Origin of the sequence: Actinophytocola sp. (assembly GCF_035762905.1) — a bacterium.
Taxonomy (GTDB): Bacteria; Actinomycetota; Actinomycetes; order Mycobacteriales; family Pseudonocardiaceae; genus DASYTH01.
Window position 1 is genome coordinate 1 of record NZ_DASUCC010000028.1, and the last position, 56,439, is coordinate 56,439.

Here is a 56,439-nt window from a genome sequence, read left to right on the forward strand (position 1 = left end):
GTCCGGGCTGCTGGTGAAGTCGACCGTGATCATGAAGGAGAACCTCGAGGAGATGAACTCCCGTGGGGTGTCCGGTCGGTGGCCGGTGCTGCTCGGCGGCGCCGCGCTGACCCGCGCCTACGTGGAGAACGACCTGTCCGACGTCTACACCGGCCAGGTGCACTACGCCCGGGACGCGTTCGAGGGCCTGCGGCTGATGGACACCCTCATGGCGGCCAAGCGCGGCGAGAACCCCGGAGTCGACGCCGAGCTCCAGGCCAAGGCCGACGAGCGTCGCGCCCGCCGGCAACGTTCACTGCGCATCGCGGAAGCCCGCAAGGAAGCCGCGGCCGGCCGGTCCGACCACGCCGACGGCGCAACGCAAGCGCACCCGCCGACGCCCGCCCGCTCCGATGTCGGCACCGACGTGCCGATCCCGAAGCCCCCGTTCTGGGGTACCCGGGTACACCGCGGCATCCACAGCAACGCCTACGCCGCCATGCTCGACGAGCGGGCCACGTTCCTGGGCCAGTGGGGCCTGCGCGGCGCCCGCGACGGATCCGGGCCGAGCTACGACGAGCTGGTGGAGACCGAGGGCCGGCCCCGGCTGCGGGCCTGGCTCGACCGGCTGACCACCGACGGCGTCCTGGCCCACGCCGCCGTGGTGTACGGCTACTTCCCTTGCGTGGCCGAGGGAGACGACCTGGTGGTGCTGGCCGAACCGGCGGTGGACGCGGCCGAGCGCACCCGGTTCACCTTCCCCCGTCAGCCCAAGGGCCGCCGGCTGTGCCTTGCCGACTTCGTCCGCCCGCGGTCCGCGGGCGAGGTGGACCTGGTCGCGTTCACCATCGCCACGATGGGCCAGCCGATCGCCGACTACGCGCAGGAGCTGTTCAACGCCAACGCCTACCGCGACTACCTGGAGGTGCACGGGCTCGGTGTGCAGCTCACCGAGGCGCTGACCGAGTACTGGCACCGGCGGATCCGGACCGAGCTGCGGTTCGCAGGCGGCGCACCGGTTTCCGCGGAGGACCCGGCCGAGGTCGAGGAGTTCTTCAAGCTCGGCTACCGGGGTGCCCGGTTCTCGCTCGGCTACGGCGCCTGTCCGAACCTGGACGACCGGGAGAAGATCGCGACGCTGCTCGACCCGGAACGGATCGGGGTGAAGCTGTCCGAGGAGTCACAGCTGCACCCGGAGCAGTCCACCGACGCGATCGTGCTGCACCACCCGGAAGCCACGTACTTCAACACGTAGGGCCTTGCGATGACAACGGTGATCGAGCGGCTCCGGTCCGGGCGGCCGGTGTTCTCCGTCGAGTTCTTCCCGCCACGGGACACCGAGGACGAGCGGGTGCTGTGGGCGTCGATCAGGGACCTGGAGCGGCTGGACCCGGCGTTCGTGTCGGTGACCTATGGCGCCGGCGGGTCGAGCCGGGACCGCACGATCCGCACCACCGGCCGGGTGGCCACCGAGACCGGTCTGGTCCCGATGGCCCACCTGACCGCGGTGCAGCACCCGGTGGCCGAGCTGCGGCATGTGATCGGCTGGTATGCCGCGGTCGGCGTGCGCAACATTCTTGCCGTGCGGGGAGATCCGCCCGGTGACCCGAACGGCGAGTGGGTCGCGCACCCGGACGGCCTGACCTATGCCGAGGAACTGGTCACCCTGGTGCGCTCGCTCGGCGACTTCTGTGTCGGGGTGGCCGCGTTCCCCTACGGCCACCCGCGCTCGCCCGATCTGGACACCGATACCGACCACCTGGTGCGCAAGTTCCGGGCCGGCGCGGAGTTCGGCATCGCCCAGCTGTTCTTCCAGGCGGAGGACTTCCTGCGGCTGCGGGACCGGGTGGCGGCCCGGGGCTGCGACGCGGTGCTGCTGCCCGGCCTGATGCCGTTCACCACCCGCCGGTCGGTGGCCAAGGCGGTCGAACTGTCCGGCGCGCGGCTGCCGGCCGCGCTGGCCGAGCGCCTGGAGCCCTACGCCGACGACCCGCCCGCGTTCCGCGCCGCCGGCATCGACGTGGTGACCGAGCTGGGCGCCCGGCTGCTCGCCGAGGGCGTTGCGGGCCTGCACTTCTACACGCTCAACCGGGCAAAGGCGACCAAGGAGGTGGTGGCCCGGCTCGGCCTCGCGGCGGAACCGGGCCGGCGCCGCGCGGCCTGAGTTACCGTTCCCCATGAGCGTGCGCCTTCGCCCGATGACCGACGAAGAGCTGTCCGCCTGGATCCCCACCGGCCTCGATCGCTTCATCGCCGAACTGGTCGCCTACACCGGCGAACCGGAAGAGGTCATCCGCCAACGGTCCGCGCCGCAGTTCGCGGAGTACTTCCCCGACGGCCGACCCGCACCCCGGCACGAGCTGTTCGTCATCGAAGCCGCAGGCGTCCGGGTCGGGACCCTCTGGGTCGGCCCGCACCCCATTCGTCCGCACACGCCCGAAGACGCCTGGCTCTACAACATCTCCATCGACGAGCACGCCCGCCGGCGGGGCCACGCCCGGGAAGCCCTCCGCCTCGCGGAAACCCAGCTGTCCGGCCGCGGGGTCACCACGCTCTGGTTCAACGTCTTCGCCAGCAACTCCGCCGCTCGGGCCCTGTACCGGGTTTCGGGCTACGACGAGATCTCCGTGACGATGGCGAAAGGTCTGGCTTCACCGGGCGCCGGGCGGTGACGACGATGACGGCATGGTCACCGTGAAGGCGGCGCCGCCTTCGGGTGCCGGGCCGGCCTGGATCGTGCCGCCCATCCGGGTCACCAGGCCGTGCACCAGAGCCAAACCGATTCCGATGCCCACCGGGCGGGAATGCGCATAGCGCGAGTGCAGGGCACCGCGGTCGAATGCCATGGCGTACTCCTCCGGGGCCAGGCCAGGGCCGCCGTCGCGGACGCCGATCACGGCGGCACCCGGAACCGCCGAAAGGGACAGCACGATCGGCCGGCCGGCGGGGGTCATCCGCAGGGCGTTCTCGGCAAGGCCGTCGATCACCTGGCGGAGCCGGCGGGGGTCGGTGTGGGCGCCCAGGGGAACCGGGGGGAGTTCGACGGTGAACCGGACGCCGGCCGCCGTGCACCGGGCCTGCCAGACGTCGGCGGCCTCGGCGAGCAGCGCGGCCAGGTCGACCTGGGTCAGGTCAAGGCGGAAGTCGTCGGCGCCGAGGCGGGCGAGGTCCAGCAGATCCGACACCAGGCGGTCGAGGCGGTTGGCTTCGGCCAGGACGATCCGGCCGACCTCGGGGACTTCGGTGCCGGTGACGACGCCGTCGGCAAGGGACTCGGCGAAACCCTTGACGGCGGTGAGCGGAGTGCGGAGTTCGTGGGAGACCGACAGCAGGAAGTCGCGCTGGCGGGATTCGCTGCGGTGCAGGGCGTCGGCGAGTTCGTTGACGGACGTGGAGACGAGGGCGACCTCGGCGGGGCCTTCGACCGGGGCGCGGAGGTCGCGGCGGCCGTGGCTCATGCTGGCCGCGACGTCGGCGGTGCGGCGCAGTGGGCGGGACAGGCGGCGGGCCAGGAAGATGCCGGCGGCGGTGGCGACCAGCAGACCGACGCCGAGGGCGAAGATGATGTTGCCGATCAGGGCGCGGCCGGCGCCCTTGGCGACGGCGACCGTGCGGACCAGGGCGAACGCCGTGTTGCCCTCGCCGGCGCGGGCCTCGACGAGCAGCGCGTCGCCGTCGATCTCGACGGTGGCGTGCACCGGGTTGTCCGGGTCGACCCGCTCGATGCCGGCCGCGCGGGCGGCGCGCACGGCCGTGGGGTTGCCGACCAGGGCGCCGCCGGAACGGCGCTGTACCACCAGGATTCCTTGGCCCTGCAGGATGTCCAGCATCCGGCGGAGCGGAACACCGGACTGGCCGGCGATCACGTCGGCCTGGTCGGAGATGGTCTGGCGGGTCAGCGCGTTGGCCGTGCTGACCACCAGCCGGGTCGAGATCAGGCCGGCGACCAAGGCCATCACGCCGGCGACCACCAGGCAGATCGCGGTCACCCGGACGGCCAGGCCGGCCCGCCGCTCGCTCAGCACGGTGCGCCGGCCGGATCTGCCGAGTACCCGACTCCCCGAACCGTCCTGATCGGACTGCCTGGACCGAGTTTTGCCCGCAGCTGGGCGATGTGCACGTCCACGGTGCGGGTTCCGGCGGCCGCCGAGTAGCCCCACACGGCGCTGAGCAGTTGGGCCCGCTCGAACACCTGCCCTGGCCGGCGCATCAGGTGGGCGAGCAGCTCGAACTCGGTCGAGGTGAGCGAAACCTCGGCGTCGTCCGTCCACACGCGACGCTGACCGAGGTCGATCCGGGTCCGGCCGACCGCGAGCTGCCCGCCTGCGCCCGGGTCGCCGCCGGACCGGCGCAGCACGGTGCGGATCCGGGCCACCAGCTCACGCGGGCTGAACGGCTTGGTCACGTAGTCGTCCGCGCCCAGCTCCAGCCCGAGCACCCGGTCCACCTCGTCGTCCCGGGCGGTGACGAACAGCACCGGGGTCCAGTCGCCGCCGGTGCGCAGGGTCCGGCACACCTCGATGCCGTCCAGCACCGGCAGGCCCACGTCGAGCACGACGGCGACCGGCCGGAGCCGGCGGACGGCGGCCAGCGCCGCGCGCCCGTCGGTCTCCACCGCCGCACCGAAACCCTCCCGCCGCAGGTACCGGCACACCAGGTCGGCGATGGCCGGGTCGTCCTCGACCACCAGCACCAGGCCCTTGGTCTCCATCCGGTGGACCCTAGTGCCCTAGCCCTCGTTCAGCTCCGACTCGATCCCGTCCAGAGTGGACTCAATGTCGTCGAGCTGCTGTTCCACCGACGCACCGGGCCCGTTGGTCAGCGGCGGCGGCCCGGCGCCTGGGTCGTCCCGGCAGGCCGCGGCGCCGAGCAGCACCAGCGGGGTGAGCAGCAGCGCGGCGGCGCGGGCCCGGCTCACTTCGCACCGCAGTGCTGCGTGCGGAACTCGGCCGCCCAGCCCTTGATCTTGTTGAGCTGGTCCACCCGTCCGGCCCGGCGCTCGGCCCGCTCCTCGAGCAGTTGCGCGCTGGTCTCCCGGCCGGCTTCACGCTCCTTCGCCGCCCTGGCCTTGAGCCATTCGGTGGACCCCTTCACGTCCGGCCCGCCGTTGATCCGCTCGATCAGCCGGCCCGCCCTGGTCTCCACCCGGGGCAGCCGTTTCTCGCACAGGAACGCGACCTGCTCCGCACTCAAGGTGATCGTCACCGAGCCGGACGGTGGGGTGCTCGACGGCTGCTCGGCAAGGGCGGTCGTGGTCCCGGCCAGGGTGAGCGCGGCCAGGGTGGCGCCGGTGACGGCGACGCGGGTGATGCGCATAAGTTCCTCCCTAACGTTCGGTGCCTTCGTGGCGAGGACCACAGTGACCGGGCAAAGTGCGGAACCCGGCTGGACGATGTTCGAGGTGTGTAAATCCGGAATGCGGTGACCGACCGTGTCTGTGACACAGCGTGACGTGACCTCGTGGATCAAGTCCGGCCGTTAGTGGCCAGCGTTGGTCCGACTGCACTAGGTTCGTCCGGTACGCAGTGCGCAGTCACAGGCCGGTAACCGTCGGGGGAAAGCGGGGGCAGTGGGCTCCGTCGCCAGGTTGAATCCGATGCCATGGAGGGTGCCGTGACCACCGTGGCGCCGCGGCCGACGCCGCCCGCGCCGGGTACACGCAGAGTGCTCGGCCCGGTGAGTGCCGTGCGCCAGGTCACCCGATCGGCTGGGACCACTCCGGGCCGGCTGTCCGTGATCGCGGTGGGCCTGGTGCTGCTCGCCGTGCTGACCGGCCTGGTCGGCGCGATCACCCTGCAGAACAAGCAGACCACCATCGACAACCTGATCGAGCACCGGGAGCCGCTTGCCGCCGCCGCGCAGCAGCTGTACCGCTCGCTGTCCGACGCCGACGCCACCGCGGCCAGCGCGTTCCTGTCCGGCGGGGTCGAGCCGGACGCGCTCCGCCAGCGCTACGAGATCGACATCGCGCAGGCCGGCGCGGCGCTGTCGAAGGCGTCCTCGGACGTGGGCGGGGATCCCGAGGCCGAGGCCCAGGTGCGGGTGCTCAACCAGCAGCTGCCGGTCTACACCGCGCTGGTCGAGACCGCCCGCACGAACAACCGGCAGGGCTTCCCGGCCGGTGCGGCCTACCTGCGCGAGGCGTCCGGCCTGATGCGCATGACGATCCTGCCGGCCGCGCAGGACCTGTACCTGATCGACTTCCAGCGGCTGGGCAGCGAGCAGGCCGACGCCCGCTCGTTCCCGTGGGTGCTGACCGCGCTGGTCGTGGTGCTGCTCGCCGCGCTGATCGGCACCCAGATGTACCTGACCCGCAAGACCAACCGTCTGATCAACATCGGACTGCTGGTCGCCACGGTCGCCGTGGTGCTCGGTCTGGCCTGGAGCACCGTGGCGCTGCTGGTCGAGTCCGCCGGGGTGGCCGACGGCCAGCGCAACGGCTCGGAGCAGGTGGAGACCCTGGTGCGGGCCCGGATCGTCACGCTGAAGCTGCGCGCGGACGAGACGCTCACCCTGGTGGCCAGGGGCGACGGCCCCGAGCACGAAGAGGACTTCAAGAAGCTGCGCGAGCAGGTCAGCGGCCCGAACAGCCTGCTGCGGCAGGCCAAGAACCTGAGCACGAGCGGGCCGATGGCCGCGGAGATCCAGGCGGCGATCGACAACACCGACGCCTATCTCAAGGCGCACGACCGGATCCGCGAGCAGGACGACGCCGGCCAGTACGAGGCGGCGGTGAAGATCGCCACCGGCGCCGAGCCGGACAGCGCCGCGACCGCCTTCGCCGAGCTGGACGGCAACCTGCTCGAGGCGCTTCGGCTTGGCCGGCAGGAGTTCGTGGACCAGACCGATGGCGCCCGGCGGGCACTCGCCGGCCTGGCGCCCGGAATCGTGGTGCTGACGCTGATCGCGGCGGCCGGGATCACCGTGGGCATCGCGGCGCGACTGCGGGAGTACCGATGAACCGGCGGCACGGATGGGTGGTCGCGGTGGCCGCCGCGACGGTGTTGCTGGCCGGCTGCGGTGCCAGCGCCAGCGCGGTCGACCCGGCGCCGGTGAGCGCGGCCGAGCGGCCCCGCCCGGTGGGCGTCGAGGAGAACCCGGCCCCGCCGTCCACGTCGGCCGCGCCGGTTCCGGACTGCAACGCGCGGCAGAGCCTGCGCCCCGGCCCGCTGCCGCCGGCCGGCGCCATGCCGGGCGGCAGCACGATGGCGCGCATCGCGGCCAACGGCAAGCTGGTCGCCGGGGTGGACCAGAACACCTTCCTGTTCGGCTTCCGCGACCCGAGCACGAACCAGCTGGCCGGGTTCGACATCGACCGGGTTCGCGAGGTCGCCCTGGCGATCTTCGGCGGCCCGCCGGAGGCCATCGACCAGAAGATCCAGTACAAGGTGATCTCCTCGGCCGAGCGGATCCCGGCGCTGAAGAACGGCGAGGTGGACATCGTCGTGCGCACGTTCACCGCCAACTGCGCGCGCTGGGCGGACATCAACTTCTCGGCGATCTACTACGAGGCCGGGCAGCGGCTGCTGATCAACAAGGCCAGGGCCGCCGAGATCAGCTCACTGGAACAGTTGGCCGGCAAGAAGGTCTGCGCCGCCCGGGGCTCCACCTCGATCGCCCGGATCTCGGACAAGAAGGCCGTGCCGGTGACCACGGACACCTGGTCGGACTGCCTGGTGATGTTGCAGCAGAACCAGGTCGAGGGGGTGTCGACCGACGACACGATCCTGGCCGGCATGGTCCGGCAGGACCCGAACACGGTGATCGTCGGCGCCCCGCTGTCCAGTGAGCCCTACGGGATCGGCATCCCGAAGCAGAACGAGGACATGGTCCGGTTCGTCAACGGCGTGCTGGAGAAGTCCATCCGGGACGGCGCCTGGACGTTCAGCCGCAACCGGTGGACGCTCGGTGCGGCGACACCTCCGGTCCCGGAGTACAGGTGAGCCGGATGACCAGGTGCCCGCGACCGGGGTGTGAGGGCGAGGTCGTCGACGGGAACTGCCGGGCGTGCGGCATCGCGGTTGCCCGGCAGCCCGATCCGATGGTCCGGGCCGACCGGCTGCGCCGGCAGGCCGCGGTGGCCGCCGAACAGCTCGGCCAGCGGCCGGCCAACGGCGAGCAGGGCACCGGCTGGTTCCGCCCGCCGGACGTGCTGACCGGTTCGGACGAGGCCAGCTTCGCCGGCCCACCGGACGGCCGGGCCGTTGCGCAGCACCGGCCACAGCAACCACCGCTGCCGCAGCCGCCGCGACCGCAGGCCCCGCCGCCGTGGCCGGCACCGAACGGTCCACAGTGGACACCGCAGGGCGGGCAGGTTCCGGTGCCCGCCGTGGCCCCGGTGCCGGCCGGCGAACGCCCGGCGATCGACGAGGACGAGCCGCAGCCGACCAGCGTGCTCGGCGAGACCCCGCCCACGCTGTCCATCGAGCCGCCCAAGCCGAAGCCGGTCGACGAGCAGGCGTCCACCCAGCCCGGCTCCGGGCCGCAGACCGGGCCGGGCACCGGTCCCGGCACGTTCCCCGGCACCGCGCGGCGCACCCAGTCCCGCACCGGCCGGGGCCGGCTGGGCGCCGGGCTGGTCGACGTGCCGGTGGTGCCGGTCAAGGACCCGGCATCGGCCGTGCTCGACGACCCGGTGGTCGCCGAGAACAAGCGGTTCTGCAACAACTGCGGCGGTGAGGTCGGCCGAACCAGGGACGGGGTGGAAGGCGTCGCGGAGGGCGAGTGCCCGAAGTGCGGCACGCCGTTCAACTTCCGCCCCCGGCTGCACCGCGGCGACCTGGTCGGCGGGCAGTACGAGGTGCTCGGCAGCATCGCCTACGGCGGGCTCGGCTGGATCTACCTGGCCAAGGACCACAACGTCAGCGACCGCTGGGTGGTGCTCAAGGGCATGATCGACACCGGGGACGCCACGTCGATGGCGTCCGCGGTGGCCGAGCGGCGGTTTCTGGCCGAGGTCGAGCACCCGAACGTGGTGCGGATCTACAACTTCGTGCAGCACCCGGACCCGAAGACCGGAACCTCGGTCGGCTACATCGTGATGGAGTACGTCGGCGGCCAGTCGCTGCGCCAGCTCGCCCTCGAGCACCACCGGGCGTCCGGGCAGGCCGAGCCGCTGCCGATCGGCCAGGTGATCGCCTACGGGCTGGAGATCCTGCCGGCCATCGGCTACCTGCACAGCGTCGGGATGCTGTACTGCGATCTCAAGCCGGACAACGTGATCCAGTCCGGCGAGCAGCTCAAGCTGATCGACCTCGGCGCGGTGCGCCGGGGCGACGACTACGACAGCCCGCTGTTCTTCACCCTCGGCTACAGCGCCCCGGAGCTGGCCACCGAGGGCGCGTCGGTGGCCTCGGACATCTACACCGTCGGCCGCACGCTCGCGGTGCTGTCCATCGAGTTCTCCGGCTACACCACCCGGCACAAGCACACCCTGCCCGGGCCGGACGGCGAGCCGCTGTTCGCCCTGTTCGGCTCCTACTACCGGGTGCTCAAGCGGGCCACGCACACCGATCCGGCGCTGCGGTTCGGCTCCGCCGAGGAGATGGCCGACCAGCTCACCGGGGTGCTGCGCGAGGTGATGGCGCTGGGCACCGGCCGGCCCCGCCCGGGCATCTCCACCGTGTTCGCGCTGGAGACCAGGACCTTCGGCGCCGGCCTCGTGGTGGGCGAGAACGGCCAGTCGCTGCCGATCCCGAACCCGCTCGAGGTGGCCGGCGTGCTGCCGCTGCCGCTGGTGGACACCGACGACCCGGCGGCCGGCCTGCTGGCCAGCCTCACCGCGGTCGAGCCGGCCGAGCAGATCGAGCGGCTGGCGGCGGCCCCGCAGGACTCGATCGAGGTGCGGCTGCGCCTGGTCAAGACCTACCTGGAGCTGGGCGACCTGCGGGCCGCGGCGAACGCACTCGAGGCGGCGCGGGCGCGGCTGACCGACCCGGCGGACTGGCGGCCGTACTGGTACCGCGGGCTGATCGCGCTGGCCGCGCGCAGCCCCAAGGACGCGCAGGCGGCGTTCGAGCGGGTCTACGACGCGGTGCCCGGCGAGATCGCGCCCAAGCTGGCGCTGGCGGTGAGCGCCGAGTACGCCGGGGAGTACTTCCCGGCGGCCCGGTTCTACGAGCTGGTCTGGCGCACCGACCGCAGCTACGTCAGCGCGGCGTTCGGCCTGGCCCGGGTGTACCTGGCGCAGGCCGCCCGGGGCGGGGCGATCGAGGTGCTGGAGTCGGTGCCGGACACCTCGAGCCACTACGTGGCCGCCCAGGTGGCCGCCATCAAGATCAAAACCAGGGACACCGGGGCGAGCCGGGTCGGCGAGCGCGATCTGCACGACGCCGCCGGCCGGCTGGAGCGCCTGGCGCTGGACGTCGAGCGGCGTACCCAGCTCTCCGCCGAGGTGCTCGAGGCCGCCTACGGGTGGGTGCTGGCCGGCCGGCCCGGGGCGGTGGGGCCGGGCCCGGACGGCCGGCAGGTGCTCGGCTGCGCGCTGTCCGAGCGGGAGCTGCGGTTCGGGCTGGAGCGCTGCTACCGCGCACTGGCCCGGCTGGCCACCACGCCGGAGCAGCGGCATGCGTTGGTGGACAAGGCGAACACCATCCGGCCGCGCACGCTCACCTGAGCACGTCCAGCTCCACCATGGTGATCTCGGGTGGTGCGCCGACCCGCACCGGCGGTCCCCAGAACCCCGCGCCACGGGTCACGTACAGCCAGGTGTCGTCCACTTTGGACAGACCGGCGACGGCCGGCTGGGCCAGCCGGACCACGTGGTGGAACGGGTAAAGCTGCCCGCCGTGGGTGTGCCCGGACAGCTGCAGGTCCACGTCCCGCTCGGCCGCGCCGGCCACCTGGACCGGCTGGTGGGCGAGCAGCACCACCGGGTGCCCGGTGTCCCGCCCGGACAGTGCCGCGTCGAAGTCCGGACCGTCGCCGAACGACCGTCCGTTGACGTCGTTCACGCCGGCAAGGTCGAACTCCGCGCCGCCACGGGAGATCGTGGTGCGCTCGTTGCGCAGCGGGTGCAGGCCGAGCCGCTCCAGCTCGGTCAGCCATGGCTGGTATCCGGAGTAGTACTCATGGTTTCCGGTGACCAAGAACGCGCCGTCCCTGGCGGACAGGTCGCGCAGCGGCGCGGCGGCGGCGCCCAGCTCGGCGACCGTCCCGTCCACCACATCACCGACCACGGCGATCAGGTCGGGGTCCGCCTCGTTGATCATCCGCACGATTCGCTCGGTGTGCCCGCGGCCGCGCAGCGCGCCGAGGTGGATGTCGGACACCACGGCGATCCGGTAGCCGGCCAGGCCGGGGTTCAGCCGGCGCAGCGGCACCCGTACCCGGGTCAGCTCGGGCGGCCCGAGCGCGGCGACCATTCCGGTGCCGACCAGGCCGGCCGAGGCCGCCCCGGCCACCACCGCGGAGACCCTGGCCAGGAACAGCCGCCGGCTGCTGGCGGCCGGCGCCGGGTCGGCCGGTTCCGCGGCTTCGGTCGCGGTGTCGGTGGACGCCGTGGCCCGCAGCGGCTCGCGCCGCACCCAGCCGCGCAGCGCCAGCCGGGGCAACTCCAGCACGGCCAGCACCACCACCAGGTAGGCCATCAGCCCGAACCAGACGAAGCCCGGCCAGGCGAACCACCTGGCCGCCGCCGGGCCGGCGTAGCGCGACCCGAGCACGGTGCCGATCACCAGCAGGCATAAGCCGGCGACCACGGCGGTCCCGATCCGCCGGGCCCGGCCCGGCCGGGTGGTGTCCCGGACCACGCGCTTCCAGATGTAGAGGTGGAACAGCAGGACCAGGGTGAGGACCAGCAGGCCGAAGAACATCCGCGCTCCTACGGGTTGATGTCGTAGCGACGGGCGCGGATCAGGCTGGGGTCGGCGGCCACCGCGGCCAGGTCGGCCGGCCGGCCGTGCGAGATGAAGTGCTGGAACTCGACGATGACGAACAGCGCCCGTGCCCGGACCGCGATCGGCCCGTCCGGGGCGTCCAGCCGCCCGTTGGCGCTGGTGTAGACCTTGCGGCCGTGGATGCCGGACAGCCGGCTGGTGATGTGCAGCGTCGAGCCGACCGGGACCGGCCGCACGAAGTCGGTCTCCAGCCGCCCGGTCACCGCCGGCCGGCGCAGCAGGTGGCCGACCGCGGCGCCGATCGCCTCGTCGAACGCGCAGGCCAGCAGGCCGCCGTGGGCCAGGCCGGGCGCGCCCTGGTGGGCCTCGGTCACCACGAACCGGGCCAGCACGGTCTGCCCCTCGCCGGCCGTCGACTTCAGGTGCAGCCCGTGCTCCTGCTCGTCCCCGCAGCCGAAGCAGCGCGCGTAGTGCGTGCCGAGCTCGGTTCCGGGCTCGGGCGCGTCCGGATGTCGCTCGGGCGGCTCGGCCTCCACCGGCGGCCACTGCTGAGGTGCTGCGTTCACACGTTCCACCCTAGATCGGTGCTGACCGCCGCGTTGCCGGCCCGTGCAGCGGGGGCTGTTCACCTGAGCAGCGGCGATGGGCAGCGGCGCGGCGGCGGCGCACCCTTGAGGTCATGACCGGAGCGCAGGAGCAGAACGGCGAGGCGACGGCGTCGATCGTGGACCTGGTGACGCCGGTGCTCGACCGGTGTTCGGCGGTTGCCGAACGGCTCGCCCGATTGGTGCTACGGCTGTTGCCCAGTTGAGCGTCATGTGTGACTGCCTGTGCACCCTCGGGTGGTCTGTGCCACCCCGAACGGGGCATGATTCACGCGTCATCATTCGGAGGTGTGCACCCGTGACACGGGATCGAATAGACAACGCGAGCGAGGCCCGGCACCTGCTCGACCAACATCCGCGCAGGCGGCCGCAGCACGTGCGGCCGGATGACAGCGTCGGCGACCGCCCGGTGCACGCGCTCGGCGCGACCGGCATGAACGGCGTCGAGGTCGACCTGGACATGCTGCGCGCAACGGAGGCCAAGCTGGCCACGCTGCACGATGACCTGGTCGCCCAGATGACCGACGCGACCCGGCTGGCCGGCCCGCTGCGCGACGGGAGCAGCCCGATCACCGGCCCGATGCGCACGGCGTTCTTCGAGCGCGCCGACGCCGAGGCCGGGGTGCAGGCCACGCTGCGGCACTATCTGCTGGAGCTGCTCAAGGTCCGGCAGGCGATCATGGACACCCTGCGCAGCTACGCGGCGGTGGACTCGGAGGCGGTCGCCCTGCTCGGCGAGCAGACCGCCCGACTGGAGCAGGGGGTGGGCAATGGAACGCGGGCCTGAGGGCGACCGCGACCGCGGCCGGGACCTGACCCACACTGAGGTCAACCGGCCGACCGAGAAGCAGCTTGAGCGCCAGGAGCGGCGCCGGGAGATCAAGCGGCGCAACCGCCGCCGGGCCCTGCAGCGCAACGTGAACTGGGACGTCTACCAGCACTACCAGCTCTACGACATGATCATGACCGCGGAGCCGAGGGCGATGGCGGCCCGGGCCGACGACTGGCGGGACCTGGCGCAGCGGATCGAGGGCACCACCGGTCAGGTGGAGCGGATCGTCAAGGAGCTGCTCGGAACCTGGCGCGGGTCCGCCGCGGTGGCCTCCGCGGCCGCGAACACCCGGCTCACCCAGTGGGCCGGCGACGCCAGCCACACCGCGACCCGGATCGCCGCCGGGCTGGCCAACTACACCGAGGCCGTGGTCTACGCCCAGCGGAACATGCCCGAGCCGGGGTTCAGCACCGCCGAGCACCGGTTCGAGGACGGCTACACGGTCGTCGGCACCGGCGGGCCGAGCGAGGCGGTCCTGCTGCGGCAGTTGCTCAGCGACCAGATCGTCCCGTTCGAGGAGGCCCGGGAGCGCAAGGCCGAGGCGGTCGCGGTGATGCGCGCCTACGAGAACCAGAGCGCGAACGTGCACGACGACCTGCCGGACTTCGACGCACCGGCGCCCGTGCTGCCCGACCAGCAGCCCGGCGCGAGCCCGGGCGGCTCGCCCGGGGTGTCGCCGCCCGGGCCTGCGGGTGGCGGCGCCGCCGGCGGTGCGGGAGCCGGCGGCGCCGGGGCCGGCCCGGCAGCCGGGGCGCAGACCGGCGGCGCCGACGACAGCACCACGGCGGCCGGTTTCGCCGACCCGGCGCACCTGCCGGCCACCGGCAATCCCAACTCCGGCGGCCCCAACCCGGGCACCGGCTACGGGGTCGGCCTGCCGGGCTCCGGGTCCGGCGGAGACTCGATCCGGGGCGGCGGCGGTGGCTTCGCCGGCGGCGGTGGCGCCGCGGGCGGCGCCGGCCCGCTGGCCGCCCGGGCCGGGGGACCGGCCGGTGGCGTTCCGGGGATGGCCGCCATCGGCGGGGGCCGCGGCGCGGGCGGGCCGGCGGGCACGGCCGGCGGGATGTATCCGCCGTTGGCCGGGGCCGGTGCCGGGCGCGAGGAGGACGGCGAGCACACGAACAAGTACGACAAGGGGCTGGACCTGTTCGACGACCTGCCGCCGGCCTACCCGCCGGTGTTCGGGGCCTGACCCGGTGGCCGGCTACCGGGCCGACCTCGACGCGATCCACGCCGCCGGCCGGGTGCTGACCGGCACCGTCGATGCGGTGGCGGCGGCGCTGGACGGCCTGGACGGCGGCCTGTGCGCGGTGCTCGGCCCCGGCCGGCTCGGCCCGGCCGCCGCCGCGCTCACCGAGCACACCCGGCAGGACCTGGACCGGGTGCTGGCCGCGATCACCGACAACGCCGGGCTGGTGCGCTCGGCCGCCGCCGCGTACGCCGAGCAGGACCGGGCCGCGGCCGACGCGCTGAACCGCCGCGCCGGCGGGCCGGACTGATGGACGCCGGCTACCGCGGCATCGGCTTCGATCCGGCACCCGGCGACCTGGGTGCGGTGAGTGCCGCCGTGGCCCAGTTCCGGGATGCGGCCGAGGCGCTGTCCGGGATCGGGCCGGCCCTGCGCCGGGCCGAGGAGGCGGCCGCGGACTGGCACGGCGACGCGGCCGAGGCGTTCCGGACCCGGCTGCGGGACACCCCGGCCGGGTTCGACGACCGGATCCGGGCGCTGCGCCGGGCCGCGGACGTGCTCGACCGCTGGGCCGACGTGCTGATGGCCAATCGGCGCCGGGCCGAGCAGCTCGACGTCGACGCGGTGCGGCTGCGCCGGCGGATCGAGCTGGCCGGTGACCAACTGGCCGACCGGCGCAACGCCGCGGACCTGGCCGCGACGCCGGCCGCCGCCGCGGCCGCGCAGGCCGACCTGGCCGCGATGTCCACCCTGGTCGCCGAGCTGGAGGCGGCGCTGGCCGAGGTGCTGGACCGGGCGCACCGGCTGGAGCGCGAGCACCGGCGGGCGGCCGACGCGTTCGCCGACGAGCTGGCCGGCGGTGCGGACGAACCGGCCCGGCCGGCTCGCGAATCGTTCGCCGGCACGGTGGCCGGCGTGTTGGGCCGGGCATCGCGCACCTCCGAGACACTCGCCGGGCTGCTGCTGCCGGGCGGCCGGCCGGCCGGCCGCGTGCCGTCCGGGGCCGCCGCGGCGCTGGCCGCCGCCGTCACCGCGGGCGAGCAGCGGTGAAGCTCGCCGCGGTCAAGGGCATCACGCCGGTTTCCACCCAGTCGGTCGAGCACACCGAGCGCGAGCTGGCCCGGCTGATCATCGACGCGCGTGGCGGCGAGGCGGCGCACGACCCGGGGGTGGCGCTGGCCGCCCGGGACGCCGCCGAGCTGGCCCACGAGAACGGCGCCGGGCTGGTCGCCGTGGTTGAGCATCCGGACGCCGACCCGGCCGTGCTGGTCGGCATGGTGGTCGCCGCCGACGCCCCGCTCGGCCCGGACGCCGCCGACGAGCTGCGGCACTACCTCGAGGACGGCGGCACGGACATCCGTGAGGTGACCGAGGCGCGCACCGAGCGCGGCTACCCGGTGGTGATCGCCGAGCGGATCCTGGTCACCGACCCGCTGCGCACCGGCCCGCCGACCGGCTGCCAGCTCCAGGCCGTGGTCATCGACCCTGGCGGCCGGAGCGTGGCGGTGTTCACCCTGCACTCCCTCACCGGCCGCGGCTGGCTCGACCTCGCCGCCCTCCTCGGCAACCTACTGTCCACAGTAGACTTCCGAAACTAGAGCCAGTCGTTTGATCACCGCGTGTCTTGGACCCGCCAACGCAACCTCAGGGGCACCGTGACGACACCCAGCCACAATCACCCCGCAGACCGCACCTTCCGCTGGAACGCAACAACAGCAGTTAAACTCCGGAGTGGCGGAACAGCCGGTATTCCCTTGGGGTTTGGCCGGTGAGCTTGCGGAACGTGCGGGAGAAGTGCGCAGCGTTGGCGAACCCGCAGACGCGGGAGATCTCCCCGACGCCCTTGGCCGCGTGCGCCGGATCGGACAGCAGTTCCTTGGCCCGCTCGATGCGCAGCGCGCGGATCCGGCCGGACACCCCATCGCCGTCGTCGAACAGCTGGTACAGCCGCCGGCGGGAGATGAACAGCGCGTCGGCGATCCGCTCGGCGGACAGCGCCGGTTCGGACAGGTGGGCCTTGATGTAGTCGACCGCGGCCCGCCGCCGGGTGGCGATCGCGTCGGCCCGGTCCAACTCGGCCCGCAGCGCACTGCGCAGCACCAGTTCGGCCAGGCCGGTCAGGTACGGCTTGACGCCGTGCGGGTCGAGCCCGCCGGCGACCACAAGCAGGTGCACGGCGGACGCGGCGAACAGGCTCTGCACCGGGCGGTCCAGGCGCACCGGCTGGAACATCAGCGGGCGCAGCTCGGTGAAGCTGATCGAGAGCCGGTGGGTGGCCACGGTCAGCAGCACGGTGCCCTGCCGCTCGCCCGGCACCGCGCGCAGCGAGCATTCCGGGTAGCTCACCCCGGCCCCGCCGGGCGGCAGGTGTCCGGGCAGCCCGGCGCGCATCACCAGCTGGATCTGCGCCGGCTCCCGGTCCCGGCGCCCGCCGCCGATGGCCGACCGGGCCGCGCTCGCCCCGGACGCCCGGACCACCAGGTACCCGACCGCGATCGGCTCGTCGTCGGCCACCCCGTTGGGGGCCTCCTCCGGCGGCGCGCCGAGCACCCGGGACAGCGCCGTGGGGATCCGGCGGCTGACGGTTCTGGGGCGCACCCGCTCACCCTAGGAGGTCGCGGACTTCGCCAACCACGCTTCCCAACTGATTGCCCAGTCGTGGTAGTCGCCGTCCTTGGCGGAGAGCTGCTGGGTGCTGCCGGTGATCTCGACCGGGTCGCCGATCATCGCGCTGTCGTAGTAGGCCTTGGCTGCGGCCGGCGCGAGGTTCGCGCAGCCGTGCGAGACGTTGCGCCTGCCCTGGTCCCGGACCGACCACGGCGCCGCGTGCGTGAACTCGCCGTTGTTGGACAGCCGGACCGCCCACTTGACCTCGAAGTTCTCGTAGTCGTACCGCGGGTTGGTCATGAAGTAGGTGGGGCTCTTGCCCATCACCACGTGCACGCCGCTCTTGGTGACCCGGCCGGGGTCGGAGTCCAGGCCGTAGCTCGCCGGGTAGTCGGCCACCACGGCCCCGTCCCGGTAGATGACGTACCGGTGGGTCTGGGTGTTGGCCTTGACCACCTGCGCGCGGCCGATGGCGAACTGGGAGGTGACGTCGGCCCGGCCGTAGGAGCCGTTGCCAAGCGGCACGCCGTACAGCTTGGCGTTGACCGTGACCTGGGTGCCCGGCTGCCAGTACGTCTTGGGCCGCCAGTGCACCGTCCGCTTGTCCAGCCAGGCCCAGGCGCCCTCGGTGGGCACCGAGGTGGTGACCGTGAGGGCCTGCTGCGCGGACACCTTGTCGGTCACGTCCGCGTCGAAGGTGATCGCGATCGGCATCGCGACGCCGTAGGTCTGCCCGTCCCCGGTGTTGATCTTCGCGCGCGGTGTGCGCTTCGGCTTGACCGTGGTGAACGAGCCGGTGATGGCGGCGGGGTTGCCGTCCTCGCCGTCCGCGGTGCCGGACCAGGTGTAGGTCTTGTCATAGCCGAGCGGCTCGGTGACGGTCCACGACTTCTTGTCCGCGGTGAGCTGGCCGGTGACCTGCTTGCCGTCCGGGTTGGTCAGGGCGATCGCGGCGATCGTGCCGTTGGCGACGGTGACCGTGACCGGCTGGGTGGGACTCACGTCGGCCGCGCCCGCGGCCGGGTTGACGGCGATCGCCGCGGCCGGTTTGGCTTCGCCCGGGGCCTTCTGTGCGTTGCCGCCGACCGCCGGTGGCCCGTCCGCGGATCCCCCGCCGTCGCCGGAGCAGGCCGCCGCCCCCAGGACCCCCGCCAACATCACAGCGAGCAACCAGCGCCGGGCCGGTCGCGCCCGTCCGGTCAAGATGCTCATGCTCGCTTTCTCCATGCTCACGCCAGTAACGACGCTCCGGCAGCCCGGCGCGTTGGTCAATCCAGCTGTGACTCAGATCACAGAGATCGCCACCGACCGTGTCAGCCGCACACCCTGCGAAGATCGCTCCAGCGTCCAAATCGGGCGCTACGAGTAGTAGTGCGTTCCTACCAGTAGGCGATAGGCTCTGGCCCGCAGGCCGTAGTTTCTGTGTTCGTGCTTTATCCACGCTCGCGGAACGACAACGCGGGCGTGCTGCTTTCTCGTCGCGGTTGGCGAAGGCAACGCCCGGGGGCTGCCGGGGTCGCATGGTGCGGTCCCACGCTGATCCTGCGATGGAGGCAGGTATATGGCACAGGGCACTGTCAAGTGGTTCAACTCCGAAAAGGGTTACGGGTTCATCGCCCAGGAGGGTGACGGCCCCGACGTCTTCGTGCACTACTCGGAGATCCAGGGCAAGGGCTTCCGTACCCTGGAAGAGAACCAGCGTGTCGAGTTCGAGATTGGGCAGGGCACCAAGGGCCCGCAGGCACAGAACGTACGCGCGCTATAGCTCCAGTGCGAGACAGGGGCCCCGGCCGAACCCTACGGCCGGGGCCCCTGCCCCATTTCAAGCCCTCAGCGGTAGTGCTGGTGCAGCTGCTGCGCCTCCCACTCCAGGCGCTGCAACACCCACTCCTGCGCCAACGCCATCGGAGGCAACCCCCGATGCGCGGCCAACTCCTTCAGCTGCTCACTCGCAATACCCGGCAACCTCACCTGGAGCACGTCGCCCTGGGCGAACCGCCGTCCACTGCCGGTCGTCTCGGCGTCCCCCTCCGGCGACAACGCCGCGAGGTACGACTCCAACTCCCGGTCCGGCACCTGCTCCTGCACATCCTCAAACTCATCACGGTGGCGCCCCGCAGGGTCCGCCCCCCCAGCACTCTCTCCTCGTCTGCCAAACAGCACCCGCACACGATAACGAATCCGCATCCCCCAAGCGACCCGCCCCACCCACCCCCACCCCCAAGGGTTACTGACAACTCCCCTGAGCTGGCCGCCCCGCCAACGCCAGCGCGAGCGAGTCCAAGTGCGGGCCAGCCGGTTAAGGCTGCCCTATCAACGAATCCGGTGCTGGTGGCCGCCTGAGGTGCGGCCCCGCCAAAGGGCCCGCGCGCCCGGGGTGGAGTTCAGGCCGGTCTACATGCCCGCCGAACCAACGAATCCGCTGCGGCCCAACGCACCCAACCCCGCGAAGGCCCGGCACGAGACGGGTTCGGATCAACGGATCCGGTGCTGGCAACGGCCCGAAGTACCGGGCCGGGTCCAAGCCGGTCTACATGCCCGCCAGACAAAACGAATCCGCTGCCAACCCCCACCCAGACCAAGGATCCGGTGCTGGTCACCCCCAACAAGAAACCCGGTGCTGGTCACCCCAACAAGAAACCCGGTGCTGGTCACCCCCAAGGCGCCCACCCCGCCAAGGCGCCGAGCCAGCACCGTGGGGGGTTTGGGGGGCTCGGCCCCCCAAGATAATTCGGAGCTTCACCGGTCCGCGCTCTCCGCGGACACGCGGGGGCGGAAGCGGAGAGGCCCCCGCGCCAGGGGGAGGAACGCGGGGGCCGGAGGGGATCTCCACAGGCGCTGACCGGGGGTGTGTCAGCAAGTTGATTGTTGCACGAGCTTGGGCTCGGGGGGAGTGGGTAGCCAGGAAAAAATCTCGAGAACTCTTCACCTGACAGGAGCACTTGATCTCAACTCCCCACACGCCCGGGAGCGATCCGTTCAGACGACCAGCTGGTAGCCCGCATGCGCCACCGCGGTCTCCACCAAATGGTCGCTGAGCTCGTCGGTGCTGGCGACGGTCACCGCCCCGGTGGCCAGATTGACCGCAACGTCGGTGACGCCGTCCATCTCGGACAGTTGCCCGCTGATCGTTGCGGCACAGTGCTGACAGGTCATCCCGATGACCGTGTAAGTGTTGTAGATGGTGTGCATCGGCACGAGCGTTCCTTTCTTCCCTGCCTCCCACCGGAAGTTGTCGGAGCCGTCCCCGGACCGCTTGAGCCCGCCGTCGTCGCCCACTTGTGTACTTCCTTGCCTTCGCGGCACACCGGCCGTTGACGGAGCGGGATCGTTGATCACCAGGCGCAGATGGATCATGGGCAAACACCCGGACTGCGGGCATACCGGGTGCGTCGCGGCGGTGACACTGCGTCATAGGGACGGGTCTCCGTCCGTCCTGGTCACGACCTCTGCGTCCGATCGGGTGAATGCCGCCATACCCGCCCGGACCTGCCGACATGGACTCAGCGAAGATCCCTTGACTGGTGACTCAACGTGCGGTCATTGTTCACTCGAGAGGGGGCTGCGGGAGACCGTGCAGGTCTCATACCCTCACCGCCAAACCTGAGCCGGGGAGGCACCATGAGCGGGCCTGTAGAAGTACGTCACTTCCTGTTGCAGCAGGAAAGCATCGACCCCGGCTCCTCCTTCGCGGGCGTGCCGGCCCCGCGCAGCACCGGCGAGACCGCCAGGGTCTCCGAAGAGCAGGTGCGCCGGGCCCAGCTCGCCGTCGCGCGCGGTGCCCTGTCCGTCACCGACTGTCGTGAGCTGCTGGAGATGCTCGGGCTTGTGCCCGGGGAGGACGGGGTTCCGCCCGTCCGGCGCTGAGGAGGCGGCGCGGGGTTAGGGAAACCCACTTTGGAGGAGCACCGGGGCGTGGCATATGCTTTCGGTGCTCCAAGCGGGCAACCCGGGCTCCCATCGTCTAGCGGCCTAGGACTCCGCCCTTTCAAGGCGGCAGCGCGGGTTCGAATCCCGTTGGGAGCACGCACGACGAGCAAGGCCCAGTGGCGCAGTTGGTTAGCGCGTCGCCCTGTCACGGCGAAGGTCGCGGGTTCGAGTCCCGTCTGGGTCGCGAGCGATCTCCGGGGACGTGTGTCCGCGGAGATCGCGGACCATGTCGATCGCGTGTCTTCTGGGGGCCAAGCCCCCAGACCCCCGGCCGGCGGGGCTCCGCCCCCCGGACCCCTCTTGGGGCTGGGCTGGCAGGATGGCTTGCGGTGCGGTCGGTGGTCGTGATTGATCGGTTGTGGCTTGGCCAGGTAGCTCAGTTGGTACGAGCGACCGCCTGAAAAGCGGTAGGTCGGCGGTTCGACCCCGCCCCTGGCCACCATATTTCTCCGCTCGCTTCGGTGGGTGGGTGTGAGGCCTCGCGCAGGGCGCGGGGCCTCTTGCTTTGGGGGCGGGGTGGGCCGGGGCGAGGTGTGTGGGGTTACACCGTGTGATCATGCGGGGGTCTACTTGCGACTGTCCGGTCCGGTGGGGACTTTGTGGCGGGTTGGGATTGGGGGAGAAAATTGGCTGTCCATTGTGGGCGGTGGTGGAGTGTGACGTTTGTCTTGGGGGCGCGATTTGGGAAACGGGGGTGGTCAAGTTTGCGAATTGCGGTTGGGGGTTGCTTGTTGCAGGGAGGTGCAAACGGGTGAACGGCAGGCAAGTGGTAGTTGACCTTGAAATTGCGGGTCGGCGGGCGTTTTCGCTGGCGGGGGGCGTTTGGGTGGCTCCGGTGGGTAGCTGAGGGCTACGGAGTGCACGTCACCTAAGTGGTGAAGGGCACGTCTCACTGTGCGTGTAACGGTCCCGGGGAGCCGAGCGAATCAGCTATCGCAGCGATGGGTCGCCAGTGCAGCTAGATCCGTTGCTTGGCAATGTCAATTGTAGGTCTGGGCAACGGGGACGCCCAGATATTGCGCAGCCACCATCAGGGAACTGAGGGCGATAGCACAATGAGTAACCAGGTCGGGTCCCCGCGCCGAAGACCGACTTTATGGTCGGGCCGACGCACGCAGGGTCTCTACCGCGCGGGCGAGGAGTCCCCACCGCCCGTTGCCGGTTGGGAGCCGCGGTACCGCCGTTCCGTGATCGTCAGTGACGTCCTGTCCATCCTGACCGCCGTCTGCCTGGTCGGCAGCCTGGTCGGCGCCTGGACCGGGATGGCCGGCGCCAAGGTCGTCGTGCTCGGCGCGGTCACCGCCGGCGTCGTGCTGTGCTCGCTGGCCATGAACCGGGCCTGGAACCTGGTCGTGCTCGGGCAGGGCGCCGAGGAGTTCCGCCGGCTCGGGCGTGGCCTGTTCCTGGCCGACGTCGGGCTCGGCCTCGCCGGGCTGGCGTTCAGCATCTCGACCATGCGGCCCTGGGTGTTCCTGGTCGTCCCGGCCATGGCCCTGCTCGCCTTCCCGGCCCGCTACGGGCTGCGCAAGCTGCTGCACCGGGCCCGCATCGAGGGCCGCTGCCTGCTGCCCGTGCTCGCCGCCGGCAGCCCGTCGACCGTGACCGACCTGATCACGCGGACCCGCAAGAACCCGCACATCGGCTGGCGGGTGGACGCGGTGTGTACGGCGGACGGCCGGGGCAACCGCGCCGGTGAGCTGGACGGCGTCCCGGTGGTCGGCGAGCTGGACAAGCTGGCCGACCACGTGCGGCGCGGCGGCTACCGGATCGTGGCGATCACCGGCGACCCGTACTGGACGCCGAAACGGCTGCAGCAGCTGGCCTGGACCTTGGAGGGCAGCGGCGCGGAGATGGTGGTCGCGCCGCCGCTGATGGAGGTGGCCGGGCCGCGGCTGCACATGACCGGCGTGTTCGGCATGCCGCTGCTGCGGGTCAGCGCGCCGACCTTCACCGGCGGCCGCCGCGTGGTCAAGGACATCTTCGACCGGGTGTCCTCGGCCCTGCTGCTGCTGTTCCTGGCCCCGCTGCTGCTGATCGTCAGCCTGGCCATCGCGGTGGACAGCCGGGGCCCGGTGTTCTACCGGCAGCGCCGGGTCGGCAAGGACGGCCAGGAGTTCACGATCATCAAGTTCCGCACCATGGTGCGCAACGCCGATCAGCTGCTGGCCGGGCTGACCGAGCAGAACGAGGGCTCCGGCCTGCTGTTCAAGATGCGCCGGGACCCACGGATCACCCGGGTCGGCGGGTTGCTCCGGCGCTATTCGATCGACGAGCTGCCGCAGCTGTTCAACGTGCTCGGCGGCTCGATGTCACTGGTCGGTCCGCGGCCGCCGCTGCCCGAGGAGACCGCCAGGTACGGACCCGACGTCCGTCGCCGCCTGCTGGTCAAGCCCGGCGTCACCGGGCTGTGGCAGGTCAGCGGGCGCAGCGACCTGTCCTGGGACGAGGCGGTCCGGCTGGACCTGCGTTACGTCGAGGACTGGTCGCTCGCGCTGGACGCCGTGATCCTCTGGAAGACGTTCCGGGCCGTGCTGTCCGGACAGGGAGCGTATTGATGAACACCTGTAGGTTGTGCGGCTCGACGAGCCTGGCCAGCGTCGTCGATCTCGGCGCGACGCCGCCGTGCGAGCTGTTCCTCACCGCGGAGCAGCTCGACGCGCCGGAGCTGACCTTTCCGCTGCACCTTCGGGTGTGTGCCGACTGCCTGCTGGCCCAGCTGCCGCCGCTGATCACTCCGGAGGAGACCTTCACGGAGTACGCGTACTTCTCCTCGTACTCCACCTCCTGGGTGCGGCACGCCCGCGAGTTCGTGCTGGACGCGGCGACCCGGCTGGGCCTTGGTGCCGAGTCGTTCGTGGTCGAGGTGGCCAGCAACGACGGCTACCTGCTGCAGCACGCGGTCACCGCCGGGATCCCGTGCCTGGGCATCGAACCGTCGGTCAACGTCGGCCAGGCGGCCCGGGACAACGGCGTTCCCACGCTGACCGCGTTCCTCGACCCGGACACCGGCGCGGCCGTGCGGACCGAGCACGGGCCGGCCGATCTGGTGGTGGCCAACAACGTCTACGCGCACATCCCGGACGTCATCGGGTTCACCAAGGGCCTGCGGGCGCTGGTCGCCGAGGACGGCTGGGTGTCGATCGAGGTGCACCACCTGCTGGCGATGATCGAGCAGAACCAGTACGACACGATCTACCACGAGCACTTCCAGTACTACACGGTCGCCTCGGCGCAGCGCGCGCTCGCCTCCGGCGGTCTGTCCCTTGTGGACGTCGAGCTGCTCCCCACGCACGGCGGCTCGATCCGGTTGTGGGCCCGGCCGGAACAGGTCGCCGGCCCGCCGAGCCAGCGGGTGGTCGACGTGCTCGCTCGGGAGAAGGCCGCGGGTCTGCACGAGCTGTCCGGCTATGCCGAGTTCGGCCGCCGGGTCGCCGAGGTGCGCCGGGACCTGTTGCGGTTCCTGATCGACGCCGCGGCCCACGGCAAGACCGTGGTCGGCTACGGCGCGCCCGGCAAGGGCAACACGCTGCTCAACCACTGCGGCATCCGGCCCGATCTGCTGCCGTACACGGTGGACCGCAATCCCTACAAGCACGGGCGGTTCACGCCCGGCACCCGCATCCCGATCCTGCCGCCCGAACGGATCGCCGAGGACCGCCCGGACTACGTGCTGGTGCTGCCCTGGAACCTGCGTCGTGAGCTGACCGAGCAACTGTCCTATGTGGGCGAATGGAACGGTCGGCTGATCTTCCCGATTCCCCGTCTCGAGATCGTCGAGGTGACGCCGTCATGAAGGTCGTGCTGTTCTGCGGAGGGCTCGGCATGCGCATGCGCAACGGGCCGGGCGACGACATGCCCAAGCCGATGGCCCAGGTCGGACCGCGGCCGCTGATCTGGCACGTGATGCGGTACTACGCGCACTTCGGGCACACCGACTTCATCCTGTGCCTCGGCTACGGCGCCGAGCACATCAAGAACTTCTTCCTGGACTACCGGGAGACCCAGTCCAACGACTTCGTGCTGCGCGGCGGCGAGGTGGAGTTGCTGGCCAACGACATCTCCGACTGGACCATCACGTTCGCGCAGACCGGGATCGAGTCGGCGATCGGCGAGCGGCTGCGCCGGGTGCGCCACCACCTCGACGGCGAGGAGATGTTCCTGGCCAACTACGCCGACGTGCTCACCGACGCTCCGCTGGACGTGATGGTGGACCGGTTCGCGGCCAGCGACGCGGGCGCGTCGATGATGGTCGTTCCGCCGCAGTCGTCGTTCCACTGCGTGGAGATGTCCGAGAGCGGCCGGGTCGGCGGCATCACCGCGGTGAGCGAGATGCCGCTGTGGGAGAACGGCGGCTTCTTCGTGCTGCGGCAGGAGATCTTCGAGCACATCCCGCCGGGCGGCGACCTGGTCGCCGACGGCTGCGCCGAGCTGGCCAAGCGCAACCGGCTGCTGGCCTACCCGTACCGCGGGTTCTGGAAGCCGACCGACACGATCAAGGAACGGTTCGCCCTGAACGATGCCTACGACCGCGGCGAACGGCCGTGGATGCGCTGGGAAAAAGTGGCCTCCTGATGATCACGTTGCGACCGGCCGCGCCCACGGCGGTAGCGGTGCTGGGCGCGCACTGCGACGACATCGCGATCGGCGCGGGAGCCAGCCTGTACGCGCTGTGCGCGGCCAACCCGAGGATCCGGGTGGACGCGCTGGTGCTCTCCGGCGGCGGCACCGAACGGGAGGACGAGGAGCGCGCGGCACTGGCCGCCTTCTGTCCCGGTGCGGACCTGCGGGTCACCGTGCTCAAGCTGCCCGACGGCCGGCTGCCGGCGTACTGGGACGAGGCCAAGGCTGCGGTGGAGGACCTGCGCGCGCAGACCTCGCCGGATCTGCTGTTCGCCCCCAACCGGTTCGACGCGCACCAGGACCACCGCGGGCTGGCCGAGTTGGTGCCCACCGCGTTCCGCGACCACCTGGTGCTCGGCTACGAGATCGCCAAGTGGGACGGCGACCTCGGCCGGCCGGTGGGCTACCAGCCGCTGACCGGCGAGCTGGTCGAGACCAAGATCCGCCTGCTGCACCAGTACTACCCGTCGCAGCGGCACCGCTCCTGGTTCGACCGGGAGGCGTTCCTCGGCCTGGCCCGCATCCGCGGCATCGAATGCGGTGCCCGGTACGCGGAGGCGTTTCACATCAACAAGGTCACCTTCGACCTGGCTGGAGATTGAGTCACATGCGCGTGTTGCTGACCGGGCATCAGGGGTATCTGGGCACGGTGATGGCACCGGTGCTGGCCGCCGCCGGGCACGAGGTGATCGGCCTCGACTCCGGGCTGTTCGCCGACTGCGTGCTCGGCCCGGTGCCGGACGACCCGCCCGGCCTCCCGGTGGACCTGCGCGACGTCACCGCCGACCAACTGTCCGGTGTGGACGCCGTGGTGCACCTGGCCGCGCTGTCCAACGACCCGCTCGGCTCGCTGGCGCCGGACCTCACCTACGACGTGAACCACCACGCTTCGGTCCGCCTGGCACGGCTCGCGAAGGAGGCCGGCGTCCGCCGGTTCCTGTACGCCTCGACGTGTTCGGTGTACGGTGCCGCCGGCTCGGACGACCTGGTCGGCGAGGACGCGCCGCTGCGCCCGGTGACCCCGTACGCGGAGTCCAAGGTCCGGGTGGAAGGCGACCTGGTCGACCTGGCCGACGACGACTTCACCCCGGTGTCGCTGCGCAACGCCACCGCGTTCGGCTTCTCGCCACGGCTGCGCGCCGACATCGTGCTGAACAACCTGGTCGGTCACGCGCATCTGGCCGGCGAGGCTCGGGTGCTCTCCGACGGCACGCCGTGGCGGCCGCTTGTGCACGCCGCCGACATCGCGGCCGCGTTCGCCGCAGCGCTGGTCGCGCCGCGGGAAGCCGTGCACACCAAGGCGTTCAACGTCGGCATGGAGCAGAACAACCTGACCGTGGCGCAGATCGCGGCCGAGGTGGTCGAGGCGGTTCCCGGCACCCGGCTGGTGATCACCGGCGAGGCCGGGCCGGACCCGCGCTCGTACCGGGTGGACTTCTCCGCGGTGCGTGTCGCGCTGCCGGACTTCCAGCCACAGTGGACGATCAAGGCTGGCGCGGTCGAGCTTGCCGAGGCCTACCAACGGTTCGGGCTGACCAGGCCGGCGTTCGACCAGCGGTTCACCCGGCTGGCCCGGCTCTCCGAACGGCGCACCATGGGCAGCCTGGACGACACCCTGCGTCCGGTTGGCGCACCATGATGGCTGCCGACCCCGGGCAGGAGATGCACGCCCTGGTCGAGCGGCTGTATCCGTTGTGCCGCAGCATCACCGGAGACGGGGTGCGCGGCACGCTGGACATCATCGGCGAGCACATTCCGCTGACCGTGCACGAGGTGCCGACCGGCACCCAGGTGCTGGACTGGACCGTGCCGCAGGAGTGGAACATCGCCGATGCCTACGTGGCCGACGCCACCGGGCGCCGGGTGATCGACTTTCGGGAGTCGAACCTGCACGTGGTCGGCTACAGCACGCCGGTGGACACCACGATGCCGCTTTCCGAGCTGCGCGAGCACCTGCACACGTTGCCCGAGCAGCCGGACCTGGTGCCGTACCGGACCAGCTACTACGCCCCGGCCTGGGGTTTCTGTCTGACCCAGCGCACCCTTGAGTCCCTTGTGGACGGTGAATACCGGGTGGTGATCGACTCGTCGCTGACCGACGGGCACCTGACCTACGCCGAGCACGTGGTCCCCGGCCGGGTCACCGACGAGGTGATCGTCTCCTGCCACGTGTGCCACCCGTCGCTGGCCAACGACAACCTGGCCGGTATCGCCGTGGCCATCTTCCTGGCCAGGGAACTGGCCGCGGCCGATCCGCACTACACCTACCGGTTCCTGTTCGCGCCCGGCACGATCGGCGCGATCACCTGGCTGGCCCGCAATGCCGAGGCGATCGGCAAGGTCAAGCACGGCCTGGTGCTGGCCTGCGCCGGCGACGCCGGTTCGGTGACCTACAAGCGGAGCCGGCGCGGCGACGCGGAGATCGACCGGGTGCTCGAACACGTGCTGCGCGCCTCCGGCCGGCCGCACACCGTGCGCGAGTTCTCCCCGTACGGCTACGACGAGCGGCAGTTCTGCTCGCCCGGGTTCAACCTCGGCGTCGGCTCGTTGACCAGAACCCCGTACGCCGGCTACCCGGAGTACCACACCTCCGGGGACAACCCGGACTTCGTGCTGCCCGAGTCCCTTGTGGACACTCTCGCGGTCTGCCGTGAGGCGTTCTCCGTGCTGGACCGCAACCACCGCTACGTCAACCTGAGCCCGTACGGCGAGCCGCAGCTTGGCAAGCGTGGCCTGTACGACTCGCTCGGCGGACGTAGCGACGCCAAGCAGGCCCAGCTGGCCATGCTGTGGGTGCTCAACTTCTCCGATGGCGAGCACAGCCTGCTCGACATCGCCGAGCGTTCCGGTCTGCCCTTCGATTCCGTCGCCGACGCCGCCCTGGCGTTGCAGAGCGCCGGCCTGCTCAAGGAGTGACTGGATTGAGTCCTCGTGCACTGCGCCCCATGATGGCCAGGCTCAGCTGGGGCCTGGTGGATCAGGCGGTCTCCAGCCTGACCAACTTCGCCGTGGGCATCTTCGTCGCCCGCGAGTTGGGCCTGCTCGCGTTCGGCATGTTCAGCCTGGCCTGGATCACCTACAGCGTGATCCTCAACGTGTCCCGGGGGCTGGGCACGGACCCGCTCGTGGTCCGGTTCAGCCGCCGGGCGGACGACGCCTGGCGCGCCGCGGTGGCGCGCTCGTCGGGCACGGCGCTGGCCGTCGGGCTGGCCATGGGTGTCTTGTGCATGTTCGCCGGCATGGTCTACGGCGGCCCGCTCGGTGGGGCGTTCCTCGCCCTCGGCGCCATGCTCCCCGGTCTGATGCTGCAGGACAGTTGGCGCTACGCGTTCTTCGCGTCGGGCCAGGGCCGCAAGGCGTGCGTCAACGACCTGGTCTGGGGCCTGGCCATGGTCCCGGCCATGATTCTGGCCGCACAGCACGGAACCGTGGTCGCCTTCGTGCTGGCCTGGGGACTGTCCGGAACCCTCGCGGCGGTCTACGGGCTCGTGCAGACCCGAATCCTGCCCAGCCTGGCCGGGGCTCGCGCCTGGCTGCGTGACCAGCGTGACCTCGGACCGCGCTACCTGGTGGAGAACCTCAGCAACAGCGGCGGCAGCCAGATCCGGATGTACGCCCTCGGCGCCATCGCCGGCGTCGGCGCCGTGGGCGCGGTACGCGGTGCCGAGCTGTTGATGGGCCCGTTCCTCGCGGTGATGATGGGAATGTCGCTGGTGACCGTGGCCGAGGCGGCTCGGGTGCTGCGCAAGGCGCCGCACCGGTTGCGGCACTTCTGCGTGGTCATCGGCGCCGTCCAGGGCGGCGGCGCGCTCGCCTGGGGAATCCTGCTGCTGCTGTGGATGTCCGACGGCGCCGGGCAGCTGTTGCTCGGCTCGGTCTGGGCCGAGGCCGAACCGCTGATCCTGCCGGCGGCCATCGGGGTGGCCTGCGCCGGACTGATGAATGGTGCCGCCTCCGGGCTGCGCGCGCTCGGCGCCGCGCGCCGCAGCCTTCGTTCCCAACTGGTGTATTCGGCCGCCTACGTGATCGGGGGGGTGACCGGCGCCGTCCTCGGCGGTGCCGTCGGCTCGGCCTGGGGCACGGCGACGGCCGTCCTGTTCGGAGCCGCGGTGTGGTGGGTGCAGCTGCGGATCGCCCTGCGCGAGCACGCGGCCGCCCCGGCCATCCCCACCGTGGTTGAACCCGAAGAAGTGAGGATTCCATGAGCACGACGGTTCCCCGACTGAGCATCGGGCTGCCCGTGTACAACGGGGAGAACTACCTCGCCCAGTCGATCGAGTCCCTGCTGGCCCAGAGCTACCGGGACTTCGAGCTGATCATCTCCGACAACGCGTCCACCGACGGCACCGCCGAGATCTGCCGGCACTACGCCGCCGAGGACTCCCGGATCCGTTATATCCGCCAGCCGCACAACATCGGCGCCGCCCCGAACCACAACTTCGTCGTGCAGGAGGCGCGCGGCGAGCTGTTCAAGTGGGCCGCGCACGACGACCTGTTCGGCGAGCGGCTGCTGGAGAGGTGTGTCGCCGAACTGGACGAGCATCCGGAAGCCGTGCTGGCGCACGCCTACATGGCGATCGTCGACGAGCAGGGCGAGATCATCGAGAGCTACGACTACACGCTGGCCACCGACTCGCCGCGGGCGCCGGAACGGCTGCGCAGCCTGCTGCACACCGAGGGCGGCGACGACTTCTACGGCGTGATCCGTACCGACGTGATGCGCCGGATCGCCCCGCACGACAGCTACCACAACGCCGGCCGGAAGCTGGTCGCCGAACTGGCCATGCACGGGCCGTTCCGCCAGGTGCCCGAGCTGATGTTCTTCCGGCGCGAGCACCCCGGGCGCGGGGACCGGCTCGGCTCGGTCCGCGCGGTGTGCCGCAACCTCGACCCGCGCCGCGCCGGGCACTCCACCGCCCGGCTGATGAGCGACTACCTGCGCGGGTTCGTGACGGCCGTGCGCCGGGCGCCGCTGTCCCCGGCCGACCGGCGGGACTGCTACCGGCTGCTGTTCTCCTGGCTGGCCGGCCGGGTGGTCAGCCGGCCGGTCCGGGCGGTGGGCAGCCGGCTCAACCCGTTCCCGGCCAAGATGGTTGCGGCGACCGCCGGACCGGAGCGGGGGTCGGTGTGAGAACGCGAAACACCGGACCGACCCGGGTCGGTCTGTTCGGCATCCTCGGCTCCGGAAACCTCGGCAACGACGGCTCGCTCGACGCGGTGATCAACTACCTGCGCGAGCGGCATCCCGCCGTGGAGCTGGACTTCATGTGCATGGGGCCGGACCGGGTGAGCGCACAGTACGGCGCGCCGGCCACGCACCTGCAGTGGTACGAGGCACGCGGCGAGGCGATCCGGTGGTTGCCAGGGCCGGTCGCGAAGATCATCGGGCGGCTGCTCGACCCGGCCCGCACGCTGGCCTGGGTGCGCCGCCAGGACGTGGTGATCGTGCCGGGCATGGGCGTGCTCGAGGCGACGGTTCCGTTGCGGCCGTGGAGCTTCCCGTACTCGCTGTACTGGCTTTCCCGGCTCGCCCGGCTGACCGGTACCCGGGTCGCGCTGGTCAGCGTCGGCGCCGACTTCATCAGCCAGCGGGTCACCCGGTGGCTGGTCACCAGGGCCGCCCGGCTGGCGCACTACCGGTCCTACCGGGACGCGCACTCCCGCAACGCCATGTGGGAGATGGGAATCGACTCGGCCGCCGACGACGTCTACCCGGACCTGGCGTTCGCCCTGCCGGCACCGCCCGCGCCGGCCGCCGGCACCGGAACGGTCGGGGTCGGGGTGATGGACTATCACGGCGACAACGACGAGCGGGCGCACGGCGACGAGTTGCACCGGGCCTACCTCGGCAAGGTCAAGGGATTCGTCCGCTGGCTCACCGACAACGGCCGCGCGGTGCGGCTGTTCACCGGGGACAAGGCCGACGAGCCGGTGGTTCGGGAGATCCTGGCCGACGGGCCGGCCGACCGGATCAGCGCCGCCTCGGTGTCCAGTTTGGACGAACTGATGCGCGAGATGGCCGCGGTGGACGCCGTGGTGGCCACCCGCTACCACAACGTGCTGTGCGCGCTGAAGACCTGCCGGCCGACCGTGTCGATCGGCTACGCGGCCAAGAACGACGTGCTGATGGCGTCGATGGGTCTGCACGAGTTTGTCCAGCAGGCCCGCTCGCTCGACCTGGACACGCTGATCGCCCAGTTCACCGAGTTGGAGCGGCGATCGGCTCAGCTGCAACGGATCCTGGCCGAGCGGAACCTGGAGACCCGGCAACGGCTCGAGCGCCAGTTCGCCGCGCTGTCCGCCGCGCTGTTCCCGGCACCCGCAGCGGTGGAGGTGCGATGAAGGCGATCCCGGTTCCGGCCATCGCCGGGGCGTACCTGTTCGAACCGACGCCGTACACCGACGAGCGCGGGTTCTTCTGCCGCACGTTCGACCGCGAGGTGGTGGCCTCGGTCGGCATCGACCCGGACGCCTTCGCCCAGGACAGCGTGTCCCGCTCGGCGCGCGGTGTCGTGCGCGGGATGCACCTGCGCTCGGGTGCCGGCGAGGCGAAGCTGGTGCGCTGTTCGTACGGCGAGGTGTTCGACGTCGTGGTGGATCTGCGGCCGGACTCGCCGACCTTCCGCAACCGGGAGTTCTTCGAGCTGTCCGGCCGGACCCAGGTGACGCTGTACGTTCCGGCCGGCTGTGCGCACGGGTTCCAGGCGCTGACCGAGCCGGCCGACGTGTCCTACCGGATCGACCGGCCGCACGACCCCGCCGAGGACGTGGCGATCGCCTTCGACGACCCCGAACTGGCCATCCCGTGGCCGTTGCCGGCGTCGCTGATGTCGGCCCGGGACCGGCAGGCGCCGCCGCTTTCCGAAGCCCTGGCACGGATATCGGAGTGAGAGCATGGACCTGACGCGCTCGCGGGCGGCCAACGAGCGGCTGCACTCGGTTGTTCCGGGCGGTGCGCACACCTACGCCAAGGGCGATGACCAGTACCCGGAGGGCATGGCGCCGGTCATCGCGCACGGCAGCGGCGCGCACGTGTGGGACGTGGACGGCAACCGCTACATCGAGTACGGCTCCGGGCTGCGCGCGGTCAGCCTCGGCCACGCCCACCCCCGGGTCACCGAGGCGGTGCGTCGCGAGCTGGACCGTGGGTCCAACTTCGTCCGGCCCAGCATCATCGAACTCGATGCGGCGGAACGGTTCCTGGCCACGGTGCCGACCGCCGAGATGGTGAAGTTCGCCAAGAACGGCTCGGACGCCACCACCGCCGCGGTCCGGCTGGCCCGGGCGGCGACCGGGCGCCGGCTGGTCGCGCTCTGCCGCGACCAGCCGTTCTTCTCCACCGACGACTGGTTCATCGGGACCACCCCGATGAACGCCGGAATACCCGAGCAGGACGTGGTGTCGTTCCCGTACGGGGATCTCGCGGCCACCGAGGAGCTGATCTCCCGGTATGACGGGCAGATCGCCTGCCTCATCCTGGAGGCGGCCACGCAGCAGGACCCCCCGCCCGGCTACCTGGCCGGGTTGCGCGACCTCGCGGACCGCACCGGCTGCCTGCTGGTGTTCGACGAGATGATCACCGGCTTCCGCTGGTCCGAGGCGGGCGCCCAGGGCGTGTACGGGGTCACCCCGGACCTGTCCACCTTCGGCAAGGCGCTGGGCAACGGGTTCGCGGTGTCCGCGCTGGCCGGCCGGCGGGATCTGATGGAGCTCGGCGGGCTGCGGGACACCCGGGAGCGGGTGTTCCTGCTGTCCACCACGCACGGCGCCGAGACGCACGCGCTGGCCGCCGCGATGGCGGTGCTGGCCACGTACACCGAGGAGGGCATCGCGGCCCGGCTGCACGCGCTCGGCGAGCGGCTGGCCGCCGGGGTGCGCGCGGCCGCCGCGGCGATGGGGGTCGGCGACCACGTCGTGGTTCGGGGCCGGGCCAGCAACCTGGTGTTCGCCACCCTGGACTCGAACCTGCGGCCGTCGCAGGAGTACCGCACACTGTTCCTGCGCCAGCTGATCACCCGTGGGGTGCTGGGCCCCTCGTTCGTGGTCAGCAGCGCACTGTCCGAAATGGACATCGACCACACGGTCGATGCCGTCGCCCAGGCCTGCGCCGTGTATCGCAAGGCGCTCGACCTGGACGATCCCGGCCCATGGCTGGGCGGGCGACCGGTTCGACCCGTCTTCCGGCGGTTCGCGTGAACGAAGGATGAGCAACTGAGCGGCAACCCCTCCCTGAAGGATCGAGTCCGGCGGATGGGCGGCATGGGGCGGGAGCTGCTGCTCCGTTCCATGGCGCGCGCCGGTCTCACCCAGCCCGAATCGCTGATCTCGGCGCAGTCCCAGCAATACTGGAACGACACCGGCATCGCCCGGTGGAAGGCCGACTCGCACTGGCGCGACGCCACCGTGTTCGCCGAGAGCGACCTGTGGCACCAGTTGGGGGCGCGGCACCTGTCGATGCTCGAGCGCGGCGCCCGCAAGGTGGAGTTCACCCGCGAGTGGGGCCGGGTGGTCGAATGGGGTTGCGGCGGCGGCGCCAACGCCGTGCACTTCGCCCCGCGCGCCAAGGAGTTCGTCGGTGTCGACATCTCGGCCGAGAGCCTCGCCGAGTGCGGCCGCCAGGTGGCCGCGCACTGCGACACCCCGTTCCGCCCGGTTCAGGTCGAGGTGTCCTATCCCGAGAACGCATTGTCCACAATCGACGGACAGTGCGACATCTTCCTGTGCTGCTACGTCTTCGAGCTCATCCCCACCCCCGAGTACGGCGAGCGCCTGCTCCGCATCGCCCGCGACCTGCTGGCTCCCGGCGGCCTGGCCCTGATCCAGATCAAGTACGACGACGGCACCTTCTGGACCCGCCCCCGCCGCCGCTCCTACCGCTCCGGCGTCGCCCAGATGACCACCTACCCCATCGCCACCTTCTGGGAACTGGCCCAGCGCTGCGGCCTCATCCCCGAATCCGTAGAACTCGTCCCCCGCAACGAACTCGACTCCCGCTACGCCTACTTCCTGCTGTCCAAGCCCTGACCACGACGCCGGCGCCGCAGGTGCAGCCCGGTCTGCCCGATGGCGAACGGAACCGCGCCCAGCAGGGCCACGACCAACCCGTTCTCCGGCAGTCAGTACAGCCGGGTGATCGGCCCCTGCGTCAGGTCGGTGCTGTTGTTACAACTCAGTGTCGTACCGGGCGGATACGGTCCAGCCAACCGTGCACCGGTCCCGGACGCCAGCGTCGTCCTGCCCACGATGATCTCCCGAGCCGCCCCACCCGGCTCCGTCACCGTGCAGGACCCACGCCTGTTGGCGGACACGTAGTAATCCGACCCGGTCAGCGTCGTTGGAGCAGCGACCCGTACACCCGTGAGCTCGCGATGCGCACCGACCAGCACCAGCACACCGAGAATCGCCATCCCACCGCCGATCAGACAGATCAGCACCCACGGCCGCACGTTCGCCAAGCTGCGTCCGCTACTCATCGGCGGTCATCAGGTCGTCGTCGAAACACGATCGGCCCATCCGAGTGGTCCTCGTCGTCGTCGCTGGGATGTCCTGTTTGGTCATCCTGCGGGCGATCAGCCTCAAGCTCGTCGGCAAGGTCGATATCGAAGAAATCATGGGTGGCCGTGTAGACCTGTCGAGGCCACGTCGCGGCACTCCGCTACGACGATAACCGAAGGTCACTTCTCGCGGGACACCGCGTGGTCTTGTCTGGTGGCGTTGATGCGGTTGGCGAGGTGGTCGATGAGGAGGGCTGTGACCGGAACGACCGTCAACGCCACGAGGTAGCCGCCGATGGTGTCGGTGAGGTAGTGGGCGGAGAGCATGGTTTGGGAGTAGGACATGGCGGCGCCGGTGAGGGTGGCGAGGGTGAGGATGGTGAGGGTGGCGCGGCGGGGGGTGAGGTGGAGGCGGTCGGCGATGAGTAGGCCGGTGACGAAGCCGAAGGTGGTGAGGGTGGCGGTGTGGCCGCTGGGGTAGGCCAGCCAGTCGCCGTGGATGTGCCGGTCTACCACGGGTTTGAGCAGGGTGGTGATGGTGCCGCCGAGGCCGACGGCGAGGACCACGAGGACGGCGGCGCGGGGGTGGTGCAGGAGCAGGGCGGCGGTAACGGTGGCGGCGACGATGAGCAGCACGCCGACGGGTTCGCCGAGGAAGTCGACGATGAGGGCGAAGGTGCGCCACGGCGGGGTGAAGCCGGTCAGCGGCATGGCGTGGTTGTCCCACGGGCCCAGGCCGCCGCCGGCGGCGTACAGGATACCTAGGGCGGTGACCAGCAGCGCCGCGATGGCGGCCACCGTCCCGAGTGGACGACGCAGTTCTGGCGGCAGGACTGGTCGCGCGGGCATGTGGTTCCCCCGTTGTATTTGTGTCAGCCCCAGATGTCGCGGTGCACGTTGAAGATGACCCGGGAGCCGAGCGGTTCGAGTTTGATCGGAAGCTCGGTCATGTCGGCCAGGTGGGAGCGGACCGCGCGTTGGTTCTCGACCGGGCAGGTGACGAGCAGGAAGCCGCCGCCCCCGGCCCCGGTGACCTTGGCTCCGGTGGCGCCGGCGTCCAGCGCGGCCTGGATCGCGTCGTCGATCTGCTGGTTGGACACGCCACTGGCCAGCGTGCGTTTGGCCTGCCAACTCTTGCACAGCGCGGTGCCCACCGCGTCGGTGTCGCCGGCGCGCAGGCCGTCGGCGGCCACGCCCGCCAGGTCGCGCAGCTCGTCGAGCTGGGGGATCCGGTTGGCGATGTTGGCGTTCTGCTCGCCGAGGATCGTGTCGGCCTTGCGGGTGATGCCGGTGTAGAACAGCAACAGCTCGTCCTGGAACCGGCGCCGCAGCGGCGCCGGCAGGCCGATCTGGTCGACCACCACCCGGTCGCCGCGGCCGAACCGGATGTCGCAGATCCCACCGAACGCCGCGGCGTACTGGTCCTGCTTGCCGATCGGCTTGCGGCACCGGTCGATCTCGATGGCGCAGGCCCGCTCGGCCAGCTCATCGGCGGAGACCTGCCGGCCCTGGTAGGCGAACAGCGCGTGCAGCAGGCCGACGGTCACCGAGGACGACGAGCCGAGGCCGGAGCCCGCCGACGGGATGTCGGCCAGCGTGGTGATCTCCACCCCGCCCCGGATCCCGGCCATGTGCAGCGCCTCGCGCACCAGCTCGTGCTGCAGGTCCTCGACCCGGGAGACGATCTCCTTCTTCGAGTAGTTCACGTAGATGTCGTCGTCGAAGCGCTGCTTGACGATCACGTACACGAACTTGTCGATGGCGGCGTTGAGCACCCGCCCGCCGTGCTCGCGGTAGTAGTCCGGTAGATCGGTTCCCCCGCCGACCAGCCCGACCCGCAACGGAGTCTGGGTGATGATCACGCTTTCCCCCTGCCTTCCCAATCCGCCCGGGCCCGCGCGAGCGCTTCCGGGGTGCCGATGTCGATGAAGTAGCTGTCCCCCAACGTGATCGCCCGGGCGTAGCCGACCAGCCGGGGCAGCAGGTGGTAACCGATGTCCCTCGGCACCGGCCCGGCGATCAGGTCGAGCACGTCCGGACGGAACGCGTACATGCCCGCGTTGGCCAGATCTCCGCGCGGCTGCTCGGGTTTCTCGGTGAACCCGACCACGTGCCCGTCGACCACGTCGACGATGCCGCACTCGCTCGGCCGCGGCGCGTGGAACAGGGTCAGCGTCGCCATCGGCCGGCCGGCCCGGTGCGCCTCGACCAGCTCGGTCAGGTCGAAGTCGGTCAGGTTGTCCGCGTTGACCGCGAGAAACATCTCCTCGTCGGCCACCCATTCCCGGTTGGCCAGCAGCGTTCCGGCGCTGCCGAGCAGCTCCGGCTCCACGAACAGCCGCACCCTCGGCCCGCCGGTGCGGTGCACCAGGTGCTCGCGCACCGCCCCGGCGAAGTGGTGCAGGTTGACCAGGACCTCGGTCACGCCGGCTTTTTCCAGCATGTCCAGCCAGATGTCCAGCATCGGCCGCGACCCGACCGGCACCATGCACTTGGGCATGCTGTCGGTGATCGGGCGCAGCCGGGTGCCCAACCCGGCGGCCAGCAGGAATGCCTTCACGTGGCCGCCTTTCCGGGCGTGGCGGCCTGGCGGACCACGCCGAGCGCACGCATCTTGGCGTCCGCAGCGGTCAGCACCTCGTCCAGGCCCGGCATGCCGGCCAGCCACTCGGCGTACTCGGCCACCGAGTCGGCCGGCGTACGGTACGGCGCCCAGCCCAGTTGCTTGAGCGCGTCGATGTCGGACTGGATGTGCCGGGTGTCGCCGAACCGGTACTCGCCGGTGATCCGGGGCGGCGCATCAGAACCGTAGTGCCGCCGCACCACCTCGGCGAACTGCTCGGTGGTGTAACCGACCCCGCCGCCGACGTTGAACACCCGGCCGGCCGCGCGCTCGTCGGACAGCACGAGCAGGTTGGCGTCCACCACGTCGTGGATGTTCACGTAGTCCCGGATGCCCTGGCCGTCCTCGTACACCGTCGGCGCACCACCAAGGAGGTAGTGCAGGTTGAAGATCCGGCACGCACCCGAGTAGGCGTTGTACACCGACTGCCGCGGGCCCTGCACGATGCTGTAGCGCAGTGCCACGGTCGGGATGCGGTACCTCCTGCCCAGGTTGATCGCCACGGTTTCCTGGCCGTACTTGGACATGCCGTAGGCGTTCTGTGGGTTGGACACCCGCTCCGGGGTGTGCAACATGGTCAGCGGCCCGCCGCACACCGGACAGCCGATGTCCCATTCGGCCCGCTCCAGCGCGGACTCCGGGCGCATGTCCGGCGTCTGCTCGCCGTGTTCGGGACACCGGTAGAGGCCCTCGCCCATCGCCGACTGGGACGAGGCCACCACGACCCGGGCCAGATCCAGCCGCTCGGCGACGATGATCTCGTACAGTAGCGCGGTGGAGGTGACGTTGACGTCGGTGAAGGTGGCGAAGTCCGGCAGGTAGTCCTGGTGGGCGGCGAAGTGGTAGACCGCGTCCACCCGGCGCAGCAGGTTGGCCAGCAGGTCACGGTTACGAACGTCGCCGACGAACAGGTCGGCGCCCGGCGTGACGTGGTTGGGCTTGCCGTCCCGGTGCACGGGCGAGCGCAGCGCGTCCAGCACGACCACCTCGTGGCCCTGCGCCACCAGCCGGTCGCAGGTGTGCGAGCCGATGAACCCGGCTCCGCCGGTGACCAGAACCCTCATCGCCGGCCTCCGGTGCGCGCGTACACCTCGCGGTAGACGGCCAGGGTCGCCTCGGCGGTGGCCGTCCAGTTGAACTCCTTGGCCCGCGCCGGACCCGCGGCGCGCAGCCGGTCGCCCGCCGGGCCGCACGCCTCGACGATCGCGGCCCCGATCGACTCCGGGTCCTTGGGATCGGCCAGCAGCGCGGCGCTGCCCGCGGTCTCCGGCATCGCGCTGGTGTCCGAGGTCACCACCGGGCAGCCGGCGGCCATCGCCTCCAGGATGGGCAGACCGAAGGTCTCGTTGAACGACGGGTACACGAACACGTCGGCGGCCCGGTAGAAGTGCACCGTCTCCTCGAGCGGAACGCCGCCCGCCCACACGATGTCGCCGGCAACGCCGAGGCTCTCGGCCAGCTGCCTGAGCTCGCCGACGTGCTCGGTGTCCCGGCCGTGGCCGACCACGACCAGCTTGCGGTTGCCCAGATCCGCCTTGGCCGCGGCGAACGCGCGGATCAGCCCGGCGCAGTTCTTGTACGGCCACAGCGAAGACACGAACAGCACGAACGGATCGGTGATCCCGTGCCGGTCGGCCAGGTGCCGGGCGGCCTGCTCCCGGTCGCCCGGGCGGAACAGATCGTGGTCCACCGCCTCCGGAATCAGCCGCAGCTTGGCCGGATCCACGTCCAGGTAGTGCAGCACCTCGGCGCGCAGGCTCTGCGAGTTGATGATGATGGCGTCGGCCATCTTCGCCGTGCGCGGGTAGTTCAACCGCCGGTAGATCCGCGCGGTGGGCCGGATCGAGGCCGGCTGGGTGAACGCGTGCAGCGTCTTGAAGTGCACCACCAGACCCGGCGCCGGCTTGACCAGCGGGGCCATCAGCGTGTTGAACACGTCGATCTTCGCGCGGGGCAGCCGAAGCGGCGCGTAGAACAGCTCGCTCAGGGTGCGCAACGGCGGGTTCTCGTTCGACCACGGGAACGTCACGTATCGCACGTTCGGTCCATAGCCCTCGTGCGTGGGCCGGGACCGTGGGCTGACCACGAGGTGGAACTCCTCGTCGTCGCCGAGCTGCTTGGCCATCTCGGGGATGACCCGGGTCCAGAACCAGTGGGCGCCCGACGGGTTGGCCGGGTCGTCGGTCAGCAGGTTGATCGCTACACGCATGGGCTTTCCGTAATCAGAAGGTCTGGGACGCGACCGCGTCCGCGGTCATCCGGGACTGGCGGACGTACTGGGCGAGCAGGTGCATACAGGCCTGGTGGGTGTCCTCCACGATGCCGTAGTTGGTCGAGTCGACGTGCACGGTGGCGGTCGCCATGGCCCTGGCCGGGCCGCCCTCGAAACCGGTCAGCGCGATGGTCCGCATTCCGTTGGCACCGGCCCAGTCCAGCGCCCGGACGATGTTCGGCGAGCGACCGGAGGAGGACACCGCGATCAGCACGTCGCCCGGCCGGGCCATGGATTGCAGCTGGTACTCGAAGACCTGGTCGTAGCCGAGGTCGTTGGCGATCGCGCTGAGCAGCTCGACGTTGGTGCTCAGGCTGAACACCCGGGTGGTCAGATCGGTGCCGTTGCGCACACCCTTGACGTGGTCGCACTGCAGGTGGTTGGCGATCGACGCGGATCCGCCGTTGCCGCAGGCGAAAACGGCCGCGTCCCGCTGGTAGGCGTCCACCAGGATGTCGGCGGCCCGGGCCACCTGGGCCAGGTCCACCGTGCCGAACGCGCGGGACAGCTCGCTGACGTAGGCGCCGCCGTACTCGTCGGCCCGGTCGAACCGGTAGGCCGGGAACCGGCTCCGGCCCACCGGCCGGTCCACACCGGACTCCTCGACCGGATCGTTGCGGCTGGCCAGGATGTGCTCGACCGCGGCAGCCAGATCCGGGAACGAGGCCACCGTCGGGTCGGCGGAGTTGGGCGGGCCGACGTAGAGCGGGCGGGCGCCGACGGACTTGGCCAGCCCGATGTCGGTGGCGCTGTCACCGACCACCCAGGACGCCGACAGGTCGAGGTCGAGTGCCTGCGCGGCGGCCAGCCCCATCCCGGGCCCGGGCTTGCGGTCGGCGCTCGCCCTGGCGAACGCCTGCACCACGCCGTCCGCGTGGTACGGGCAGAACAGCCAGAGGTCGATCCTGGCCCCGCGGCGGGCAAGTTCCTCGTCGATGTGCTTGTGCACCAGGTGCACGTCCTCGATGCCGTAGTAGCCCCTGGCCACGCCGGCCTGGTTGGTCACCACGGCCACCGGGATGCCGGCCTCGTTGAGCGCGGCGATGGCCGCGATGGCACCGGGAATGAACTCGACCCGGTCGACCGATCCGACGTAGCCCCGATCGATGATGATCGTCCCGTCCCGGTCGAGGAGGACACCAGCTCTGCTCACGTACTACCGCCTCTCGCCGACCTCGTTGAAGGGTCGTCGACATCGCTGTTTTCGTTACGGGGCTTGGATTTTGCGCCGACCTGTCCCCGGGTGAGCAGGGCGGCGGCCAGGGTCAGGTAGAGCAGGTACGGCGACGCGTCGCCGAGTCCCGCCTCGGTGTAGGAGGCGATCAGGCAGTACACGATCAGGAACACCGCGCAGGCGCGCTCCACCGACGGCCGGCGCAGCGCCGCGACGAACAGCAGCGTGATGACGGCCAGCCCGACCAGCACCACACCGATGTAGCCCTGCTCGTGGTAGACGGTCAGCCAGCTCGAGTCGATCGGCAACCCGTTGAAGGACTTGTTGGTCAGCCCGATGCCGAACAGCTCCTCGGTGGTACTCCGGTCCGCGTCCAGCAGGGCGTCCCAGACCTTCTGCCGGCCGGTCAGGTTGGCGAAGCTTTCCGCGTCCTGGCCGCGCCGCAGCCAGGCCCCGACCGCCGGACCGAGGGCCACCGCGACGAAACCGGCGAACACCGCGGCCCGGCCGAACGCCCGCCGGGCCCGGGCCGAGGTGAGCACCAGGGACAGCACGGCCAGCACCAGTCCGGCCACCAGGCCGATCGTCGCGGTGCGGGTATGGCTGAGCAGCAGCAGCGCCACGGCCGGCACGATGATCAGCAGCGCGCTCCACCGGTCGGTCCGCCGGCCGATCCAGAGCAGCGCGGCGAGGCCCGCGACCACCGCCGCGTACTGCCCGACCTGGGGCGCGGTCAGCGGCCAGATCGCGCCGACCAACCGGCCGCCGTAATCCTCGGGCATGGCAAGGCCGGGCGCGAGCAGCAGCCCGGCGGCGACCGTGAACAGCACCAGGCCGAGCACCCGGATGTGGTTGCGCACGAACTTCATCGCGTCGTCGAACCAGGGCGTGAGCAACCACAGCGTGGCCACGAAGAAGGTGAACCGGCCGCAGCGGAAGATCGCCCCGGCGCCCACCTCGAACCGGGCGCTGGACGCCCAGCTGACCACTACGAGCAGGCTGAGCAGCAGCAGGAACGCGTTCGGCCGGATCCGCAGCCGCGGGTTGATCAGGATCGCCAGGCCGAACGCGACCAGCACCGCGCCCATGGTGAGCGCCTGGGACACCGGGCGGGGGATCGGCAGGATCGTCACCGCGCCCTGGGAGCCAAGGGTGTTGAACACCAGCAGTCCCCAGACCAGGCCGACCAGCCGCGGGGTGCGGCGCAGTTCCTGCTCCGGTTGGACGGCGGGCGGTTGGGTCACGGCAGTGTTGGACCGTTCGTTCACGGGCCCGCCCTGTCCCGCGCGCGCAGCTCGACCCACAGGTGCCAGCCCAGCCTGCGCTCACCGGGCAGCCGGCGGATCGGCAGCGGCGGCGCGTGCATGTACCGCTGGTAGGACTCGACCAGCTCGAAGTCCGGGAACTCCGCGGCCACCTCGCGCGGCGTGTAGACCCGGGCGTAGGGGTTGTGCGGGCCGTCGGTGTTGGCGTGGGTGAAGTTGTCCAGGTCCAGGTAGCGGCGCAGGCCGCTGCGCTCGGCGTTGGCCAGGTGTGCGCGCAACAGCTCCGAGCGGCGCAGCAGCTTTCCGTTGCGCAACGGGTAGGCGGCGGCCAGCACGGCGCGGCGCACCAGCCGGATGCTCACCTGGTAGTTCAGCGACCGGCGGGCGTAGAGCATCGCCACCAGCCGGCCGCCCGGGCGCAGCACCCGGTGGATCTCCGCCTGCGCCGACCGGATGTCCGGGATGTGGTGCAGCACGCCGTGGCTGAACACCAGGTCGAAGCTGTTGTCCGGCCAGGGAATGGACAGCGCCGAGCCCTGCCGGACCGCCTCGTGCTGCAGGTTCCGAACGGTCAGCCGGGCGCGCACCCGCTCGACCGACTCGGCGGTCAGGTCCAGACCGGACCAGCGCGCCCCGCGGCGGATCAGCTGCTCGGACTCGGCGCCCTGGCCCAGCCCGATCTCCAGCACCCGGCGGCCCCGCCAGTCGATCCGGTCCAGACAGTCCGGGATGTGCCCCTCCTGCCGGTAGCGCCAGTCGTCGTAGGCCGCGAAGAAGCTCTCGTAGTCGTCGGCGAACTGCCCGTGCAGGCCCCCGACGATGTGGTCGCCGCACGGGTGCGCGTTCCAGAAAGTCTGGATGTCGGCCTCGTTCATCGGAACGCGCTCCCCTGGTCCTGCCCGTACGGGTTCGCTTGCCACTGGTAGTACTTCAGGCTCTGGCCGGTGTCGTGCGGCATGAACGTCCACGGCCCGGCATAGCTGTTGTCGTGCCAGCTGTTGGCCTGCTTGAAGGTGATCGAATCCTGAACCACTTCTCCGTGGTACGGCGACCAGTCCGGGAAGGTGCCCACATTGGACAGCACGGCCATCCGCGCGCACATCACCTCGCACCCGATCGCGGACGGGTCGACCGCGAACAGGTTGTGGTGGATGTCCACCCGCTGGGTCCGCCACCGGCAGTCGGCGTACAGCGGCGGGTCGGCGATCTCCGGTGCGGCGCACCGTGCGGTCTGATCAACCAGCGCGGTGCAGATCCCGGTCGAGGTGTTCGCCGCGCTGTTGCAGAACCGGTCGGCGTTCTCCCACAGGGTGACGCCGGACCAGTTGTCCTGCAACGTGTTGCCGTAAAACTCGATCTTGTCGGTGCGCGCCTTGACCCGCGGCTCGCCGCCGGACTCGGACACGTAGACGGTGGCCACCGGGAAGTTGTCGCCGCGCTCGGCGAACGCCTTGCCGTCCACCCAGTTGTTGCGCCGCATGGTGTTGTTCCGGATGACGGCGTTGTAGCTGGTCTCGTAGATGATCGCCGCGCCGTCGTTGTCCTCGAACACGTTGTCCTCGAACAGGAAGTCGTTGTTGTTGGTGTCCGCCCACAGTCCGACGCCGCGGTTGTGGTGCACCCAGTTGCCGCGGATGTCCGCGCCGTTGACCGCCCAGAACTTCGCCCCGCCGGTGCAGCCGCAGCCGGGCCGGGTGGCCTCGATGTCGTCGGCGTTGTTGCCGGAGATCTCGTTGTTCTCGATGACCAGCCCGGTGATCCGGTCGCCGGCCTGGTAGGCGTTGATCGCGTACTGTCCGTTGTCGCGCAGGCAGTTGCCGCGCACCTGTTGCCGCGCACCGGCCATCAGCCCGGCGCCGCGGTTGTTCTGGATGGTGTTGGCCTCGATCACCCAGCCGTCGCCGGAGTCGTGGTTGACCACGCCCTCGTCCGGTGGCGGCACGAAACCCTGGATGGTGAGGTGCTTGATGGTCACGTTGGTCGAGGTGAACACGAACGCGTACCGGTTCACCTCGCGCCCGTCCAGCACCGCGCCCGGCGCGCCGAGGTAGGTGTTGCCGTCCTTGGGCGACACCTGGCCGAACTCGTTGCGGCCCAACGTGTGCGTGCCGGGCGCAAGCCAGAACGTCGTGCCCGCCGGACTGTCCTCGGTCTTTGCGGACAGGTCGCCGTCCACCGCCGGGTCCACCGGGACCGCGCCGGCCGGCGCGCTGGCCGGGCCCGGCGCGGTGTTGCCGCACACCGCGCGCGCCGTCGCCGGCGCGGGCAGCGACCCGGCCCCGGACGGCGCGGCCGGAGCCGTGGTGCACCCGGCCGCGAGCAGGCCAAGGATCACCGCGCCGGCCCGCAGGCGGCTCGACGATGTGGCGTTCACGGCGGGTAGGCCTCCCATCCGGTCTCAGGTGTCGAAGCGGAGCACGGTGATCAGGACATCTCGCCGGCCGACGGTTCCGGTGCCGACCAGCGTGGTGCTCGGCACCTTGCGGCCGAAGCCGTCCGAGTACCAGCCGAGCGGTGTCTCGGTCTCGCCGGTGTGTGCCAGCCAGGTGAGGTCCGGGGGCAGCTCGAGCACCGCGCTGTGCACGGCGTCGCCGTCGGTCCAGGCCAGGTTCGCCGTCTTGCCGAGCAGATCGACGTGCACCTTCGGACCGAGGTGGAAGGCGAGCCGGGTGTTGTGCCGGTACCGCCCGGTGATCTCGTCGAACACCACCAGCTCGCGCCGGGCGTTGTCCAGCTCCACGGTGCGCCGGTGCACCGGCGCACCGGGCAGCCCGGTGTAGCCGTCGTGCTCGGCGCACCAGTGCCCGACCCCGGTCGCGACCTCCTCCGGGTTGGCCGGCCGGGCCGCGAGGATCCGGGTGTTGGCGTGCCGGGTCCACATGAACGGGCCGCCGGAGACGGACTGGTCCCGGTCGTCGAGCTGCAGCGTGTTGTGCCCGAGGGTGGACCGGAAGTACGACCGCCACTCCGGTTCGCCGTGGTAGCAGTAGGTTCCCGGGTCGGCGAGGATGTCCACGCCGTTGTGCCGCACCTCGACCGAAAGCGCGTCGGCGTGCGCGTGCGCCGCGATGGACAGGAAGCCGTGCGGGCCGCCGTCGCAGCGCGCCCACACCTCACCCCACACCTTGCCGGCCGGGGTGGTGGTGGCCGGGGCGCGCAGGATCGTCATCCCGGCGTCGGCGAAGTGCGCCGGCAGATGCAGCGGCCGCGGCACGGTGGCGCAGGTGCCGGCGCCCGCCTCCCGGGCCAGCGCGGCCAGCAGCGGCGTACGCACGTCGCTCGCATAGCTCGCCGGCCACCAGCGCATCCGCTCGAACAGCGCGTCCCCGGTGGCCAGCAACGAAGCCCACCGGTCGGTGTCCGGCCCGTCCAGGATCAGGCCGAAGCCGTCGTCCGCGTCGCCCTGCCGCGGCGGCCGCAGCTTGCGGTCCACGACGGCGGCCAGCGCGTCGGTCATCCGCATCAGGGTCAGCCAGGTCGAGTCCGGCACCGGCATCCCGGCCGCGTCCGCCTCGACCGCCGCGGCCAGGCCGAGCTCCAGCACCAGGCCGTGGTACTCGGTGGCCAGCTCGCGGTTCAACCCGGAGTCGAACGTGTTGCGGCGCAACGACTCGTCCAGCAGCCGCATGGCGTCGGTGCGCCAGCGCGGCGACTGCGGGAACCAGCCGAACGCGCAGGACGCGGCCAGCTGCCCGGCGGCCTCGGCGATCACGTGGTTGTTCGCCGACGAGCCGCGGCTGCGGAACGTGGCCAGGAACTTCTGGTGATGCCAGATCTGGTGCAGCGCCTCGGGGTTCTGCTCGAACAGGCCCGGCGCGTCCGACCAGCCGTCCAGCATCCGGCGCACCCAGACCCAGGACAGCAGCCGGATGCCCAGCTCGATGCCGCTGATCCAGTGCACCCCGCGCATCGGCGGGTTGGCCGCCCACCACGACTTCAGGTGGTCGGCGACCCGGTGCGCGTAGCGGTCGTCCCGGGTCAGCGCGTAGGCGGTGGCCAGCACGGTGAGGTGCTGGTGCCGGGACGGCTCCCAGATCTGCTTGATGTCCCCGACCATGTTCTCGTTGCGGTAGGGGATGTCGAAGGCGTAGGCGGCCACCGGCGCCCGGCGTCCGGTGCGCGGGTCGAACGCCCAGTCCGGGCTGACCAGGTCGTTGCGGGCAACGCCGAAGTACTCGGCCTGCCCGTCCATCAACCGGTTCGCCGCGCGCAGCAGCCGATCGACGGCGTCCTGCGGAATGGCGGCCAGCACCCCGTCCGGGAGCACGGCGGTGAACCGCCGCTGCGCGTGCCAGACGGTGCCGGCCAGGGTGTGCTCGTCGAGCACCCCGCGCCACCGGCGCTTGCGGGCCGCGTCGCCGACCCGGGTGCCGATCTCCCGCGGTCCCATCCGGGACAGCCGCCGCACGTACCAGCCGGCAGTGGTCATCGCAGGCTCCCGTTCCGTTCGGCCACCGGAACCTCGATCCGAACCGGCGCGCCGGTGGCCAGGCTGGTGCGCACGGCGAGCGTGGCGAGCGTGGTGGCCACCAGCGACGAGACCGGCACCGGCATCGGGGCGCCGGCGCGCACCGCGTCCACGAACGCCGCGACCTCCGCGGCCTGGCCCTTGTCCCGGCCGCGCGGCAGCCGCGGGCTGACCGACCGCTTGCGGTCGTAGACCGACGCCCGGCTGAAGTCGTCGAACCGCAGCACCTTGCCGTCGGCGACCAGGTCGATGGTCTCCTTCGGGAACCCGGCCGCCCCGCTGGTGACGTAGCTGATCACCGCGGTCGAGCCGTCCGGGTAGCCGAGCATGACCTGCAGGTCGTCCTGGTCCGGGGTGGCGGTGGCGTAGACCGACACCGGGTCGCCGTCCAACAGCGCGCTCACCGTGTCGACGAAGTGCCCGCCCTCGCCCTCGAACCGGGTGCCCTCGGTGTCCTGGTTGTACCAGCTGCCGTGCTCCAGCCGGCCGGCGTTGACCAGGTAGCGCACCGATGCCGGGCCGACCCGCCGGCCGAGCCGGCCCTTGGCCTGCCGCAGCAGCGGCGCGAACCGCCGGTTGAACCCGACCTGCAGCCGGTCGTTGCCGGACTCCTCGATGGCCGAGAGCACCAGGCCCAGCTCGGCCTCGGAGAGGGCAAGCGGCTTCTCGACGAACACGGCCTTGCCGGCCAGCAGCGCGCGCCGGGTCAGCGCCGCGTGCGAGCTGTGCCGGGTCACCACGAACACCGCGTCGACGTCCGGGTCGGCCAGCACCGCGTCCAGATCGGTGGCCGCCTCGGCGAACCCGAACTTGCGCCGGGCGTTGGCGGCGGACAGCGCCGAGGTGGTGACCACGGTGCGCAGCTCGACGTCGTCCCGCTCCACCAGGTGCGGCAGCAGCATCGAGGAGGCGTAGTTGCCGGCGCCGACGAACGCCACGCGCAGCGCCGGGCCGGGCAACGGGGTCCATACGTGCCCGCCGGCGGCCGGCACCGGCACCGGCGGCGCGGTCACCACCGGCCCGGCGGCCTCGGTCTCGCCCTCGGCGCCCGGGTAGCGGAACAACACCGCGACGGCCTTCAGCTCGCCGGCACCGAGCGCCCGGTAGGTCTCCACCGCCGTGTCGAACCCGGCCAGGTGCGAGATCAGCGGTTCGACGTCGATCCGCTTGCGCGCCACCAGATCCAGGAAGCACTCCAGGTTGCGCCGCTCGGTCCAGCGCACGTAGCCGATCGGGTAGTCCCGGCCCTCCAGCTCGTAGCCGGGGTCGTACCGGCCCGGCCCGTAGGAGCGGGAGAACCGGACGTCCAGCTCCTTCTCGTAGTAGGCGTTCCACGGCAGGTCCAGCCGGCACTTGCCGATGTCCACCACGGTGCCGCGGTCCCGGGACAGCTTCGCGGCCAGCTCCACCGGCTGGTTGGTGTTGCCACCGGCGGCCAGGTACACCTGGTCCACGCCGTGCCCGTTGGTCAGCTCGGCCACCGCGGCGTCCACCGCGCCGGAACCGGGATCGGCGCAGACCAGCGCGCCCAGTTGCTCGGCAAGCGCGCACCGGCCCGGATCCGGGTCCACCCCGACCACCCGCACGCCCGCGGCCACCAGCAGCTGCACGACCAGTTGGCCGATCAGGCCGAGCCCGATCACCAGTGCCGTGTCACCGAGTTGCGGCTCGCCGCGCCGCACGCCCTGCATGGCGATCGCGCCGACGGTGCCGAACGCCGCGTGCCGGGGGTCCACCTCGCCGGAAACCTTGGCGTAGAGGTTCTTCGGCACCCAGTTCAGCTCGGCGTGCAGCGCGTGCTCGTTGCCCGCGCAGGCCACCACGTCCCCGACCTTGACGTCGTCGATGCCGGCGCCCACCTCCTCGACCACGCCGCACAGCGAGTAGCCGAGCGGGGTGTAGGAGTCGAGCTTGTTCATCGCCTTGCGGTAGGTGGCCGCAAGGCCGTTGGTGGCCACGCTCTGCATGACCTTGGCCACCTGGTCCGGGCGGGACCGGGCCTTGCCCAACATGGACATCCCGGCCTCGGAGACCTTCATCATCTCGGTCCCGGTGGAGATCAGCGAGAAGGTGGTCCGAACCAGTACGCCGCCGGGCTTGCACGCCGGCGCCGGAACGTCGAGGAGGGCCAGCTCCCCGCTCTTGTAGTTCTGCACAACCTGCTTCAACGAATGCTCCTATGCGGCTTGAACTCGGTGCGCGTCCACCGCGCTGCGATACCAGTGCTCCAGGGTCAGCACGTGCCAGAGATGCTTGGACCGGTCCTGCGCTCCGGCGGCGTCCTCGTCGACCAGCCGCTGCAACGCCTCCTGCCGCAGGAACCCGGACCGGACCAGCAGTCCGTCGTTGACCACCTCACGGACCAGCGGGGCGAGGTCGCGGCTCATCCAGGCCCGCAGCGGCGCGCTGAACAGACCCTTGGGCCGGTACACGATCTCCTCGGGCAGGATGCCGAGCGCGGCCTGCTTCAGCGCGGCCTTTCCTTGCCGGCCAACGATCTTGCGGTTACCCGGGATCCGGAACGCGGCCTTGACCACCTCCACGTCCACGAACGGCACCCGAACCTCGGTGGAGGCGGCCATGCTGGACCGGTCGGTGTAGGCCAGGTTGAGGCCGGGCAGGAACAGCCGGGCGTCGGCAAGACACATCCGGTTGACGAAGTCGGACAGCGCGTTGTCGTGGTAGGTGTCGGCGTGCTCGGTGAGCACGTCGGTCACGGCCGGGGCCAGGTCGGGGTTGACCAGCGCGCGCAGCTCGTCCGCGTCGTACATGGTGTAGCTGCGCCGGAACGCGGTCTCCTCGGGCAGCCCGGCGAAGGACAGGAACCGCTTGGCGAACCGCACCGACCGGTAGCCGCGGCGCGCGCTGGCCACCGGCAAGCGGTCCACAATGGACTCGATCGGCCGGCGCACCAGACCCGGGATCCGCTGGTAGCGCAGGGCGATCAGGTTGGCCAGGTGCTTGCGGTAGCCGGCGAACAGCTCGTCGGCCCCCATCCCGGACAGCATCACCTTCACCCCGGCCTCCCGGGCCGCGGTGCAGATCAGGTAGGTGTTGATCGCCGCCGGGTCACCGATCGGCTCGTCCAGGTGATAGGTCATGCGCGGCAACAGGTCCAGCACGTTCGGCGCGATCTCGATCTCGTTGAGCCGGACCCCGAACTTCTCGGCCACGATCCGGGCGTAGCGCAGATCGTCCGGCATCGCCTCGAACTTCGCGTCCTCGGCCCGGAAACCGATGGTGTAGGCGGAGATTCCGGGCGACTGCTGCGCGGCGAGCGCGGTCAGGTAGCTGGAGTCCAGCCCGCCGGACAGGAACGTGGCCACCGGCACGTCGGAGAGCAGGTGCGCGCGCACCGAGTCCTCGACGATCGCGGCCAGATCGACCGGCTCGGTGGACGCGGCGCCCTCGGCGGCGACCTCGCGCAGCGACCAGTAGGTGCCGCGCTCGGTCCGGCCGTCCGGCCGGATCCGCAGCCAACTGCCCGGCGGCAGCTTCTCCGCCTCCCGGAAGGCGCACCGCTGGTCCGGAACCCAGTAGTAGAGCAGCGAGGCGATCAACGCGGTGTCGTCCACCCGCAGCTGCGGGCCGAGCGCACCGGCCAGCGCCTTGAGCTCGGAGGCGAACACCAGCCCGTCGCCCCGGCGGAGCAGGAACAGCGGCTTGATGCCGAGCTGGTCGCGGACCAGCACCAGCTCGCCGGTGCGCTCGTCGAACACGGCGAACGCGAACATGCCGCGCAACCGTGGCAGGCAGTCGGTTCCCCAGCGCCGCCACGCCTCCAGCAGCACCTCGGTGTCGGAGCTGCCGCGGAACCGCACACCGGCCGCGGCCAGCTCGGCGCGCAGTTGCGGGGCGTTGTAGAGCTCGCCGTTGTAGGTCAGGGCGAGCCCGTCGGAGACCATGGGCTGGGCGCCGGTCTCCGACAGGTCGATGATGGACAGCCTGCGGTGTCCCAGGTGGACCTCACCGGCACCGGCCCGGTGCGTGTACCGGCCGGCGCCGTCCGGGCCGCGGTGCGCCAGGGTGTCGGTGAGCCGGTCGGTGAGCGGGCCGCCGTCCGGCCAGAGGTACGTGCCTGCGATGCCGCACATGGGTTTCCGGTCCTCCTCAGCGTTCCGTGCCCGCGGGCCGGACCGGCGCGACCGGGGTGAACCGTTCGGTCGGCAGGTCGGCGGTGGTCTTGGGGGTGGCCTTTCGGGTGCTCCCGTGGCCGTTCGCGCTGACCGCGGGTGCCGCGGCGGTCCGGCCGCGCAGCGCCGTGTGCAGGCCGTCCCAGAGGGTGCCGTCGGAGCGGTCCTTCCGGTCGGCGTCGATCAGCACCACACCGATCACCGGGACGCGCAGGTCGGCGAGCTGCCGGGCGACGGTGTGCAGCCACAGGGTGCTGGCGTGCCCGGCGCGGACCACCAGCACGGTCTCGGCGCCGAGCGCGCCCACGTCGGTCCACGGGGTGCCCGGCGCGACCGAGCCGAGCCCGAGGTGGTGCTCCCGCGGCCAGGCCGGCAGCGGCAGCGCGGTGCCGTCCAGGATCCGGATCTCGTTCTCCGTCTCCGGGGTGAGCGCGGCCAGGTCCTGCCCGGGCAGGTCGTTGACGATCACCACCGGACCGTCGTCGGCGAGTACGCCGGCCATCTCCATGGTCAGCGCGGCCGCGGTACCCGGGCAGCCCAGCTCGAGCACCGAGACCATCCGGGTCTCCCCGCGCACGGCCCGGGCCAGGGTGGCGGCCACCCGCTTGCGCTCGGCCACCGCCTTCGAGCGGCGCCACAGCCGGGCCGGTCCGCGGTGCGGGGCCGGCAGTTGGGCGATGACCGACGCGCCGAGGTGGGCGGCGACCTCGCGGCGCAGCACCGGTCGGTCCCGCACCACGCCGCTGACCGCGGCGAAGGTGAGCCCGAAGGCCAGCCCGATCAGCAGGCCGCCGCCGGCGTTGAGCGCCAGGGTCATCTTGAACGACGCCGGCACCGGGTGCGGGGCGTCCACGATCCGGGTGCCGGCCGTGATCCGCGGCAGGTTGCTGCCGGTCTCCTTGGCCCGCTGGGTGAGGTCGGAGATCTGGCCGGCCAGGTCGGAGCGGCGGGCGAAGAGCTCCTCGAGCTTGCTGTTGCTCTGGTTGCCGGTGGTGGGCGTGCCGGCGATGTTCCGGTCCACCTCGGCCAACTCGGCCTCGGCCTGGGCGCGGCGCTCGTCCAGCGCCGTGGTCTCGGCGTCGACGGCCTCCCGGATCCGGGCCAGATGGTCGGCGATGAACACCTCGGACAGCGCCTGGGCCCGGCGCACCGCCTCGTCCTCGGTGCTGGCGCCGACGGTGAGCTGGATGATGTTGTTGGTCAGCCCGACACTCTCGTACCGGGTGAGGAACTCCTCCGGGCGCTCGCCGGTGACGCCGAGCTTGTCCAGGGTGGCCTTGGCGATCCGGGTGGTCTGCAGCACCGCGACGTCGGTCTTGACCAGGCTGCCGCTGTCCGACGCCTGGTCTCCCTCGTGCACGACGAGCAGCAGCGCGACCGCGGTCGGCTTGGGCGGCAACAGGATGGCCAGCGCGATCCCGGCGATCATGGCGACCAGGCCGAAGGACAGCCAGAGCCGGCGGCGCCTGCGGATCGCGGTCCCCAGGCGCTGCAGGTCGAGCAGCGGCTCAGCGTTGGGCCCGGTCATGCCAGCACCTCGCTAGCTCGGTGCTGGCAAGCCCCGTCGCCTCGCAGGCTGGGCGCCGGTGCTGTGTTCATCGATTCGCTCGCAAGCTCGCTCATGACTGCCCCGCCAGCACGGGCTCGTGGTCCGGGCGGTGCGGCGCGTCGCCGCCGGTGAGCAGGATCCGCTGGGCGAGCAGCACGCCGGCGATCTCCTGGCCGGCCTCGGTGCACGCCTCGGTGATGCCGACCAGCTCCCATGCGGTACGGGTGCCGGTGGTGACCAGGACGACCAGGCGGTCGCCGGTCGGGTCGGGCACGGTCGGGCGGAGCAGGGTGACCGCAGCGACCCGGACCCGGTTCGGGTCGGCGGCGGCCAACCGGTCGGCGGCCCGCCGGGCGGCGCGGTCGTCCGCGGCGACCAGCAGCAGCAGCCGGGATCCCGGGCCGGTGGTCTCGCGCACCCGGGCCAGCACCCGCCGGTCGCGCAGGTCCAGGTCGTCCTCGGCGGAGGCGGGTAACCGGGGCAGGTCCAGCGGCCGGCCGTGGTGGGTGAGCCAGCGCAGCGGTGCCGGGCCAGAGCCGTCGTCGGTGCCGTCCTCCGGCACGTCCAGGTGGCCGAGCGCGGGCGCGCCCAGCGCGGCGGCGATCTCGTTCTCGCCGCGCAGCCGGCGGTCGGCCCGGCCGGCGACCAGGTACCCGAACAGCCCGACCAGGAGGAACGCCACCGCGCCGCCCACGCTGAGCTGGACAAGGGTCGGCGCGGCCGGGCTGGTCGGCCGGTTCGCCGAGCCCATCACCACGACGCCGCCGCGGGAGGCGCCCGCGCCGACACCGTCCAGCGCCTTGACCGCCTCGTTGAGCGTGCCGCGCAGCGACTCGAGCTCGGTCTGCAGCTTGACGGTGTCCCCGGAGCCGCCCTGGCGGAGCGTCCCGTGCAGCTCGGTGATCTTGTTGTTGGTCTGCTCCACGTCCTGCCGCAACTGTTCCCGCTTCTCCTGCTGCACCTGGGTGGACGCGCCGTCGGTGCTGACCGCGAGCTGCAGGTAGTAGGCCACGTACTCCTGGGCCACCCGGTCGGCGATCTCCACCGCCCGCTCCGGGGTCGGGTCGGTGGCCACGATGTCGATCACGTTGCCGTCCACGACCTCGGCGCTGACCGCGTCGCGCAGGTCGGCCGCGGTCACCCCGCCGAGGGTGCGGGCGGCCCGGTCCAGCACCACCGTGCTCACCGCGATCTGGGTCTCGGTCACCAGTTCGTCCGGCGTGCGCGGGCCCTGCAGCAGGATGCTGGTCGAGGTCCGGTACCCGGGCGAGAGCACGAACGAGGCACCGGCGCCCGCGAGCGCGCCCACGATCGCGATGACGGCGAGTAGCCGCCAGCGTCCGCGGACGATCTGCCCGATCGTGGACAGGCGCACGGTGTCGTCGGTCAATGAAGTCTCCCTCGATCCCTTTCAGTGCAGGTCGCGGCGGTGCCAGGGTGGGTTACAGATTGGCGGGAGAAATGTGGAAATGCGGGTTTTCTCACGTGAATTGCACCCACAAGGGTGGGCTTTCGATTACCGATGGTGACTATCACGGTCTGGCGGCCGCGTACGCGGCGAGCAGGGCCTTGGCCGAGTTCGCCCAGGAGAGCGGGCCGCTGACCCGCTCCTGGCCGATCCGGCCCATCCGGGCGCGCTCCTCGGGGTCGTCCAGCAGCCGGGCGATCAGCTTGGCGAACTCCAGCTCGTCGTTGGCCGGGGCGTACACCGCGGCCGCGCCGGCCGAGACCCGGGCCTCGCGCAGGTCGAACGAGACGATCGGCCGGCCCATCGCCATGTACTCGAGGATCTTGTTCATGGTGGACACGTCGTTGAGCGGGTTCATCGGGTCCGGGGCCAGGCACACGTCCGCGGTGGACAGGTAGCGCACCAGGTCCTCGTCCGGGATGCGGCCGGTGAACTCCACCCGGTCGGCAAGGCCGAGGCGCTGCGAGAGCGCCACCATGTCGTCGAAGGTGTCGCCGGCACCGACGAACACCGCGTGCCAGTCGGTCCGGTCCAGCTCGTCGCGCAGCTTGGCGATCGCCCGCAGGGCGTAGTCGACCCCGTCCTGCGGCCCCATCACGCCCAGATAGCACAGCAGGTGCGGCTTGCCGCGCTTGAGCTCCGGCTCGGCCGGGACGGCCCGGAACCGGTCCACCGCGGGCGCGCTGCGCACCGTGAACACCCGCTCCGGGGCCACCCCGCCGCGGCTGATCGCCACCTCGCGGTAGCTCTCGTTGGTGGAGATCACCACGTCCGCGGCCTTGTAGGTGGCCCGCTCCAGCCGGCACACCGCGCGGTAGAGGAAGTCCTCGCCCCGGTCGAACCGGGACAGGTACAGCTCGGGCACCAGGTCGTGCTGGTCGAACACGAACGCCGCACCCTGCCGCTTGAGCCGCTTGGCCACCAGGTACAGCAGGTCCGGCGGGTTGCACGCATGGACAGTGTCGATCTTGCCGAACCGCCGCGTTATCTCCCGGGCCAGCCGCCAGGTGTGCCACAGCGCCGAGCCGTACTCCTTGAGGTAGCCGGCCGGGCCGCCGGTGGCGGCGCGCAGCGGGTAGCGGTGGATCCGCACCCCGTCGATCTCCACCTCGGCCTCGGTGTCCCGCTTGGTCCCCTGTGGACAGATCACGTGCACCTGCCAGCCGGCGTCGCGGAGCGTCGTGCACTCCTGCCACACCCGCCGGTCGAACGGCACCGAGAGGTTCTCGACGAGGATCAGCGCGCGCTTACCAGCCAAGGCCGACATACCCCTCTTCCGCCCGGCGCGTCTCGGCGTCGGGGACCCGGACCAGATCGATGAGCACCCGGTCGCCGCCGTGTGGCAGGGCGTCCAGCACGGCCTGGTCGGTGCAGCCGATCAGGCACACCTCGGCGTGCTCGAGCACCTCGGTGACCGAGTTGGTGAGCAGGTCGCCCAGGTGCGGCAGGCGCTGCTCGATGTACTCCCGGTTGGCCCCGATCAGCCGGGACAGCGTCACGTTGGCGTCGTAGATGCGCAGGTCGTAGCCCTTGCCGAGGAGCCGCTCGGCCAGCTCGACCAGCGGGCTCTCGCGCAGGTCGTCGGTGCCCGGCTTGAACGAAAGGCCGAACAGTCCGACCTTGCGCTTGCCGGTGGCGGCCACCAGCTCGAACGCCCGGCGCAGGTGCTCCTCGTTGGACGGCAGCACGTGCTCGAGGATCGGCACCGACACGTCGTTGCGGCGGGCGGCGTAGACCAGGCCGCGCAGGTCCTTGGGCAGGCAGGACCCGCCGAAGGCGAACCCGGGCCGCAGGTAGGCCGGGCTGATGTTGAGTTTGCGGTCGGCCAGGAACACGTCCATCACCCGGTGCGAGTCCAGGCCGAGGGCCCGGGCGATGGAGCCGAGCTCGTTCGCGAAGCCGATCTTGAGAGCGTGGAAGCAGTTGTCCGCGTACTTGGTCATCTCGGCGACCGGGATGGGCACCCGGAACACCTCGCCGGGCAGGCCCGCGTACAGCTCGGCGACCGCGTCGCCGCTGGCGGCGTCCAGTTCGCCGATGACCGTCTTCGGCGGCTCGAAGAAGTCCCGCACGCTGGTGCCCTCGCGCAGGAACTCCGGGTTGACCGCGACCCCGACGTCGACGCCCGCGGTCTTGCCGGACGCCTTCTCCAAGATCGGAACCAGCAGGTCGAGGCAGGTGCCGGGGAGCATGGTGCTGCGGAACACCACGGTGTGCCTGCGGTCGGTGCCGGCCAGCGCCCGGCCGATCTGCTCGGTGACCCGCTCCAGGTACGTGGTGGACAGGCTGCCGTTGGCCGCCGACGGGGTGCCGACGCAGATCAGCGAGATCTCGGTGGCGGCGATCGCCTCGGCCACGTCGGTGGTGGCCCGCAGCGACCCGGAACCGACCACC

53 protein-coding genes and 3 tRNA genes (1 of these 56 only partly in view) are annotated in these 56,439 nt (G+C 71.4%); 29 read left to right on the forward strand and 27 right to left on the reverse strand.

What is annotated here, in order from left to right; genetic code table 11:
• From VFV67_RS03550 to VFV67_RS03560, 3 genes are all read left to right on the forward strand, one after another.
• On the forward strand, positions 1-1,234 hold a 1,234-nt coding region (locus tag VFV67_RS03550), incomplete at its 5' end, for a vitamin B12 dependent-methionine synthase activation domain-containing protein (RefSeq protein ID WP_326467145.1).
• Between the two features lie 9 nt (positions 1,235-1,243).
• Positions 1,244-2,143 carry a methylenetetrahydrofolate reductase gene (locus VFV67_RS03555; protein WP_326467147.1) on the forward strand — a complete coding sequence of 300 codons (900 nt, stop codon included), beginning with the start codon at positions 1,244-1,246 and terminating at the stop codon, positions 2,141-2,143.
• 13 nt (positions 2,144-2,156) lie between these two features.
• The gene (locus tag VFV67_RS03560) at positions 2,157-2,651 is read left to right on the forward strand and encodes a GNAT family N-acetyltransferase (protein WP_326467149.1); all 495 of its coding nucleotides are present in this window, start codon (positions 2,157-2,159) and stop codon (positions 2,649-2,651) included.
• Here VFV67_RS03560 and VFV67_RS03565 read toward each other — a convergent pair.
• The 4 genes from VFV67_RS03565 to VFV67_RS03580 all read right to left on the reverse strand — a co-directional run bounded on the left by VFV67_RS03565 (position 2,631) and on the right by VFV67_RS03580 (position 5,295).
• On the reverse strand, positions 2,631-3,935 hold the full coding sequence (locus tag VFV67_RS03565; RefSeq protein WP_326467345.1) for a HAMP domain-containing sensor histidine kinase: 1,305 nt from the start codon (positions 3,933-3,935) through the stop codon (positions 2,631-2,633). The two genes, VFV67_RS03560 and VFV67_RS03565, sit on opposite strands and share 21 nt — an antisense overlap.
• A gap of 62 nt (positions 3,936-3,997) precedes the next feature.
• Positions 3,998-4,690 carry a response regulator transcription factor gene (locus tag VFV67_RS03570; RefSeq protein ID WP_326467151.1) on the reverse strand — a complete coding sequence of 231 codons (693 nt, stop codon included), beginning with the start codon at positions 4,688-4,690 and terminating at the stop codon, positions 3,998-4,000.
• A gap of 18 nt (positions 4,691-4,708) precedes the next feature.
• On the reverse strand, positions 4,709-4,897 hold the full coding sequence (locus tag VFV67_RS03575; protein WP_326467152.1) for a hypothetical protein: 189 nt from the start codon (positions 4,895-4,897) through the stop codon (positions 4,709-4,711).
• On the reverse strand, positions 4,894-5,295 hold the full coding sequence (locus tag VFV67_RS03580) for a hypothetical protein (protein WP_326467154.1): 402 nt from the start codon (positions 5,293-5,295) through the stop codon (positions 4,894-4,896). Before VFV67_RS03580 ends, VFV67_RS03575 begins: the two co-directional genes overlap by 4 nt.
• 285 nt (positions 5,296-5,580) lie before the next feature.
• Between VFV67_RS03580 and VFV67_RS03585 the strand changes: the two genes are divergently transcribed.
• The 3 genes from VFV67_RS03585 to VFV67_RS03595 are packed head-to-tail and all read left to right on the forward strand — an operon-like array spanning position 5,581 to position 10,594.
• Positions 5,581-6,939, forward strand: coding sequence for a hypothetical protein (locus tag VFV67_RS03585; protein ID WP_414636164.1), 1,359 nt, complete (start codon positions 5,581-5,583; stop codon positions 6,937-6,939).
• Complete coding sequence (locus tag VFV67_RS03590; protein WP_326467158.1) at positions 6,936-7,922, forward strand: glutamate ABC transporter substrate-binding protein; 987 nt, start codon at positions 6,936-6,938, stop codon at positions 7,920-7,922. The genes VFV67_RS03585 and VFV67_RS03590 overlap by 4 nt, the downstream gene beginning before the upstream one ends.
• 5 nt (positions 7,923-7,927) lie before the next feature.
• Complete coding sequence (locus VFV67_RS03595; RefSeq protein ID WP_326467160.1) at positions 7,928-10,594, forward strand: serine/threonine-protein kinase; 2,667 nt, start codon at positions 7,928-7,930, stop codon at positions 10,592-10,594.
• Here the strand turns inward: VFV67_RS03595 and VFV67_RS03600 are convergent.
• Together VFV67_RS03600 and VFV67_RS03605 are read right to left on the reverse strand one after the other, a co-directional pair.
• Positions 10,587-11,792, reverse strand: a complete 1,206-nt coding sequence (locus VFV67_RS03600; protein WP_326467162.1) for a metallophosphoesterase — start codon at positions 11,790-11,792, stop codon at positions 10,587-10,589. The genes VFV67_RS03595 and VFV67_RS03600 overlap by 8 nt on opposite strands.
• Before the next feature lie 8 nt (positions 11,793-11,800).
• Complete coding sequence (locus VFV67_RS03605; protein ID WP_326467164.1) at positions 11,801-12,382, reverse strand: PaaI family thioesterase; 582 nt, start codon at positions 12,380-12,382, stop codon at positions 11,801-11,803.
• Positions 12,383-12,495: 113 nt separating this feature from the next.
• Here VFV67_RS03605 and VFV67_RS03610 point away from each other — a divergent pair, with 113 nt between their 5' ends.
• The 6 genes from VFV67_RS03610 to VFV67_RS03635 all read left to right on the forward strand — a co-directional run bounded on the left by VFV67_RS03610 (position 12,496) and on the right by VFV67_RS03635 (position 16,040).
• Positions 12,496-12,627: a hypothetical protein gene (locus VFV67_RS03610; protein WP_326467165.1), complete on the forward strand. Its 132-nt coding sequence runs from the start codon at positions 12,496-12,498 to the stop codon at positions 12,625-12,627.
• Positions 12,628-12,719: 92 nt separating this feature from the next.
• The gene (locus tag VFV67_RS03615; RefSeq protein WP_326467166.1) at positions 12,720-13,208 is read left to right on the forward strand and encodes a hypothetical protein; all 489 of its coding nucleotides are present in this window, start codon (positions 12,720-12,722) and stop codon (positions 13,206-13,208) included.
• Positions 13,192-14,445 (forward strand): PPE domain-containing protein, encoded by a 1,254-nt coding sequence (locus VFV67_RS03620; RefSeq protein WP_326467168.1) that lies wholly within the window; start codon positions 13,192-13,194, stop codon positions 14,443-14,445. The genes VFV67_RS03615 and VFV67_RS03620 overlap by 17 nt, the downstream gene beginning before the upstream one ends.
• A 4-nt stretch (positions 14,446-14,449) precedes the next feature.
• A complete protein-coding gene (locus tag VFV67_RS03625) occupies positions 14,450-14,752 on the forward strand; it encodes a hypothetical protein (RefSeq protein WP_326467170.1) in 303 nt (100 codons plus the stop codon).
• On the forward strand, positions 14,752-15,492 hold the full coding sequence (locus tag VFV67_RS03630; protein ID WP_326467172.1) for a hypothetical protein: 741 nt from the start codon (positions 14,752-14,754) through the stop codon (positions 15,490-15,492). The genes VFV67_RS03625 and VFV67_RS03630 overlap by 1 nt, the downstream gene beginning before the upstream one ends.
• A complete protein-coding gene (locus tag VFV67_RS03635) occupies positions 15,489-16,040 on the forward strand; it encodes a hypothetical protein (RefSeq protein WP_326467173.1) in 552 nt (183 codons plus the stop codon). The genes VFV67_RS03630 and VFV67_RS03635 overlap by 4 nt, the downstream gene beginning before the upstream one ends.
• A 121-nt stretch (positions 16,041-16,161) precedes the next feature.
• Here the strand turns inward: VFV67_RS03635 and VFV67_RS03640 are convergent, their stop codons facing one another.
• Together VFV67_RS03640 and VFV67_RS03645 are read right to left on the reverse strand one after the other, a co-directional pair.
• Complete coding sequence (locus VFV67_RS03640; protein WP_326467174.1) at positions 16,162-17,040, reverse strand: AraC family transcriptional regulator; 879 nt, start codon at positions 17,038-17,040, stop codon at positions 16,162-16,164.
• Positions 17,041-17,049: 9 nt separating this feature from the next.
• Positions 17,050-18,261 (reverse strand): L,D-transpeptidase, encoded by a 1,212-nt coding sequence (locus VFV67_RS03645; RefSeq protein WP_326467176.1) that lies wholly within the window; start codon positions 18,259-18,261, stop codon positions 17,050-17,052.
• Positions 18,262-18,610: 349 nt separating this feature from the next.
• Between VFV67_RS03645 and VFV67_RS03650 the strand changes: the two genes are divergently transcribed.
• Positions 18,611-18,814 (forward strand): cold-shock protein, encoded by a 204-nt coding sequence (locus VFV67_RS03650; protein WP_325156051.1) that lies wholly within the window; start codon positions 18,611-18,613, stop codon positions 18,812-18,814.
• Between the two features lie 65 nt (positions 18,815-18,879).
• On the opposite strand, the gene VFV67_RS03655 is transcribed toward VFV67_RS03650, so the two are convergent.
• Both VFV67_RS03655 and VFV67_RS36725 read right to left on the reverse strand, forming a co-directional pair.
• Complete coding sequence (locus VFV67_RS03655; RefSeq protein ID WP_326467178.1) at positions 18,880-19,137, reverse strand: hypothetical protein; 258 nt, start codon at positions 19,135-19,137, stop codon at positions 18,880-18,882.
• 891 nt (positions 19,138-20,028) lie between these two features.
• On the reverse strand, positions 20,029-20,406 hold the full coding sequence (locus VFV67_RS36725; protein ID WP_414636165.1) for a heavy-metal-associated domain-containing protein: 378 nt from the start codon (positions 20,404-20,406) through the stop codon (positions 20,029-20,031).
• A 264-nt stretch (positions 20,407-20,670) separates the two neighbouring features.
• On the opposite strand from VFV67_RS36725, the gene VFV67_RS03665 reads away from it, so the two are divergent.
• The 16 genes from VFV67_RS03665 (at position 20,671) to VFV67_RS03740 (ending at position 34,623) form a co-directional block, all read left to right on the forward strand.
• On the forward strand, positions 20,671-20,916 hold the full coding sequence (locus VFV67_RS03665) for a hypothetical protein (protein WP_326467180.1): 246 nt from the start codon (positions 20,671-20,673) through the stop codon (positions 20,914-20,916).
• 86 nt (positions 20,917-21,002) lie between these two features.
• Positions 21,003-21,075: transfer RNA gene (locus VFV67_RS03670), tRNA-Glu, on the forward strand.
• A 14-nt stretch (positions 21,076-21,089) separates the two neighbouring features.
• Positions 21,090-21,163 (forward strand) — tRNA-Asp (locus VFV67_RS03675).
• A gap of 181 nt (positions 21,164-21,344) precedes the next feature.
• Positions 21,345-21,421: transfer RNA gene (locus tag VFV67_RS03680), tRNA-Phe, on the forward strand.
• Positions 21,422-22,034: 613 nt separating this feature from the next.
• Positions 22,035-23,534 carry a sugar transferase gene (locus VFV67_RS03685; protein ID WP_326467181.1) on the forward strand — a complete coding sequence of 500 codons (1,500 nt, stop codon included), beginning with the start codon at positions 22,035-22,037 and terminating at the stop codon, positions 23,532-23,534.
• Positions 23,534-24,772 (forward strand): class I SAM-dependent methyltransferase, encoded by a 1,239-nt coding sequence (locus tag VFV67_RS03690; RefSeq protein ID WP_326467183.1) that lies wholly within the window; start codon positions 23,534-23,536, stop codon positions 24,770-24,772. The genes VFV67_RS03685 and VFV67_RS03690 overlap by 1 nt, the downstream gene beginning before the upstream one ends.
• The gene (locus VFV67_RS03695; RefSeq protein ID WP_326467185.1) at positions 24,769-25,551 is read left to right on the forward strand and encodes a glucose-1-phosphate cytidylyltransferase; all 783 of its coding nucleotides are present in this window, start codon (positions 24,769-24,771) and stop codon (positions 25,549-25,551) included. Before VFV67_RS03690 ends, VFV67_RS03695 begins: the two co-directional genes overlap by 4 nt.
• The gene (locus tag VFV67_RS03700) at positions 25,551-26,201 is read left to right on the forward strand and encodes a PIG-L deacetylase family protein (protein WP_326467186.1); all 651 of its coding nucleotides are present in this window, start codon (positions 25,551-25,553) and stop codon (positions 26,199-26,201) included. The genes VFV67_RS03695 and VFV67_RS03700 overlap by 1 nt, the downstream gene beginning before the upstream one ends.
• A gap of 5 nt (positions 26,202-26,206) precedes the next feature.
• Positions 26,207-27,238, forward strand: a complete 1,032-nt coding sequence (locus VFV67_RS03705; protein WP_326467187.1) for an SDR family oxidoreductase — start codon at positions 26,207-26,209, stop codon at positions 27,236-27,238.
• The gene (locus tag VFV67_RS03710) at positions 27,235-28,515 is read left to right on the forward strand and encodes a DUF4910 domain-containing protein (RefSeq protein ID WP_326467188.1); all 1,281 of its coding nucleotides are present in this window, start codon (positions 27,235-27,237) and stop codon (positions 28,513-28,515) included. Before VFV67_RS03705 ends, VFV67_RS03710 begins: the two co-directional genes overlap by 4 nt.
• A 29-nt stretch (positions 28,516-28,544) precedes the next feature.
• Entirely contained in the window at positions 28,545-29,804 is a 1,260-nt protein-coding gene (locus tag VFV67_RS03715) for a hypothetical protein (protein WP_326467348.1), read from the forward strand.
• Positions 29,801-30,730 (forward strand): glycosyltransferase family 2 protein, encoded by a 930-nt coding sequence (locus VFV67_RS03720; protein ID WP_326467190.1) that lies wholly within the window; start codon positions 29,801-29,803, stop codon positions 30,728-30,730. The genes VFV67_RS03715 and VFV67_RS03720 overlap by 4 nt, the downstream gene beginning before the upstream one ends.
• Positions 30,727-31,941: a polysaccharide pyruvyl transferase family protein gene (locus VFV67_RS03725; RefSeq protein WP_326467192.1), complete on the forward strand. Its 1,215-nt coding sequence runs from the start codon at positions 30,727-30,729 to the stop codon at positions 31,939-31,941. Before VFV67_RS03720 ends, VFV67_RS03725 begins: the two co-directional genes overlap by 4 nt.
• Positions 31,938-32,489: a dTDP-4-dehydrorhamnose 3,5-epimerase gene (gene rfbC / locus VFV67_RS03730; RefSeq protein ID WP_326467193.1), complete on the forward strand. Its 552-nt coding sequence runs from the start codon at positions 31,938-31,940 to the stop codon at positions 32,487-32,489. Before VFV67_RS03725 ends, rfbC begins: the two co-directional genes overlap by 4 nt.
• 4 nt (positions 32,490-32,493) lie before the next feature.
• Positions 32,494-33,795, forward strand: a complete 1,302-nt coding sequence (locus VFV67_RS03735) for a glutamate-1-semialdehyde 2,1-aminomutase (protein ID WP_326467194.1) — start codon at positions 32,494-32,496, stop codon at positions 33,793-33,795.
• 54 nt (positions 33,796-33,849) lie between these two features.
• Positions 33,850-34,623: a class I SAM-dependent methyltransferase gene (locus VFV67_RS03740; protein WP_326467195.1), complete on the forward strand. Its 774-nt coding sequence runs from the start codon at positions 33,850-33,852 to the stop codon at positions 34,621-34,623.
• Positions 34,624-34,715: 92 nt separating this feature from the next.
• Here the strand turns inward: VFV67_RS03740 and VFV67_RS03745 are convergent, their stop codons facing one another.
• The 17 genes from VFV67_RS03745 to VFV67_RS03825 all read right to left on the reverse strand — a co-directional run.
• Positions 34,716-35,072, reverse strand: coding sequence for a hypothetical protein (locus VFV67_RS03745; protein ID WP_326467197.1), 357 nt, complete (start codon positions 35,070-35,072; stop codon positions 34,716-34,718).
• A 201-nt stretch (positions 35,073-35,273) separates the two neighbouring features.
• Entirely contained in the window at positions 35,274-35,891 is a 618-nt protein-coding gene (locus VFV67_RS03750) for a phosphatase PAP2 family protein (RefSeq protein ID WP_326467198.1), read from the reverse strand.
• A gap of 74 nt (positions 35,892-35,965) precedes the next feature.
• On the reverse strand, positions 35,966-36,955 hold the full coding sequence (locus tag VFV67_RS03755) for a GHMP kinase (protein ID WP_326467199.1): 990 nt from the start codon (positions 36,953-36,955) through the stop codon (positions 35,966-35,968).
• Positions 36,952-37,653, reverse strand: coding sequence for a nucleotidyltransferase family protein (locus tag VFV67_RS03760; RefSeq protein WP_326467200.1), 702 nt, complete (start codon positions 37,651-37,653; stop codon positions 36,952-36,954). Before VFV67_RS03760 ends, VFV67_RS03755 begins: the two co-directional genes overlap by 4 nt.
• Complete coding sequence (locus VFV67_RS03765) at positions 37,650-38,780, reverse strand: NAD-dependent epimerase/dehydratase family protein (RefSeq protein WP_326467202.1); 1,131 nt, start codon at positions 38,778-38,780, stop codon at positions 37,650-37,652. The genes VFV67_RS03760 and VFV67_RS03765 overlap by 4 nt, the downstream gene beginning before the upstream one ends.
• Positions 38,777-39,925 (reverse strand): glycosyltransferase family 1 protein, encoded by a 1,149-nt coding sequence (locus VFV67_RS03770; RefSeq protein ID WP_326467204.1) that lies wholly within the window; start codon positions 39,923-39,925, stop codon positions 38,777-38,779. The genes VFV67_RS03765 and VFV67_RS03770 overlap by 4 nt, the downstream gene beginning before the upstream one ends.
• A gap of 13 nt (positions 39,926-39,938) precedes the next feature.
• Complete coding sequence (locus VFV67_RS03775; RefSeq protein WP_326467206.1) at positions 39,939-41,141, reverse strand: HAD-IIIA family hydrolase; 1,203 nt, start codon at positions 41,139-41,141, stop codon at positions 39,939-39,941.
• Positions 41,138-42,406, reverse strand: a complete 1,269-nt coding sequence (locus tag VFV67_RS03780; protein WP_326467207.1) for an O-antigen ligase domain-containing protein — start codon at positions 42,404-42,406, stop codon at positions 41,138-41,140. Before VFV67_RS03780 ends, VFV67_RS03775 begins: the two co-directional genes overlap by 4 nt.
• A 20-nt stretch (positions 42,407-42,426) precedes the next feature.
• Positions 42,427-43,302, reverse strand: coding sequence for a class I SAM-dependent methyltransferase (locus tag VFV67_RS03785; RefSeq protein WP_326467209.1), 876 nt, complete (start codon positions 43,300-43,302; stop codon positions 42,427-42,429).
• Complete coding sequence (locus tag VFV67_RS03790; RefSeq protein WP_326467211.1) at positions 43,299-44,801, reverse strand: right-handed parallel beta-helix repeat-containing protein; 1,503 nt, start codon at positions 44,799-44,801, stop codon at positions 43,299-43,301. Before VFV67_RS03790 ends, VFV67_RS03785 begins: the two co-directional genes overlap by 4 nt.
• Before the next feature lie 24 nt (positions 44,802-44,825).
• Positions 44,826-46,856 carry an alginate lyase family protein gene (locus VFV67_RS03795; protein WP_326467213.1) on the reverse strand — a complete coding sequence of 677 codons (2,031 nt, stop codon included), beginning with the start codon at positions 46,854-46,856 and terminating at the stop codon, positions 44,826-44,828.
• Entirely contained in the window at positions 46,853-49,063 is a 2,211-nt protein-coding gene (locus VFV67_RS03800) for a bi-domain-containing oxidoreductase (protein WP_326467214.1), read from the reverse strand. The genes VFV67_RS03795 and VFV67_RS03800 overlap by 4 nt, the downstream gene beginning before the upstream one ends.
• A 9-nt stretch (positions 49,064-49,072) precedes the next feature.
• Positions 49,073-50,989, reverse strand: coding sequence for an asparagine synthase (glutamine-hydrolyzing) (gene asnB / locus VFV67_RS03805; RefSeq protein ID WP_326467216.1), 1,917 nt, complete (start codon positions 50,987-50,989; stop codon positions 49,073-49,075).
• Between the two features lie 16 nt (positions 50,990-51,005).
• A complete protein-coding gene (locus VFV67_RS03810; protein ID WP_326467217.1) occupies positions 51,006-52,556 on the reverse strand; it encodes a Wzz/FepE/Etk N-terminal domain-containing protein in 1,551 nt (516 codons plus the stop codon).
• Between the two features lie 91 nt (positions 52,557-52,647).
• A complete protein-coding gene (locus tag VFV67_RS03815) occupies positions 52,648-53,967 on the reverse strand; it encodes an exopolysaccharide biosynthesis protein (RefSeq protein WP_326467218.1) in 1,320 nt (439 codons plus the stop codon).
• A gap of 142 nt (positions 53,968-54,109) precedes the next feature.
• Complete coding sequence (locus tag VFV67_RS03820; protein WP_326467220.1) at positions 54,110-55,312, reverse strand: glycosyltransferase family 4 protein; 1,203 nt, start codon at positions 55,310-55,312, stop codon at positions 54,110-54,112.
• Positions 55,293-56,439 carry the 3' portion of a nucleotide sugar dehydrogenase gene (locus VFV67_RS03825; protein ID WP_326467221.1) on the reverse strand. 170 nt of this gene lie beyond the right edge of the window, so the window shows 1,147 of its 1,317 coding nt (coding positions 171-1,317); its start codon lies off the right edge, out of view — the gene reads right to left on this strand; its stop codon occupies positions 55,293-55,295. The genes VFV67_RS03820 and VFV67_RS03825 overlap by 20 nt, the downstream gene beginning before the upstream one ends.

Excerpts from the sequence above, each read along its gene's own strand:
- VFV67_RS03555 (WP_326467147.1), top strand. The coding sequence starts at position 1,244 with ATGACAACGGTGATCGAGCGGCTCCGGTCCGGGCGGCCGGTGTTCTCC.
- VFV67_RS03560 (WP_326467149.1), top strand. The coding sequence starts at position 2,157 with ATGAGCGTGCGCCTTCGCCCGATGACCGACGAAGAGCTGTCCGCCTGG.
- VFV67_RS03565 (WP_326467345.1), bottom strand. The coding sequence starts at position 3,935 with ATGGCCTTGGTCGCCGGCCTGATCTCGACCCGGCTGGTGGTCAGCACG.
- VFV67_RS03570 (WP_326467151.1), bottom strand. The coding sequence starts at position 4,690 with ATGGAGACCAAGGGCCTGGTGCTGGTGGTCGAGGACGACCCGGCCATC.
- VFV67_RS03580 (WP_326467154.1), bottom strand. The coding sequence starts at position 5,295 with ATGCGCATCACCCGCGTCGCCGTCACCGGCGCCACCCTGGCCGCGCTC.
- VFV67_RS03585 (WP_414636164.1), top strand. The coding sequence starts at position 5,581 with ATGGAGGGTGCCGTGACCACCGTGGCGCCGCGGCCGACGCCGCCCGCG.
- VFV67_RS03590 (WP_326467158.1), top strand. The coding sequence starts at position 6,936 with ATGAACCGGCGGCACGGATGGGTGGTCGCGGTGGCCGCCGCGACGGTG.
- VFV67_RS03595 (WP_326467160.1), top strand. The coding sequence starts at position 7,928 with ATGACCAGGTGCCCGCGACCGGGGTGTGAGGGCGAGGTCGTCGACGGG.
- VFV67_RS03600 (WP_326467162.1), bottom strand. The coding sequence starts at position 11,792 with ATGTTCTTCGGCCTGCTGGTCCTCACCCTGGTCCTGCTGTTCCACCTC.
- VFV67_RS03610 (WP_326467165.1), top strand. The coding sequence starts at position 12,496 with ATGACCGGAGCGCAGGAGCAGAACGGCGAGGCGACGGCGTCGATCGTG.
- VFV67_RS03620 (WP_326467168.1), top strand. The coding sequence starts at position 13,192 with ATGGAACGCGGGCCTGAGGGCGACCGCGACCGCGGCCGGGACCTGACC.
- VFV67_RS03630 (WP_326467172.1), top strand. The coding sequence starts at position 14,752 with ATGGACGCCGGCTACCGCGGCATCGGCTTCGATCCGGCACCCGGCGAC.
- VFV67_RS03645 (WP_326467176.1), bottom strand. The coding sequence starts at position 18,261 with ATGAGCATCTTGACCGGACGGGCGCGACCGGCCCGGCGCTGGTTGCTC.
- VFV67_RS03650 (WP_325156051.1), top strand. The coding sequence starts at position 18,611 with ATGGCACAGGGCACTGTCAAGTGGTTCAACTCCGAAAAGGGTTACGGG.
- VFV67_RS36725 (WP_414636165.1), bottom strand. The coding sequence starts at position 20,406 with ATGATCCATCTGCGCCTGGTGATCAACGATCCCGCTCCGTCAACGGCC.
- VFV67_RS03665 (WP_326467180.1), top strand. The coding sequence starts at position 20,671 with ATGAGCGGGCCTGTAGAAGTACGTCACTTCCTGTTGCAGCAGGAAAGC.
- VFV67_RS03685 (WP_326467181.1), top strand. The coding sequence starts at position 22,035 with ATGAGTAACCAGGTCGGGTCCCCGCGCCGAAGACCGACTTTATGGTCG.
- VFV67_RS03690 (WP_326467183.1), top strand. The coding sequence starts at position 23,534 with ATGAACACCTGTAGGTTGTGCGGCTCGACGAGCCTGGCCAGCGTCGTC.
- VFV67_RS03695 (WP_326467185.1), top strand. The coding sequence starts at position 24,769 with ATGAAGGTCGTGCTGTTCTGCGGAGGGCTCGGCATGCGCATGCGCAAC.
- VFV67_RS03700 (WP_326467186.1), top strand. The coding sequence starts at position 25,551 with ATGATCACGTTGCGACCGGCCGCGCCCACGGCGGTAGCGGTGCTGGGC.
- VFV67_RS03705 (WP_326467187.1), top strand. The coding sequence starts at position 26,207 with ATGCGCGTGTTGCTGACCGGGCATCAGGGGTATCTGGGCACGGTGATG.
- VFV67_RS03710 (WP_326467188.1), top strand. The coding sequence starts at position 27,235 with ATGATGGCTGCCGACCCCGGGCAGGAGATGCACGCCCTGGTCGAGCGG.
- VFV67_RS03715 (WP_326467348.1), top strand. The coding sequence starts at position 28,545 with ATGATGGCCAGGCTCAGCTGGGGCCTGGTGGATCAGGCGGTCTCCAGC.
- VFV67_RS03720 (WP_326467190.1), top strand. The coding sequence starts at position 29,801 with ATGAGCACGACGGTTCCCCGACTGAGCATCGGGCTGCCCGTGTACAAC.
- rfbC (WP_326467193.1), top strand. The coding sequence starts at position 31,938 with ATGAAGGCGATCCCGGTTCCGGCCATCGCCGGGGCGTACCTGTTCGAA.
- VFV67_RS03735 (WP_326467194.1), top strand. The coding sequence starts at position 32,494 with ATGGACCTGACGCGCTCGCGGGCGGCCAACGAGCGGCTGCACTCGGTT.
- VFV67_RS03740 (WP_326467195.1), top strand. The coding sequence starts at position 33,850 with ATGGGCGGCATGGGGCGGGAGCTGCTGCTCCGTTCCATGGCGCGCGCC.
- VFV67_RS03745 (WP_326467197.1), bottom strand. The coding sequence starts at position 35,072 with ATGAGTAGCGGACGCAGCTTGGCGAACGTGCGGCCGTGGGTGCTGATC.
- VFV67_RS03765 (WP_326467202.1), bottom strand. The coding sequence starts at position 38,780 with ATGAGGGTTCTGGTCACCGGCGGAGCCGGGTTCATCGGCTCGCACACC.
- VFV67_RS03770 (WP_326467204.1), bottom strand. The coding sequence starts at position 39,925 with ATGCGTGTAGCGATCAACCTGCTGACCGACGACCCGGCCAACCCGTCG.
- VFV67_RS03785 (WP_326467209.1), bottom strand. The coding sequence starts at position 43,302 with ATGAACGAGGCCGACATCCAGACTTTCTGGAACGCGCACCCGTGCGGC.
- VFV67_RS03795 (WP_326467213.1), bottom strand. The coding sequence starts at position 46,856 with ATGACCACTGCCGGCTGGTACGTGCGGCGGCTGTCCCGGATGGGACCG.
- asnB (WP_326467216.1), bottom strand. The coding sequence starts at position 50,989 with ATGTGCGGCATCGCAGGCACGTACCTCTGGCCGGACGGCGGCCCGCTC.
- VFV67_RS03810 (WP_326467217.1), bottom strand. The coding sequence starts at position 52,556 with ATGACCGGGCCCAACGCTGAGCCGCTGCTCGACCTGCAGCGCCTGGGG.
- VFV67_RS03820 (WP_326467220.1), bottom strand. The coding sequence starts at position 55,312 with ATGTCGGCCTTGGCTGGTAAGCGCGCGCTGATCCTCGTCGAGAACCTC.